Source organism: Chitinophagaceae bacterium, assembly GCA_007695095.1.
Lineage (GTDB): Bacteria > Bacteroidota > Bacteroidia > Chitinophagales > REEL01 > REEL01.
The window spans coordinates 1-41,014 of the sequence record REEL01000080.1; the positions used below are offsets into that span (position 1 = coordinate 1).

Genomic DNA, 41,014 nt, shown 5'->3' on the forward strand with positions numbered 1-41,014 from the left:
TCGGGCCTTGAGGGATTGTCCAATAAAACAAGAAAACCGGAACGCAATCACGACAACTGTCTGAAGCACAGCTATCTGAAAATTTGGAAAATTTTCAGCGAATAGCGTAGCGAGTTTTGTCGTGATAGTGTAGGTTTTCGTAGGTTTTATTAGGACAAGGTCTCACAGCCCTTGATTTTTTTCTATCTTTTTTATCAAGAAAAAAGATAAAAGAGAAAAATTATATATTCCCGCTTTTAATTGAGGTTTATAGATGAAAAAGATGCTTTCTAAAGAGGTCTAAGGTGGCGCTTAGACCAGAAGGTGCAAATCATTTTTAACCTAATTACATATTTTTTTTTTAATAAATAAAAAGGAAGCCACATCATATGGATTTTTAGTTTTACTTTGTAAAAATATACTTAGGTATGAAAAACATCCTAAAGAAAATTTATTTAGTAAAACTAAAAACTGATGTAGTTCGTGATTGAAAACTTATATAATTTTATAGATAGGACTTCTTCAAAAACAGTTTTGATTTTTGGAATTGTAATTATTTTTATCATCAATTTACTGGTATTCCCTTATTTCTCTACCTTATTTCCGGAGAATAATTTTTCTGAAAAATATATACTCGATTTAAGATTCAGTTATGATGCAGCAACTGTTTTGTATAATTTTGAGATGCTGGGTGCAATTGGACGCAATGTCTATTTTTGGTTGATATTAGTTTTTGATGTGCCTTATGCTTTTGTCTATGGTTATGTTTATGCTGCATTAATAATAATATTGTATAAAAATTATAAACCAAAGGCTGCAAAGATTTTATTTATTTTTCCCATTATAATGATGTTTTCAGATACAATAGAAAACATAGGAATAATTACAATGTTGACAACATATCCTAAAATTAATGAAACTGGTAGCGGTATATTTTCCTTTTTTACGTCATTAAAATGGCTAAGTACTATCCCAACTTTTCCGGCAATTATCTGGGGAGTTATAATGAAGTATGTATTTAAAAAATAAATATATGGTAGTAAAGCAGCTTAAAATTTGTTCTTTTTCGTTGTAATATTCACAACTATTTTAAGCACAAATTAAAATAACGGCTATTTATTTAAACCTTTATTTAAATTTTTATTATCAAAGCAAAATAACTTAGCATTCATATTAAGGTATGGGTTAAGGTCTAATTTTACTTCATCCTGATATTTTCACAGCAGAAAGTTAACCAAACACTTAAAAAATAGAGATATTTTTAATAAGTTTGTATGAAACACGGAATTGTTTTTTTATACAATTTTAGTTTTACTATATTTAAACAAAGCATTGTTTGAGTTAACGGAAAAGCCGAAATCCGTATGATAAAGAAGTAGGCATTATAATTAAATATTTATATTATGAAGAGTATCAAATTGGTATTAGGCGTTTTAGTTTTTAGTTTTTTTATGACTTCTTGTGAAGAAGCTACAGAAAGAACGGAAGAAGTAAGAGACGAAGCCGGTCAATCAGTAAAACAAACAGATGATGAAGTCCAAAAAGTCATAGATGAACTGGATTTAGATTACGTAGTAGAAGGAGCACAGGATATTATTACCTATGAGGAAGTGAATGCAGCTCAGCAGGCCTGGTGTGATGCACTTGTTGAAATTGGCAGGTTATATACAGAAGGTGGTGATTACAGAGCTTTTGCAAAGCAAGTATTAAATGACGCTTATAATTATGATCAAGGAAAAGTGTTTTTCAAGCCAACACTTGCTCATGGCGATCAAACTTTTAGAAACGATAAAGCAGGAGCTTTGGCATACTTTATTGGTGGAGACCCCAATTATCCTGATGATAAGGGGTTTGCTTTAAAACCTTGGGTAGAAGCCCGCTACGATAATGCAGGAGAAATGAATGAAGGTATTCAAATTTACGGTCCTGTAGCCATCACAATGGGAAATGTTTGGGTTAAAGATAAAGATGGGAATGAAGTAATGGTTGACAAAACCTGGGTTTTCAAAAAAGGTAAAGACGGAAATTTACGCATCATCGTTCATAAGTCTTCTTTACCATTTGATCCAAGCGCATAAATGATAAAATGATCGGCTGCAAAACTTTTTGCAGCCGGTTTTTTTTATATAAAATGGTAAAATCAAGACTTCTTTTTCAGTATCAGTAAGATTTTCTTTTTTAGACAATCCGATTGATATTAAGGAGTTGTATGCGAAAAACCTAGGACTTGAAGTAAATGAGTGGGTCTAAAGTTTTGAATTCAGAAATACAAACAGACCCGATGAAATTAATTATCTCTAAGGATCCCTTTTACGAGTGGGAGTGAGTATTTAGCCCCTTCCCAAAAGGAATTTATGATTAACTCCAGAGTTCAAAATATTGAAGGATAAGTATAAAAGCTGAGTGCAAACGGAGTGAATATAAGTGATGAGATTGAACCTCTTGAGTTTGGTAAGTTTGTTCACATAATAGATGCTGAAGGAAGTAAAATTGAACTATGGCAGCCCTATGAAAAAGTTTCTTCTGAAATAGGTAAAAAGAATACAAAATAAACTGAATTATATTCAAGAAAAATCAACAGAAATAGAAAAATTCGACCGAAAAAAACATTGGGAAAATATATATAAAACTAAAGAACTTAAAGAGGTAAGCTGGTTTCAACCCACCCCGGAGACTTCACTTGATTTTTTAAAAGAACTTAATGTTTCGATATCTGCTAAAATTATTGATATTGGTGGCGGCGATAGTTTTTTAGTTGATCATTTACTTGATTTGGGGCATCTGGATCTTACGGTTCTTGACATTTCAGAGGCAGCAATCAACAGAGCAAAAAAAAGGCTTGGGAATCATGCAAATAAAGTTAAATGGGTAGTAGCAGATGCAGCGAATTTTCAACCTGCGGAAAAATATGATTTTTGGCACGACCGAGCTGCATTTCATTTTTTAACTAATGAAAATGACATTTCAAATTATCTGCAAACTGCTCAACAGTATATCAACACTTCGGGTATTTTAGTAGTTGGTACTTTTTCTGAAAAGGGTCCAAAAAAGTGCAGTGGGATTGAAATAAAGCAATACACTGAAAACACTTTGACTGAAAGGTTTGGAAAGTTTTTTGAGAAAATAAAATGCATTACTGTTGACCACAAAACACCATTTGATACTACTCAGAATTTTGTGTTTTGTAGTTTTAAAAAGGTTTAGGTGACTAAAGGAGCACTTTGCATTGATTTCTGTATATATCATTTAAAACATAAAAAAAAGTACTTAATTTTGCTGAGAATTACTGTTTGGCAATTATGACAAGCTCATTCTTCCTTTTTTTAAAACAAATAAAATGAAAAGAATCATTTCTTTAAGCTTCATGCTTGGACTTTTAAACCTGTCAGTTTTTGCTCAAGAGCTTGATAAGGCTAAGCTGGACAGTTATTTTGAGGCACTGGAAAGCAATAATCGCTTTATGGGTAGTGTAGCAGTTTCAAAAAATGGGAATATCATTTACTCAAACACAATTGGATTTGCCGATTACGAAAACAAAATTGAGGCAAACGAAAATACGAAGTACAGAATTGGCTCAATTTCAAAGACGTTTACAGCTGTTTTAGTTTTAAAAGCAATTGAAAAGAAAAAATTAAACCTTAATCAGACTATAGAAAAGTTTTTCCCGGGCATTAAAAATGCTGAAAAAATTACCATTGAGCACTTGCTTTATCACAGAAGCGGAATTTTTAATTTTACGAATGATGAAGATTTTTTGACCTGGAATACGGTTGAAAAAACAGAATCAGAATTAGTAGAAATTATAACTAAGGGAGGCAGTGATTTTGAACCGGATGCAAAAGCAGATTACAGTAATTCCAATTATTTGCTTTTGACTTTTATTTTGGAGAAAGTATTTGAAAAATCATATGCTGAGTTGTTGGAGGAGTATATTACAAGTCCAATTCAGCTTGAAAATACTTTTTTGGGCGGGCCGATTAATATACAGAATAATGAAAGCTATTCTTACCGTTTTACCGGACATTGGGAGCCGGAAACAGAAACTGATATTTCAATCCCCTTAGGTGCCGGAGGTATCATATCCACAGCTGCTGATGTAGTTAAATTTAGCGATGCTTTGTTTAGCGGAAAACTACTTAAGGCGGAAAGTCTTAAACAAATGAAAACGTTAAAAGATAATTTTGGTATCGGATTATTTCAAATTCCGTTTTATGATTATATCGGTTTGGGGCATACCGGTGGGATAGACGGCTTCACCTCTGTATTCAGTTACTTTCCTGAAGGGAATATTTCTTATGCACTGGTTTCTAATGGAACAAATTTTAACAATAATGATATTTCTATTGCTGTTTTAAGTGCAATTTTCAATAGACCCTATGATATACCTGAATTCAATACTTATGAAGTAAATGCGGAAGATTTAGAACAATATTTAGGAGTTTATTCTTCTGTGCAATTGCAATTGAAAATAACCATTATCAAAGAAAGTAACACTCTTATTGCACAGGCAACCGGACAATCTTCATTTCCGCTTGAAGCTATGAAAAAAGATAAATTCAAGTTTGATCCTGCCGGGGTGGTTATAGAGTTTAACCCATCTGAAAATATACTCATTCTAAAGCAGGGCGGGGGAGAGTTCCCTTTTGTAAAGGAGTAATTTAGGTACTTTTTGGCATTAGAAAATCTATTAATTCTTTTGAAAGCAGAAAAGAGTCAAAATGAATATCGATAATAACTTGAAGTAAAAAGTTAATCTTTAAAAAATACTATACTAATACTAAATATATAAGATAGATTTAAGAGTTAAATTTTTAAGAACATTCTTCTTCAAGTCTTTTAGATAAACCTATACAGAGTCGAACATTAATTCGTATATTTAGTAGAATTCATCACAAAGCAGGTATTAAGAAAACGTAATCCTCTGCCTAAGGAAATTAGGAGATTTAGAAATGAAATTATACATAAAATATATGGTCAGTTTGCGATGCAAAATGATGGTAAAAGAAGAACTGGAAAAGCTTGGATTTCTAAATGTAATTATAGAATTAGGAATGGTTGAAATTTTGGACGAAGTATCAACAGAGCAGCGACAGCAATTGAAAGAGAGTCTGTTAAAATCCGGTCTTGAATTACTGGATGATAAAAAAAGCATTTTAATTGAAAAAATAAAAAATGTGATTACAGAAATGATTCACAATTCAGATGAGTTGCCAAAAGAAAAATATTCAGATTATATTAGCAAAAAATTGAATTATGATTATACATATTTAGCAAATACCTTTGCTGAAGTAAGGGGAATTACTATTCAGCAATTCATAATTATTCATAAAATTGAAAAAGTTAAAGAACTGATGCTCTATGAAGAGTTAAATCTTACTGAGATATCTTACAAAATGCATTACAGCAGTGTAGCACACCTTTCTAACCAATTTAAAAAGATAACGGGACTTTCTCCTTCTTTTTATAAACTATTAAAGAGCAAAAGAACCGAAAATCTTGAAAATATGTAAATATTTTAAATGTAAAATGAGGTTTTAGATTTTTCAGTTAAACTTTTAGTATTTCTAAGCAAACACTTTTAATCATACTCTTCTCCAAACCACACAACAGCAAATCCCTTATATAAACCGACTCCAATGGCGTTCCATTGATTTTCCCAAATGCCATCATTTACAATTACTGAATTATGACCGGGGCTATTTTTCCATCCCTCTAAAGCCACATCGGCTGTCATCTTAAAGTCACTGCAACAATCGTTTGAGCCGGCGGCAATTTCATAACCATCTCCGGTATAAGAAGTCAGCTCACGAGGTTTGTCCCACATACATTTTGCTTTTGTATGATCGTCCGTATAACAGCAAGAACTCCATTTGCCTTTATCTGACCAACTGTGTGGGTTACAAGGTTTTTTATCCGGTTTATTATAAACTAAATCCTGAACATGGGTCTGCGCTACATAAGTAAGCGATTTTGATAATGGTATATTTGGCAAGCCTTTGCTCTCTCTATACTCCATCAAGCCATTATAAAGTTTCATTTCCTCTTCAGAAAGTGATTGTGCTTGAATGTAAGAAAAGCAGGATATAAAAATAAAACAAAAAGTGAATAGTTTGATTTTAAAGATTTTCATGAAAAAACGATTATGATGTTTCAAACTATAAACGATAAAACAAAAACTAATCGTACTTAGGGATTAATTAATCAAAACATTTTAAAAATATCTACAAGTTGAGTTGTTTCTATTAGTAGTAAGATTCTAATCTAACTCGTAACTGTTATATCCCGCATTATTTTCTTGTTCGTTACAAGCTGCCTCTGCTTCGCTTACACTTGTTTTCACAAGGTCAAAAGTGATTTCACCTGCCAAAGTATCACAGGTACATTCATAAACTTCTTCTTTTACACAAGCAGTCATACTAAGTACCAATAGTGCAAAGGCAACTAACGTTAATTTTAACTTCTTCATGGTTTGCTTTATTATTTAACTAAAAATATAACTATTCCGGAAATTATTTTTTTTAAAAGGACTAAAATAAATTTATAAACAATAAAAAAAGTCTTATGTAGAACATAAGACTTTTAAATTTTTAATTTTAAGAATGATTTTAGTCCAACTCACAATTTGAATACAAAATAGATTCAAACGCTTCACAAGCATCTTCAGCATCACTTTTATTAGCATTTTCAAATTCGCCAACAACTACGCGTTCTCCTGTGCCATCTTCACAGGTGCAAGTGTAATCTTTTTTACAAGCAGTCATACTAAGACCTAATAGAGCGACTGCACCTAACATTAACTTTAAATTCTTCATGGTTTGTTTTATTAATTTTGTTAATAATATTCCAAATATAAAAAAAATTATGTTTTTTGATGATAATTAGTTTGTTTTTTTGAATTATGTTAAACAAAAAGGCCCTTTGAATTTCAAAGGGCCTTTTTTAATACATAATCTTAATGAGCTTAATCAATCTCACAGTTGGAGTAAAAAATAGACTCAACTGATTCACAAGATTCTTCAGCATCACTTTTGCTTACATTTTCGAATTCACCTACAACAACGCGTTCTCCTGTAGCATCTTCACAGGTGCAAGTGTAGTCTTTTTTGCAAGCAGTCATACTAAGACCTAAAAGTGCAACAGCACCTAACATTAACTTTAAATTCTTCATGGTTTAATTAATTAATTTGGTTAATAATGCACCAAATATCAATATTTAATATAATTAACCAAAGCTTTTAGGTAAATTTCTTATAATTAATTTTTATTTTATCAAAGAAAGTAACATATTATATTGAATTAAAGTAAAAAATATTTATATTAGTGTTTAGCTTTATAACAAGAAAAATATTCTTTTATGCATTTTGCAAGGGAAAATCCTTTAATCAGGATGATAATACCGTTTATTGCCGGTATTATTGTTTCTTCTTTTGCCATAATTGATTTTAAATTATTAATATCATTACTGTTTTTTCTTTTAGTTTCATTCGTCATTTTTCATTTTGTTTCCCGCCGTTCAGAGCTGAATTTTAAATGGAGGTTTTTGCCGGGATTATTTTTAAGTATGTTTTTATTTTTTACTGCCTGTACTATTAGTCAGTTAGTAAAACCCGAGTCTAAGAGAAACTATTTCCCCGAAGTTTATGAGAAAGAAGACATGCTTTTACTAAAGATAACTGAACTTTGGTCAGAAAGAGCCAGAAGTTATAGAACTGTAGCAGAGGTTCATGCTGTTTATAGAGATTCTGTATTTATAAATACCAGTGGAAAGGTTCTTTTATATGTTTCTAAATCAGATACTTCAGGATTGCCTGCTCCGGGAGAGTTGATGATTGCAAATGCTGATTTTCAATCTATTCCAAAGCCTACAAATCCTCATAATTTTGACTTTCACAAATTCATGGCCTCTCAGGGAGTTTATTATCAAATGTTTTTAAATGAAAATCAATTTTTAACTCCCGAAATCCAACCTCAGAAAAAGTCCATTATTTACCGAATTTTGTCTTTAAGGAAATACCTTTTAAATCAATTAGAAAATGTTTTTGATAGTTCCGTAGATTTGGCTGTTGCATCTGCTTTATTATTAGGATATAGAGATAATATTGATCCGGAATTAAGAGAGGCATATGCGGCTTCCGGAGCTATGCATATACTTGCTGTTTCTGGCTTACACGTTGGAATCATCTTTATCTTTTTTAAATACTTCACCTCTTTTTTAACCCGATTTAAATACGGAAACCTAATCCGGGCTTTGATAATAATCAGCTTAATTTGGTTGTTTGCAGTATTGACGGGTTTAGCACCCTCTGTTCGAAGAGCTTCCACTATGTTTACGATGATAACCATAGCTACTTTAGTTTCCGGAAAATCCTCTATTTACAATACTATAGCCGGTAGCGCATTGTTTCTTATGATTATAGATCCGGCTTTATTGTTTTCAATTGGTTTTCAACTTTCTTATTCCGCGGTAATTTCTATCATAGCTTTTCAACCGAAACTGTATTCAATTTTTCAGTTTAATAATGTAATTGCCGATAAAGCATGGGCGCTTACTACAGTTTCTATTGCTGCTCAATTGGGTACAGCTCCAATCAGTCTTTACTTTTTCAATATTTTTCCAAACTATTTTATTCTGACAAACCTGATTGTAATTCCTGCAGCCAGTTTGATTTTATATACAGGAATGCTATTTTTTCTGTTTCATCCGCTTATCTGGATAGGGGAAGCGGTCGGATTTGTTTTAAAATTGCTGGTTTCTGCTTTGAATGCGAGTGTTTTTCAAATTCGGCAACTTCCTTATTCTGTAACTGAAAATATCATCCTTCTACCCTGGGAGCCTTTTTTATTTATAGGCATGCTGTTTATTTTATACAGAATGTTTACTTTTTCATTTAAACCGGCTTTAGTTTTGTTTTTTGTTGCTCTCATGCTTTTCCAAACCGGAAGACTCTCCAGTGACAAGCTTGCCGAAAACAATACTTTTTTGAGAGTTTATGACACCGGGTCGCAATTTTGGTTAGAAGTTCGCAAAGGTAAAGTAAGCTATTTATTTGCATATACAAATCCGGAGGAATGTCAGGCCTACGATTTTAATGTTTTCCCGGCAGTGATGAAAGGTGGAGTATCAGATAAATTTCATCAAAAAGTAACGGATAAAAATCAGCTATTTACTTTTGCCGGTTATAATGTTTTACTTTTTGACAGCGTATTTTACAACACTTATGATTTAAGCTTATTGCCGGAAATAGATTTGCTGATTGTCGGACCGGTAAACCGCTTACCCATAAATCAAATAGTTGATAACAAAATACCTCAAAAAATCATCTTTTCGTCCACATTTAGTTATTTCCGTTCACTTAGCTGGCAGGAAATATGCAATGAAAATGATTGGCCCTGTCATTTTACAAACCTCTCCGGTGCCATTACTTTTTTTCCTGAAAAAAATAAACTGACAATATTTAATAATTAGGAATTACCTTTTGATAAAGTATGGTTTCATACCTCTTATTCCCATGTCGACAACGAATTCGCCTTCAAGGGGTTCCCAAATGCCATTATCATTATTGTCAACCCATTCAAAGCTGTTATTAACAGATAGAGAAACATACACGTCTATATCATTTGTTTCATTTCCGCTAATACTTAAAGTTTCAGCAAAAATACCGGTTACCAGGCAAGATCCGGGAGGTATAGGGGAGGTGGCGGCTAATGGATTAGGTACAGTTGTAACCGGAGCAGAACCGGAATCAACAGAAAAAGTCGTTTCAAATGCCCAAAAACCTTGAGACCTGTTTCCATAAACGTTCATTTTTTCATCTTTTATTTTTATTTCTTCCAGATAGTTATTATAGCCTAAAAAGGATGCCAAAGTACCTGTAAGATTGATATTCATAGCACTTAAAGCCACATCAAATTTTTGATATGCTAAAGAAACCCTTATATAATCATAGTTTCCGTTTTTAACATCTTTGAGTGGAATAGAAAAAAACACTTCATTGTTTCCGGCAAAATTTAATTTATTAAATTCAATTGCCAGGCTACCACCTTTTTCTGTATCATGACTTTGATATACGACTTCTCCTTCTCCAATTTGAGTAAACATGGTAGGAGTCAGCTCAATATAATGAGCAGCCATAGTTTCAATCTGTGGGGTTTGTGCTGCATGTCCATCCGGAATAGGAGATGGTTGACCTAAATTATCTAATCTTTGCTGATTTTCATCAAACACAAAAATAAAGTTCAGCATGGGCTCGTCTTTGTCTTTGTTACAGGCTGTAAAAAGAAATACTGAGAACATCAACAAACAAATATTACGTAAATTCATAGGATTTAATTTAATGTATAAAACTAACTAAAAAAACACAGTTCCAAAAATTATACCGAAATCTGATATTAAGTTTTTTAAATTAAGTTAAATGCAACATGATTATAAGTTTTCATTTTGCATAATTATTTTAGCCAATGCTCCGGCATGTATTTCGTGTTTTCCGGGATGTTGCAGATATTTGAATGGGATATCTTTTTTTTGCAAGCTTTCTTTTTCTAACTGAATTAATGACTCAGGAAGTATATTATCCTCCATTCCACCTACAATCGTAAGCGTAGTTTTTTCATTAAATAACTTCACCGCTTTGTTCCAGTTGATATCATAAGCCAGACTGCCGGACCAAAGTATCAGTTGTTTTATTTTTCTTTTGGTAGAGAGGTTAAATCTCATAGCAGTAGCTGCTCCCTGAGAAAATCCCAGTATTATAATGTCCGGTTTATTTTTTAAATTTGCAATTAGGGTTTTTAACAAATTATCCAGATAAATTCTGTAGTCATTTATTTCATTTTCCCTGTCTTCTTTTGTCATCCAACTTGCTACAGCTTTGCCTTTTCCGCCTTTTAAATAAAATCGGCTCAAGCCTTCCGGAGCAACAATATACCTGTCTTTATGCTGAATCCATTTGAAATTTTGAATAAATTCTTCAGCGAGTTGTCCATACCCATGCAATACTAACCAAATTTCTTTAGCGGTAGATAAACTACCCAGGGTATAATAACGGGCTGTTTTGGTAGTCTGAAGGTGATTAAGCTTGATTTTCATTTTTATTCATTACTTACTTGTTTACAATAAGCCGCAATTAACTAAAAAATTTTATTATTGTCTATTAAAATTATGCAGGAAAGTATTATTACCACACTTTTATTACCTTTTTCATTAGCAATTATCATGCTAGGAATGGGGATGTCCCTTGAGCTTAAAGATTTTAAACGAATAGCCGGTTATCCCGGATTAGTTTTATTAGGGTTGCTAAATCAATTGATATTGCTGCCGGTGATAGCTTTTAGCATTGCTATTTTGTTTGCTATGCCCCCGGAGTTTGCTGTGGGAATGATGATTCTGGCATGCTGTCCCGGTGGCGCTACTTCCAATCTGATAACTCATCTGGCAAAAGGCAATACGGCGCTGTCAATAACTCTTACAGCTTTTAGCAGTTTGATTATAGTTTTAAGTATCCCCTTAATACTGGAGTTTTCTTTAGATTATTTTTTAGGTCTGGACAGAACTGTTCAAATTAATTTTAAAGACACAGTTCTTCAGATTTTTTTCATAGTTGTTTTGCCCGTTATTATAGGTATGTTTATTCGTAAACGCAATTTATATTTAGTAAATAGACTGGAAAAACCGGTGAAAATATTTTCTGCCCTAATACTGGCTGTAGTTATTTTTGGTGCTATATTAGCCAATCATGCAATTATTGCAGATGCTTTTGTAAAAGTTGGTTTGCCGGTCATTATTTTGAACATTTCTACTATGCTAATTGGCTTTTATTTATGCACTATTTTTTTTGGCAATTTTAAGGATAGTGCTACTATCAGTATAGAGTCCGGTATTCAAAACGGAACGCTTGCAATTTATATCGCCCTAACTATTTTGGAGCAGGAAGTTTTCTCTATAGTTCCTGCAATTTACAGCTTGTTCATGTTTATCAGCGGAACAGCTTCTATTTTTATTTTTTCTGTTAAGATTCGTAAGTAAAAACAATTATAGGCTTTATTTAAATACATTTAAAACATAGGTTTTTCTGAACAGAAAAATGTAATTTTGTGTTCGATTGTTTGATGGTTTTAAAATAAAATTTTGCAATTAGCATTTATATTCTAAGCAAACGAAAACGCTTACTTTTTAAACAATAATTGCCAAAATGCATAAAAATAATTAGAATGAAAAAAATGCATATTATCGCTCTACTCATGATTGCTGCCTCTATGGGAGTTATAATTACAATGGTAGGGGATTTTAGTAGATATGCCGTATTTGCTGATGCACATTCCGAAGATGGCAGAGAATTTCATGTAGTGGGTGAATTGATAAAAGAAGATCAAATGCATTATGATCCCTTAACCGATGCGAATTTATTTTCTTTTTGGATGAAAGATAGAGCAGGAGATGAAAGACAGGTAGTTTTCAGAGGAACTAAGCCCCAGGATTTTGAAATGACTGAAGAGATTGTTTTGACAGGCAAAATGGTAGGTGAAAAGTTTCATGCTTCAAAAATTTTAATGAAATGCCCGTCAAAATATATTGAAGACGAGTTTGAATTTACAGAGGTTAAAGCATCTTATTAATGGATATTCAATACGCTGGAGAGGCTTTAATGCCGGGTTATTTAGGACGATTTTTTGTTGTTCTGGCTTTTGTAGCAGCCTTATTTGCGGCTGTTTCTTATTTTTTTAGTGAAAAGTCTGAGGTCGAAGACCAAAAAAATAGCTGGAAGTGGTTGGGCAGAATTGGATTTGGTCTCCACGGAATTGGTGTTTTTGGTATAGTTGGTGTACTTTTTTATCTTATTAATAATCATCATTTTGAATATATTTATGTTTGGAAGCACTCATCTCTCGAGTTGCCAAAGCAGTACCTACTTGCCTGTTTTTGGGAAGGACAGGAAGGCAGTTTTCTACTTTGGTCTTTTTGGCATGTAATTCTTGGCTTTGTATTAATTTTTTCCACAAAAAAGTGGGAAGCTCCTGTAATGATGGTAGTAGCTATCACTCAGCTTATATTAGCTTCTATGCTTCTTGGAATCCATGTGTTTGATTATAAGGTGGGCAGTAATCCATTTATACTTTTAAGAGAAGAAATGGATGCTCCAATCTTTGCTTTGGCAAATTATCTTGACTTTATAGAAGATGGTAACGGTCTGAACCCCTTATTGCAGAATTATTGGATGGTTATTCATCCGCCCGTCTTGTTTGTTGGCTTTGCTGCATCTGTTGTTCCCTTTGCCTACTCTATAGCTGCGCTTTGGAGAAGAGATTATAAAAGTTGGGTAAAGCCGGTTTTGCCATGGGCTATATTTACTTCTTTTTCTCTGGGAATGGGGATTTTAATGGGTGGTGCCTGGGCATATGAATCTTTGAGTTTTGGTGGTTTCTGGGCCTGGGATCCTGTGGAGAATGCTTCTTTAGTACCCTGGCTGACTATTATAGCAGGAATACATGCATTAGTAATTTACAAAAGCAGCGGATATGCCTTAAAAAGCACCTTCGTACTCTTAATCATCACTTTTATTCTCATTCTTTATTCGTCATTTTTAACCCGTAGTGGTATTTTAGGTGATACTTCAGTACATTCTTTCACCGATTTGGGTATGTCCGGTCAGTTGTTGACCTTTATTTTTGTATTTCTGATAATGGGTATTGCTTTATTGATTTACCGTTGGAAAGAGCTACCGGAGAAAAAAGATGAAGAAAAGTTTTCAAGTCGTGAGTTTTGGATGTTTGTGGGTATACTCGTGTTGATTCTGGCTTCTGTTCAAATAACAATTACAACATCAATTCCGGTTTTTAATGCAATTTTTGGTACTAACTGGGCTCCCCCAACGGATGTTATAGGACACTATAATTCTATACAAATATGGGTGGGTATTATTGTTCTGATTTTTACTGGTTTTACACAGTTTTTGCGTTACAAGAAAACGAGTGCATCAAAAGCAACTAAAAGTATTGCCATAGGAATTTTGATTAGTACCATTTTAACTGTCTTAATTGCAATAGGAGCCCGCATTTCCGGTCCGGATTATTTGTTGCTTTTATTCGCAGCTATTTATGCTATAGTTGGGAATCTTCACTACATGATAAAAGTGATAAAGGGAAAAATCCTTGTTTCGGGTGGCAGTGTAGCTCACCTTGGGTTTGGTTTCTTAATCCTCGGGGTTTTGATTTCTAATTATAATAATGAAGTAATTTCACTAAACAGAAGCGGAATTGATTTTGGAGATAGCTTTGATGACGAAAGTAAATTAAAAAACATACTTTTAAGAAGGGATATGCCTGTTCCTATGGGACCATATGAAGTAACATATTTAGGAGACAGTACTTCGGGGCCGAATATCTATTATAAAGTTAATTACAAGCGAATAGATAAAGAGACAGGTCAGGTTTTAGAAGAGTTTAATTTGTTTCCGAATGCTCAGATAAATCCGGAGATGGGTGGCTTGATTTCTAACCCTTCAACCAGGCATTACCTTACCCGTGATATTTTTACGCATGTTACTTCAGTTCCCGACAAAACAAAAATTGAAGAACTGAAAGATGAATGGGAAGAAATAAAAATTTCGCTGGGAGATACTTTTTTTACAGCTAGAAGTTTTGCCATACTGGAAAATATAAACCCGCAACCTACGCATCCTAATTATGAAAAGATTAGCGGAGATTTACCTATCGGTGCAAGAATACGTTTTCGAACTTTGGAAGGTGCTGAATACCTGGCCGAGCCTTTATTTGTGATTAGAGGTAACAGAGTGATTTTTGTAGAAGACGAGGTGATGCCTTTAAGTATACAAATTCGTTTACAGGATGTATTACCGGAAGAAGAGAAGTTTGTGATAGCTTTTTGGGAGGAAGATTTCGAAAATGATTTTATCATCATGAAAGCTATGATTTTCCCTTACATAAATTTACTTTGGCTGGGATGTATTCTCATGCTGCTGGGCTTTTTACTAAGTTGGATAAAAAGATATACAGACAACAGAAGGGATCAAAGAAAGCTTAAGTCTGCGTAAACTGTTTTTCTATTTGTATTTTAGACTTTTCATTTTAAAAGAATCTAAAAAAAATAGTGAAACCCTTAATCCACATATTAGGTAATGGAAATGTTGCTCAGGTATTAGCTGTTCAGCTTACAAATTCAGGCTATTCTATTCAAAGTGTTTATGCAAGGAAGAAAGAGAATGCTAATGAAATACAAACTCTGACAGGAGCTGTCGTAACGGATAAGATATCTGATATAGAAAAAATGCAAGGGATAGTTTTCTTTGCTTTATCAGATACAGCCACAGCTGAATTTTGTAAAAGAATCAAATTTAAAAAAGATGTACTTGCTGTTCACACTTCCGGTACTCTTCCGGATAATTTATTAGCAGAGTGCTCAGCTGATTACGCTGTGTTTTATCCATTCCAATCTATCCATAAAACAGATGAAGGAAATCCATTTAAGGGAATACCTGTTGGGATTTATGCTTCTAAAGAAGAGAGTTATCAATTACTTAGTAATATAGCTTTTTCTTTGTCTGCTGAAGCATTTGAAATTACAGAGAAACAAAGAAAGGTATTGCATCTTTCAGGGGTTTTAAGTAATAACTTCACCACCTTTTTGATAAATGAAGCTGCTCAGTTATTGAAAATAAATGATTTAAACCCAAATCTGATTGCACCCCTGATAAAAAAAACTCTAAATATACCGGATTTTACTAAAAAACAATTGCCTCAAACCGGACCTGCCATCAGAAATGACAAGGAAATAATCAGAGAGCATCTGAAATTACTGGAAAAGGATCATAATCTTTCTGAAGTTTATGAAATGTTAACAAAAAGTATCCGCTTACGCATAAAAGACAATTCAAGTCAACTATAAATATCTTTTTAATACTTAATTTTGTGAAAATTATATAAATGGCTTCTTTTATTGGGTTTTTTAAAATAATCAGACCTTTAAACTTATTGTTTATAGTGTTGGCTCAGTTTTTAGTCAGATATGCTATTATCTTACCGGCATTTGAGATTTATAATATAGAACCCACACTAAATTTTTTAAACTTTTCACTTTTAGTACTATCAACGGTATTAATCGCAGCAGGTGGTTATGTTATAAATGATTATTTTGATGTAAAAATCGATTACTTAAACAAACCTAAAAAGGTTTTTATCGATAATAATATCAGCCGAAAAACAGCTATGAAAGCTCATGTTATTTTGAGTGTGTTGGGTGTTATATCGGGTATTTATCTCTCTTATATAATTGGCAATTTCAGCCTTTCCATTATTTTTCCGGTTGTTGCCGGTTTACTTTGGTTTTATTCGACTACTTATAAAAAACAAGCACTCATTGGGAATTTTATCGTTTCATTTTTAACAGGCTTGATTTTGTTAATGGTTGTGTTATTTGAGCCCAAACTATTAGATTTGGAAATTCTTGGAATACGGTATATAGCCCTTCCGGTTTTGTATACAGTTGTTGCTTATGCCTTTTTTGCTTTTTGGGTTTCATTAGTTAGAGAAATTATAAAGGATTTACAGGATATGCAAGGGGATATTGCATTTGGATGTGAAACTTTACCTATTAAGATTGGTATCCCCAAAACGAAATTGATTGTCGCGGTATTAATTGTAATACAAATTGCTTTAATTGGCTTTATACAGCTTCAATATTTAGATACTCAGTATTATGAAATACAGCAAGGCCGGTTTCTTTATATCTTTATTTTCATTCAGCTTCCCATGGTTTATATTTTATACAAACTACGCAGAGCTGATAAAGCCGCAGATTTTCAAGTCATGAGCAATATTGTGAAATTTGTAATGCTTGCAGGTATTTTATCTATGCCGGTTTTTCAGTTTATTATTTAATATGAATTTAGATTACCCTTATAGAATTGTTTTAGCTTCAGCATCGCCAAGACGAAAAATGTTATTGGAACAGTCAGGCTTTAAAGTTGAAGTCAGGCCTTCTCCCGCAGAAGAAGTTATTCCCCCGGATTATCCTGTTTTAGAAGTTCCTGAGTATTTGGCGGGATTGAAGTTGCAGCCTTTTAAGGAGATGCACAAAAAAGGGGAGGTGTATATAGCAGCAGATACCGTCGTGATTTTGAATAATAAAATTTATGGGAAGCCCCTAAGCAGGGATAATGCTGTTCAAATGCTGAAAGATTTTTCCGGTGAAATGCATCAGGTAGTAAGTGGAATAGCCTTGCTTTCACCAAATGGAAAAGAAGTGCGTTTTAGTGAAACTACAAATGTTTACTTTTCTAAATTAACGGATAAGCTAATTGAAAACTATGTAGATTCTTATGAACCCTATGACAAAGCAGGTTCTTATGCAATACAGGAAGCTATTGGACTTTTAGGAATTGAAAAAATAGAGGGCTGCTATTATAATGTTGTAGGCTTACCGGTTAATGCTTTGAATAAACATTTGCAAAGCTGGGTTTAAACAAGTTTATTCACTTTCTTTTTCCCATAAATGAAAGTTAAATCCGAATGGTGTATAGACTAAATAGCTCTTTTTGTTTTCAGGAGTTTTAGTTTCTCTTGCTTGGCAACCGGATGCTTCTAATTCTTTAATAGTACTTTCCATTTCTGAGGTAAAAAATTCGAAATAGGTGCGACATGCAGGATTATTCTCAATGTAAAAGTTAATATTATTGAGTTTGAAGTGCGTTTCATTGGCATGATAACTTTTAATTTCCATTTTTAAGAAGTCTTTGAAAAAAACAACGGCCTTCTCATACTCTCGAACCTGAATTGCAATATGTGGACTAAAATGCATAATGTAGATATTTTAGATTTGAGAATTATATTTTGTAAAAATATATAAATTTTATCAAAATGAATATATAGAAAATGAGAATTGCATATTCATAATTGGCAAAAATTAAGTTTTAAAAAACACATTAGCCTTTTAGAAACACTACTCTAAAACGATTTCTGTATTCTCGAGTTTTTGCTTAGCTTTTTGGATTGAGCTTGAAGTAAGTCGGTTATCTTTTATAATAAGCGTTTCCAGATTTTTTAATTCCCAAAGTCCATCAGGTAAGTTATTTAAGTAATAATTCCCGCTTAAGTCTAAAATTTCAAGATTTTGCAATTCAGCAATTTGGTCGGGGATTTTATCATAATAATTGTAAGCTAAATAAAGTCTTTTTAAATTTTTAAAAGTAAAAATCTCCTCCGGGAAATTTCTTTTCTTTTGTAATCCTAAATCTAAATACCAGACCTTTTCCGGATTTTTGGCTGCTTCTTCAATATCTGTAAACCAGTTTTCTGTAAACATTAAATCCTGCAGGCTTTCACCATCATATTGAGCAAAAGTATTTACACTTAAAAAAGTAAAAAGTGAGAGAAGGAAGTATTTCATTATTTTATTTTTACTTATTAAAATTCTAAATACAGCATTCGATTAGTTTTGAAAAATTCAGTCCTCTAATTTATGAAAAAAATAGATATAAATAAATCAGGGGGCAGACTATTTAATACAATAACTTTTTAGCTATTTCCGCATCTATTTCTAATTGTTGACGGAGCTCTTCGGAATTATTAAACTTTATCTCATTTCTGATAAAAGAAATGAATTCCACTTTTAGCTTTTGATTGTAAATGTCTTTATTAAATTCAAAAATATGCACCTCAATACTTTTTGAGCCATTGTTAAAGGTTGGTCTCAGGCCAATATTTGCCATTCCCTTGTATGCGTTAGATGATGAACCTGTTTTGACATTTACAGCATAGACTCCATTTGCCGGTATGAGTTTATGTTCGTTTTCTACAGTTAAATTGGCGGTTGGGAAGCCGATAGTTCTGCCAATTTTTTTACCGTCGATTACCTTTCCGTTAATAGAAAAGTTATGCCCTAAAAGTTCGTTTGCTTTTTCAATTTCTCCCTGAAGCAATGCATTTCTTATTTTTGTTGAGCTAACAGTGATATCATCTATCATTTTGGCTGAAATTTCTTCAACCTTAAAATCTAATTCTTTCGATAGGGAGTTAAAAGTCTCTATCCCTCCGGAACGGTTTTTCCCGAAACGGTGATCGTATCCAATGATGACAGTATGCGGCTTAATATTATTGTAAAGGAAATTTCTCACATAATCTTCAGGCAGCATATCCGAAAAACTTTTTGTAAAAGGTACTATGATTAAATTATCAAGCCCAAATTGTTTAAGAATCTCTGTTTTCTCTTCAATAGTTTGGATAAGCTTTATTTTATCCCCTTTTTGGTTAAGCACAATTCTGGGATGCGGATGAAAGGTAAGCAAAATAGTTTCTCCGGAAATTTTTTGAGCAGCTTCCTGCATTTGCCTGATAATAGCTTTATGTCCAAAATGAACACCATCAAAAGTACCTACTGTCAGTATACCATTTTTAAATTTGGGTAGGGACATTAAATCTCTGAATACGCGCATCAGTCCGGTTTGTTATTTTGTTTCATTTTTTGATCTGCGATGCTTTCTATACATTCTTCAACGGTAAAAGCATTTTTCACATCATACAAACCAATCTTGGTGCGCCTGAGTTCATGTAAGTAAGCTTTACTATTCAAACTTTTTCCAAAATCAAAGGCAAGGCTTCTGATATAAGTGCCTTTAGAGCAGCTTACTTCAAAATGCACCATTGGCAGTTCAACTTTTTTTATCACAAAATCGATAATGTTTATTTTTCTGGCTGTCATTTCTATATGTTCACCTTTTCTGGCTTTTTTGTAAGCCCTTATTCCATCTTTTTTTATAGCAGAGAAGATCGGAGGCATCTGAAGTTGCTCACCGATAAAAGTTTTTGCAGATTCCTGAATTTGTTCTTCTGTTATGCCGCTTATGTCATTTGTACTTTCAATTTCTGTTTCCCTGTCATAAGAGGGTCTGTGCGCTCCCAGATAAATGATACCCTCATAGGTTTTCCCCAATTCACTAAACTCCTGAAGCTTTTTGGTAAACTTACCGGTACATAAGATAACCAATCCGGTAGCAAGCGGATCGAGTGTTCCTGCGTGCCCTGTTTTGGCTTTAGTTCTTCTTTTAATCAGATTTACAACATCAAAGGATGTCCATTCGTAGGGTTTGTCTATTAAAAGGGTTGCGCCTTCTTTCAAAGTATCTAAATCTGGGAAGACCATATCATCGCTATTATTCCTATTGCAAAGCAATAGATTCCAAAGTAAAAAAGATTTCCTTTGCGGACAATATTAATCATCCACTTGCAAGCAACAATTCCTGAAACAAGTGCCGCTATGAAAGCTATTGCAAGCATATTATTTTCGTGGCTTGCAGTAAATCCGGCATCTGACAATTCTTTAAACTGTAATAAAGTTGCACCAAGCATTGGAGGAATAATCATAAGAAATGAAAATCGGGTAGCCTGATCCTTTTGTGCGCCCATAAATAATGCGGCTGCCAGGGTTGCTCCTGAACGGGAAATACCGGGTATTATGGCTGCAGCCTGAAATAAACCAATTATAATTGCCATTAAAAAGGTGATTTTTTTGTCTTTGCCACTCATTTTTAAGGTTGCAAACATTAATGATCCGGTAACTAACAACATTGCACCAACCCAAAAAGCCCTTCCTTCAAACAATTCTTCCGCCTGACTGCCAAACAAATAATACACGATTCCCAAAGGAATCATTGATAAAAGTATTTTTAAGGCAAATAAACTGTCATCTGTTTTCTTAAATTGCAGCAGGTCTTTAAAAATCAGGAAAATATCTTTTCTAAACACAACTAGTGTGCTTATCATAGTTGCGATATGAATAATGATTTGAAACCGAAGTCCCTCCTCAATATCTGCCCCTAACAGCACTTTAGCCAATTCTATATGACCACTGCTGCTGATGGGTAAAAACTCGGTAAAACCTTGCAATAAACCTATTAAAATTGACTCAATCCAATTCATGCGCTCACATCTGCTTTGTCGGACTGTTTCGTTGGATTAAAATCTTTAAAAATTCCCCAAATAATTATAATAACACCTAAAATAAGAACGATAGGAGAAACTACTGTTCTACGGGTACTGTATAGTCCGGCCTCGTTAAAAAAGCTAGGGTCATCATTATAACCTCCAATCATAAGGATGAATCCCAGCCCCATGACTAAAGTTCCGCCTATTAAAACATAAAAATTTTTAACATCTAAAAAAGGTTCGTATTTGGTTTTTTTAGATCTGCCCGAAACTACGGGTTTTTTAATTTGTGGCTTTTTTTTCATTTATAAAGCATTTATTCGTTTAATTTTAATACAAATCATCCAAGCGCATTTTTAAATATTTTAGAACGGCACCTAAAGTGCTGATTACTGAAATAAACAATCCTAAAATAAAAATAACTGCGAAGATAAGGGCACTTATTGTCCAATTATGTAAATCAGCTAATTCCGGAACACGTATATACACAAAGTATAAAAGTGCAGCTAACATAATTAAGGTGATAATAATACTCAGTAAGCCGTTTAAAATTGCTCTGCTAATAAAGGGTTTAAGTATAAACCACTTTGTGGCTCCAACCAACTGCATACTTTTTATAATAAAACGATTGGAGTACATACTAAGTCGTAAAGTATTGTCTATAAGCGCTAAGGCGATTATCAAAAGTAATACAGATATGATTCCTAATCCGATTCCAATTTTTCTAATGTTTTCATTAACCTGTACTATTAAATCTTGTTGAACCAAAACATCGCTGACTTCTCTGTAGAGCATCAACTTTTCATTTATCATTTGAATACTGTCAGGGTTGGCATATTCTGCCGTAAGATAAAATTCAACGGATGAAAAAATGGGGTTATAACCCAGTAAATCTAAAAAGTCTTCTCCTAACTGTTCGTTTAATCGCTCGGCTGCTTTTTCAGGACTGATATATGATGCTATTCGAACAAAATCTTCTGCTTGTAGCCTTTTTTCCAACTGTAAGCCGTCAGATTCACTGATGTTTTGCTTTAAAACAACCGTAACTTCAACATTTTCTTTGAAATATCTTCCCAGTTCATTCGCATAAAAAAGCAGATAACCCAATGATCCCAAAAGAAATAATACGAAAGAAATACTGACTATAGAATAAATATAAGTCGGAGATTTTCTCTTTCCCGGTTTTTTGCCAAACTGATAGGCCATTAAAGCACTTTTTTTGTAACTGCGAAATTACATTAATTCATTAAATAAGTTAAATTTAAATAGAAATAAGCGTTTTGTTTTACAAAGGATATCTTTTTTCTGTCTTTTTCTTTAGCTGTTTACTCTTAAGTAGCAATTAAAGTGAGTTGCATATTAAATTTATTTATAAACAAAATTAGCATTCTTATATTAGCTTAAAAAATAGAAATTTCTGCTTAAAAGCGGTATTTGAATACTAAAAATGCGATTAAAGATTACTAATATTGCAAGAGGATTCAATAACAATTTTAAAGATATTTACGAATGGAATACAATCCGGGCAAGATTGAAAAAAAGTGGCAAAAATTCTGGGAAGAAAACCGGACTTATAAGATAAATGATAAAGATACTCATAAGCCTAAGTTTTATATCCTGGATATGTTTCCGTACCCTTCCGGGGCAGGGCTGCATGTCGGACATCCATTAGGTTATATCGCTTCAGATATTTTTTCCCGCTATAAGCGTATGTGCGGATTTAATGTATTACATCCAATGGGGTTTGATGCATTTGGGCTGCCGGCAGAGCAGTACGCTGTTGAAACCGGACAACACCCTGCGAAAACTACTGATGTAAATATAAAAAGATATAAGGAACAATTAAAATCTATAGGCTTTGATTATGACTGGAGTCGTGAAATTCGTACCTCTGATCCGAAATACTATAAATGGACTCAGTGGATTTTTATACAGTTATTTAATCATTATTATGATGTAGAAAAGCAAAAAGCTGTTTCTATAGATAAGCTGATAGCTCATTTTGACCAAAATGGCAGTAAAAACCATACGGCATTCACAGATAAAAAAGCAACTATTTTTTCAGCTGCTGAATGGAAATCATTCGGGGAAAAAGAAAAGTCAGAGATATTAATGCAGTACCGAATTGCATATCAAACGTATGCAGATGTAAACTGGTGTCCGCAATTAGGTACAGTTCTGGCAAATGATGAAGTAAAAGAAGGACTTTCTGTCAGAGGAGGCTTTCCGGTAGAGAAAAAATCAATGCGGCAATGGTTTTTGAGGATAACCGCCTATGCTGAGCGTTTAATTGCAGATATGGAAATGCTTGATTGGAGCGATTCTTTAAAAGAAATGCAGAAAAACTGGATAGGCAAATCTCAGGGTGCAACTGTTTATTTTGAAATTGAGGGATTTACAGAAAAAATAGAAATTTTCACTACCCGTCCCGATACAATCTTTGGAGCGACCTTCATGGTATTGGCACCTGAACATCCACTGGTTCAAAAGATTATGTCAAAAGATGCAGCACCGGAAATTAAAAAATATATAAAAGAGGTAAAAAATAAGTCTGAGCGGGAAAGGATGTCAGAAGTAAAGAAAGTAAGCGGAGTGTTTACCGGCGCTTATGCCAAACATCCTTTTAGTGGTGAAAAAATACCGGTCTGGATAGCGGATTATGTACTTATGGGTTACGGCTCCGGAGCTATTATGGCAGTCCCTTCCGATGATCAGAGAGACCGATTATTTGCTGAAAAGTTTAACATTCCTATTATAGAAGTAGTTGATCAATCTGAGTATAAATCTGCAGAGATAGGGGACAAGGTGGGCAGAATGAAAAATTCTGATTTTTTAAATGGATTGGAAGTTGTGGAAGCTATAGAGAAAATAATCTCAAAAATCGAATCTGAGAATATTGGCAATCGTACTACCAATTATAGACTGAGAGATGCCGGTTTTAGTCGTCAAAGATACTGGGGGGAACCTTTTCCTGTTTTTTACAAAAATGGAATACCACAGTTGTTGAAAGAAAGTGATTTACCCTTAGAACTTCCGGAGGTAAAATCATACAAACCAAGCGGTTCAGGGCAATCTCCTTTAGCCGCACTGAATTCATGGGTGGAGATTGATGAAAAAACAATCAGGGAAACAGATACCATGCCGGGCTTTGCCGGCTCCAGCTGGTATTTTTTAAGATATATGGACCCTCATAATAACGAGGAGTTTGCTAACAAAAAAAAGGTCGATTATTGGCAGGATGTTGATTTGTATATCGGAGGTGCTGAACATGCCGTTGGGCATTTGATGTATGCCCGTTTTTGGAATAAATTCCTATATGATATTGAAAAAGTTTCTGTTAAAGAGCCCTTTAAAAAATTGATTAATCAGGGAATGATTCAGGGTAGATCAAATCTCATTTTTAAAAGAAAAAAGGCTAATGTTTTTATTTCTGCCGATGTATTGGAGGATTATCTGAAAGAAAATAATTTAACTGAAGAAGATGTAATTTCTTTTAATATTGATATTAATTTGACTGAAAATGATTTTCTGAATATAAAGGCTTTCGAAAAAAACAGACCGGAATATGAAGGGAGTAAATTTATTAAGAACAGCGATAACCTTTTTAAGTGTACTGTTTTAATTGAGAAAATGTCCAAGTCTCTGTATAATGTTGTTAATCCGGATGATATTATTGAAGAGTATGGGGCAGATGTATTCAGGATGTATGAGATGTTTTTAGGGCCTATAGAAATGCATAAACCCTGGAACACAAATGGAATTGATGGTGTGGCTAAGTTTATGAAACGCTTTTATAAGTTGTTTTATAATGATGAAGGGAAGTTTGTTGTAACAGATGAAAAAGCGGATGAGCAGGAGCTAAAGATTTTACACAAAACCATAAAAAAAGTCAGGCTGGATATAGAAAATTTCTCATTTAATACAGCAGTTAGCGCATTTATGGTTTTAACAAATGAGCTAACCAAAATGAATTGTCATAAAAGAGAGATACTGGAAAACTTTGTTTTAACTTTAGCTCCCTTTGCCCCACATATCTGTGAGGAGTTATGGAGTGAATTAGGAAACAAAACAACTGTAATTCATGAAAAAATACCTCAGCATGATGAAAAATATCTGAAAGAAGATGCTTTTGAATATCCGGTGTCTATCAATGGGAAAATGCGTTTAAAATTAACATTTGAAATAGGTGTTAAAAAAGAAGTTGTCGAAAAGGAAGTAATGGCTCATGAGATTGTTAAAAAGTGGGTGGGAGAGAAAAATCCTAAAAAAATCATTTTTGTACCGGGTAAAATTATAAATATAGTTGTCTAAGTATTAAAACAATGGTTGATTATAGATGTTACTTAAGTGAACTTAAAATCTGAGCAGATTTTTGATAGAAAATATAAGTATATTTAACACACACAAAAAAGGTCAACTAAATGATAAAGATTATTGAATGTCCGAGAGATGCAATGCAAGGCATAAAGCAATATATTCCGGTTGCGGACAAAGTGCGTTATTTACAGTCACTTATTGAGGTCGGATTTGATACCCTTGATTGCGGAAGTTTTGTCAATCCAAAAGCAGTTCCTCAAATGGCTGATACAGCAAAGGTGCTGGATTCTTTAGATTTAGATAAAAGTGAAACGGAGATTTCTGTTATAGTTGCTAATGTGCGCGGCTCTCAGGAAGCTGTGAAGTTTTCAATGGTGGATATACTAGGGTTTCCTTTTTCTGTGTCAGAAACTTTTCAGTATCGAAATACAAATGCAAGTATAGAGGAAGCTTTTTTACGAATAGAAGCAATTCAAAGGCTTTGTGTAATTCACAATAAGAAAATGCTGATTTATATTTCCATGGGCTTTGGAAATCCTTACGGAGACCCATGGGAACCTGAAGTTGTGGGTGATTGGGTAAGGAAATTAAAGGAGTTAGGGATTAAAGATTTTTCTATTGCAGATACGGTAGGTCTGGCAGATAAAGAATCTATAAAATATATATTCAGTTATCTTACAAAAGAATTTGAAGATTTAAATTTTAGCGCACATTTTCATACATCACCGGATAACTGGAGAGAGAAAATTGAAGCAGCTCACCAGAGTGGCTGCCAAATATTTGAAGGAGCAATTAAAGGTTTTGGAGGTTGCCCTATGGCAAAAGATGAGTTAGTAGGTAATATGCCTACGGAGAATATTATTGAATATTTTCATGAAAAAGATATACCTTTAAATTTGTCCAGGCAAGCATTAGAGAAAGCAATATCGCTAAGTCTGGATATTTTTCCTGTTCAGGTAAACTAATTTTTAAGCTTCAAGGATTAAAAAAAAGGAATTTATGCACATTATTAGTCATGGTGCTGCTCAAACTGTAACAGGTAGTTGCCATATTTTAGAAGCAGGCGGATTAAAAATTCTTCTTGATTGTGGGTTTTTTCAGGGCAAAGGGGTAGAAATGTCAGTTAAAAACAGAAATTTCCCTTTTGACCCCAAAGAAATTGATTTTGTATTACTTTCACATGCTCATATTGACCATTCAGGTAATTTGCCTCAACTAGTAAAAAAAGGATTTAAAGGTAAAATCTTCTGTACACATGCCACCTATGAATTGGCAGAGCTACTTTTACTTGATAGTGCTGCTATACAAATGGCCGATACAGATTACATAAATCAGAAAAGAGCAAAAGAGGGCAGGCCTTTTATTGAGCCTCTGTATAATGATACTGATGTTTATGAATGTTTACAATATTTTGAAGTTACAGAGTATGCCAGAGATATAGTTTTAAATAAGGCTGTTCAATTTTCATTTACCAATACCGGTCATATTATTGGCAGTGCTGCCATTCATGTATCAGTATATAATGAAAAGGGTAAAAAGAAAGTTTTTACGTATACCGGTGATATTGGGCGATACAAAAACCGGATTTTAGACTTTCCGGAGGATATTCCCCAATCAGATTTTATTATGTTAGAAGGCACTTACGGTGACAGAGAGCATGATGAAATTGATACAGTAGAGAAAAAATTGTTAAAATATGTTGAAGAAACCTGTCTGATTAAAAAAGGAAAGTTGATTATTCCGGCATTTAGTGTAGGCAGAACTCAGGAAATTATTTATGTTTTAAACAACTTATCAGAGACCGGTAAGCTACCCCCAATTGATGTTTTCGTAGATAGTCCAATGGCGGTAAATGCTACTGAAATTATGAGAAGACATGCATATTTATTTAATCCTGAAATTCGCAAAATAATGGAGTCTGAAGACCCTGACCCATTTGGTTTTAACCGGCTTCATTATATCAAAGATGTGAAAGATTCTATTGCTTTAAACAAAAGAACTGCTCCCTGTATTATAATTTCATCTTCAGGGATGATGGAAGGTGGTAGGGTTAAGCACCACCTTAAACACAACATTGAAAATGAAAACAATTCAATCCTGATTACCGGCTATTGCGAGCCAAGTACTTTAGGTGGACGCATACAAAGTGGGGATAAGCAAGTTAGTATTTACGGTAGAACTTATGATGTCAATGCCAATGTTTTAACACTGAATGCATTAAGCGCCCATGCTGATGTAAATGAGTTGATGGAGTATGTAACAGTTGGGGATTTAGTAAAGGTAAAGAAGTTGCTTTTAGTACATGGTTTACCCCAAAGTCTCCTTAGTTTAAAAGGGCGTTGTGAAAGAACAGGTTTTAAAGATGTAATCGTCTCAGAACCACATAAAGCCTATGAATTGGCATAAAAAAAGGTGCTTATAACTTTATAAACACCTTTTTTTTAATTTTGAAAACTAAACTTATCTGTTGATAACGAAATTAGAATTACTCAAAATTTGACCTTCAGCATCTCTTACAATCAGGAAGTAAGAACCGGCTATCAGTTTATTTACTTCAATGATATGAATTGAGTTTGTTACTTTATTTTCAATCAAAACTCTACCTTGTAAGTCAACAACCTGTGTTACCAAATCATTTGTTTCTATAAACTCAGTAAACTCAATATTCAGTTTATTATCTGCAGGATTTGGGTAAAGATTAACCAATACCTTTTCAGTAGACAAATTTACTACGCTGTTAAATGGAGATACAACAACTTCTACAGTATTAGAAGAGCAAAATACCGGTGTTCCGTCATCACATACAGTATATTCAAAACTGTCGGTTCCGGTAAATCCGGCATTCGGAGTATAAGTAACTGTTCCGTCACCATTATCGGTAACCGTACCATTAGCAGGGTCTGAAAGATTGTCAACTACAACATTATCTCCGTCACAATCAAATGTATTAGCTAATATATCAATTATAACAGATTGATCTTGAACTACCGTTGCATTTATAGCATTTGCTTCGGGAGCAGTATTTGTGTTAGTACCTGAAACTGAAACATTATCAATATTCAGTACACTGCCGGGAGTTCCGTCAGCACCATTAGAAGATGCAAATGCAATTAATAAGGTATCAGGCATATCACAACTTGTATAAACAAAATCAATAGAAAATTCAGTAAAGGTATTTTGTAAATTACTTGGTTGATAAACCGCTGAACCTATAATTTCACCGTCTTTCTTAGCAAAAGCTAAAATAGCAGCAGTGTCTACACCTGCCGGGACATATCTGTAAAAACCGGAAAAAGTAGCATAACGCTGATTTATTGGAGTTCCACCGGTAATTAATTCGTCCAATTCAAAGTTTCCGGAAATTAAAGCAGCTTGATCTACTACAATCTCACCGTTAGTTACTGCACCGGGAACATCAAAAGATATAAAACCGGCATTAATATTACCTGTTTCCATTCTAACTGAGTAGCTTCCGGTGTGAACATTAACATCATCTTTAGTTACGAAAGTTTCACTAATTGGAATAGGTTCAGTGATGTTAGTAATTGGGTTAGTCGTATTCCAGCCATCCGGCTCTTCATAATCACCGTAATCTGTCCAGTTTTCAAATGTTGGGTTTAAAATTTGGGCAGTAATAATAAGAGTGCTTGCTAAAAAGCAAATCAGGGTTAGATAAACATTTTTCATAGTGTTAATTGTTTTATTTTTTAACAAAAATAACAAAATACTTCACTTTACAAGCCTTTTTAGTGGTTTTGTGAGCTAACAAAGCTGTTTGATACTTTTTTAATCTATTTTCTTTGTCTTGATATTGAGGCTTTTAAAAGTTTTATATTTTTTAATAAAGTAGGAGTAAATGATTGATTTGTCATATAAGCCGTTATTATTGAAGTCATTATGCTTCTTGAGCAGCTTTCTTTTTTTTAACCAGTAATTCCATTCTTTATAAACACTGATATGAGCTTTTAAAATTGCTCCTATATCGCTGAATTTACCTTCCGAGAGACTTTTTAAGGCTGCGATGCCATCCAGGATTAAACGTAAAAATATCGTTCGCTTAAACTTTTGGTCAGGCAGGTTTTTAATGAGCATTCTCAAGCTATTTCTGAAATTCAGGAAAGTCTTCCTGGGGTTTCCCTGAGGCAAACTTCCGCCTCCAACATGATAAACTTTTGATTCAGTTATACAAATAATTCTTTTGCCTTTGTTTTTTAGTCGCCAGCATAAATCTATTTCTTCCATATGTGCAAAGAAGTCTTTATCTAATCCGCCGGCTTCATGAAAATCATCTGCACGCACAAACATACAAGCACCGGTAGCCCAAAAGATTTCAATACTTTCATCATATTGATTCTCATTTTTTTCTAAGGAATCAAAAATTCTGCCCCGACAAAAGGGATAACCCAATTTATCAATAAATCCACCTGCCGCACCTGCGTATTCAAAATAATCTCTATTTTTCTCATCTAAAATTAGTGGTTGGGCTGCAGATATATTTTTATCTTTTTCCATTCCGGCAATTACCGGCTCTATCCAGTCAGGTTCAACTTCAACATCCTGATTCAGCAATACGTAGTAATCTGCTTTTATTTTTTTCAAACCCTCATTATACCCGCCTGCAAACCCCAGATTTTCTTCTAAAATTATAGATTTTACCTCCGGAAAATTGCTTTTCAAAAAGTCTTCGGTTCCATCATTTGAAGCATTGTCTATAACCCAGTATTCTGCATTTGGGTAAGTTGTCTTAAGCAAAGGTGGCAGAAAACGCTTTAAAAAGTGCTGACCTTTCCAGCTTAGAATTACAACTGCAACAAGTGGTAAGTTTTTTTCCAAAATCAGAAAGTTTATTCAGGGATGGAAATTTCAACTAAAAAGCGTTCATCCAAAACATGTAAAACTTTGGCCGCTGACTCAGAAATTTTTATGATTAAGTTTCGGTTTTGGTCTGTAGCCGGCATCCTTCCAATAACTCTAACGTAGGTTTCTAAATTATTCATTAGATTTCTGACCTTTATTATGCTGCCAATAGGTGCTTCATTTGTTAAAACTAAAAAGTGTTCCTCGCGACCGGTATCTTCTATCCAGGAAGCAATTCCTCTTTTTTCAAGCATTCTGTTTGTTTCACTGATTTTTGATTGAAACGTATTACGGTATTCATTGATCACCGGATTGTCTCTTGGATCCGGCCTTACAGGCTCAGATATATCTAATTCTGAATCCTCCGTTTCTGTAAATGCAAGACTTTCTTCAGTTTGTTCCTCTATTTCTGGCATTTCTGTACGGCCACCTTCAGTCATGCCGACTTTTAACAATTGTCCTGCCTGCAAATTGTCTGATTGTAATTGATTCCATTGCCTGATTTTCTTCGGATTTCTAAATCCATATTCACGTGCTATCGAAAATAAAGTTTCTCCGCCTTTTACCTGATGGTATGCCCATCCGTCTTCCCGCTGAAAATCATCTACAATTTTTTCTTCCCGGGAAGGCACAATTTCTATGTCTTCAACATCTGTGTATATAATAAGTATCTGACCAACGCTTAAAGCATCGTCTTCAAGTTGGTTCCACTCCCTTATTGGGGCAGGGCTTGGAAGACCATATTGTCTGGCAATTGAAAAGAGACCTTCACCCTGAGATACTTCATGTCGAATAAAATTTTCTGTAGGTTCAGCCGGTCGGGATTCACTGACCGTTGCGGGTATATTCAATGGTATAACTAATACCTGCCCTAATTGTAATGGCTTATCCTTAAGTATAGGATTTTTTTCCCGAATTAGACTTTCTGAGGAATTATATTTTCTGCTGAGCGAGAAAAAAGTCTCTCCAACATCAACTTTATGCAACCTAAATTGTCTTTTACCATCAGTAAGTAAAGGATTTTCCTTGGCTAAGTCTTCAAATTTTGCTATTTCTACCGGAACTTTTATTAAATCTCCTATTTTTACATCAGTAGCAACATTTTGAATTTCATTGAGAGAAAGTATTTCCTGAGCCGGAACATTATACTTTCTGGCTATTGAATATACAGTTTCCCCGGATTGTATATCATGTAAAATCATTAAGGGGGTATCTGCTTTTACAGTTGTAAAAATCAGTAAAAAGAAAAAACTTAAAAGGGTATAAGTAAATCTTCTAAAAAAATAAAAAAAATTAGCTTTCATAAAATCTTTAAAACTTAAATTATGTTTAATTAAAAAACTACCAATTCATTGTTTTAATTTTACAGAATTGAATAAATCCTAAAAATAATATCTGAATCAACAATTTGGAACAAATACAAAAGTAATGGTAAAGAATAACATCTCCTTTTATACGATAAAAAAAATATGCACAATTAGCTTTTTGTTGTGTAGTCTTTTTTTACTTCTGAGTCTTAATCAGTCTGAGGCAACAGAACCCCGACCATTGGATGAGAAAATAGTTTATTTCTTTGAATTAAATGAGGATATAATGCCCGCTGCTGAAAGAAGAGTCACCAGAGCACTGGCAGAAGCAGAAGAAAAGAACGCTGATATCGTTTTAATGCGGGTAAATACCTACGGTGGAATGGTAAATGTTGCAGACTCCATCAGAACGATGATGCTGAATGCAAGACCGACAACGGTTGCCTGGATAAAAAATAATGCTGCTTCAGCCGGAGCATTGATTTCAATTGCCTGTGATAGTATATACATGAGTAGAGGCTCTAATATTGGCGCAGCTACAGTTGTGAATCAAACCGGTGAGCAAATGCCTGACAAATATCAGTCTTATATGCGTAGTATGATGCGTTCGACAGCTATGGCAAAAAATAGAGATCCTCTAATTGCGGAGGCTATGGTTGATGAAACCGTTGAGATTGAGGGAATCATTGATGCCGGCAAAATTCTAACTTTTACCGGTGAAGAGGCTTTAGCAGCCGGATTTATTGAAGGAAAGGCTGAAAGCATTGAAGAGGTGCTTAGTAATATGGGGATAGAGAATTATACACTACACCGTTATGAAACTTCATTTACTGAAAGCATTATAAATTTTTTATTGAATCCCCTGGTAAACAGCATTTTGCTTTTAGTAATCATAGGTGGTTTATATTTTGAATTACAAACACCCGGAGTTGGGTTCCCTATTATCGCTTCTGTTGTAGCAGCTACATTATATTTTGGCCCTTTGTATATAGAAGGTATGGCAGCCAACTGGGAAATACTTCTGTTTATTGTAGGTATTTTGCTCATAGCACTCGAGATTTTTGTTATTCCCGGCTTTGGAGTAGCCGGAGTCTCCGGAATAATTGTAACAGTCACTGCACTCACCCTTGCGCTTATTCAAAACGACGGACTGGATTTTTCTTTCCCCGGAATGGAAAATGTAGCTTTTGCTTTTTTTAGGGTATCCATTACCTTGCTGGTGTCTATAGGTATAATAATTTTTATGGGTGGGAATATTGCCAATCTCAGATTTTTTCAAAAGATGATACTGGCAGATGTTCAGGATAAAAATGAAGGCTATACAAGCGCAGATTTTTCTTTAAGAGATCTTGTTGGTAGCCAAGGATTAGCCGTATCGGACTTCAGACCTTCGGGGAAAATCGAAATTGGTGATGAGCAGTATTTTGCTGTTTCAGATGCCGAATGGATAAAAAAAGGAGAAAGGATTCAGGTTGTTTCTCTTAAAGGTTCTAATCTTGTTGTTAAGAAGGTGAAATGATTGAAGTCAATAATCCGCCATTTTTTTAGCGTATTTATTTTTATATATGGCCAATAGAAAAATAGCAATAATTCCTGCAAGATACGGGTCAACTCGTTTTCCGGGGAAGCCTCTGGCATTGATTTCAAACAAAAGTATGATTCAGAGAGTTTATGAGAATTGTATCAGTTGCGGGATATTTGATGATGTGATTATAGCAACAGATGATGAACGCATATTAAATCATGCGGCTACTTTTGGTGCTAATGCGGTAAAAACCGACAAATATCATCCAAACGGAACTTTGAGGTGTATAGAAGTAGTTGAAAAAATCAATCTAAAGGAAGCCTGGATGTTTAATATACAGGGGGATGAACCGTTTTTACATCATGAAAATTTAAATGAACTTAGCCGATTTTGCAGTAAAGTGGAAAATGCAGTGGTAACTATGTATGATGAAATAGAAACTTTAAATAGTTATCAAAATCCTAATGTTGTAAAATTAGTACAGAACAAAAACCAAAAAGTAAATTATTTCAGCAGAGCGCCAATTCCATTTGATATTAACAATGTAATTAATTTCCCTTCTCCTTATGTAAAGAGACATATAGGTATTTATGCTTTTTCAGTGAGTATTTTACAAAAAATAAAAAACCTTGAAATTTCAGCTTTGGCTCAGATTGAAAATTTAGAGCAATTGACCTGGCTTAATGAAGGAATAGATATTTATGCCGTTGAAGCAAAGCATCCGAATGGTCCGTCTGTTGATTCTCCGGATGACATTCAAAAAGCAGAGATTTTTTTAGCCGACCATTAAATTGCAACCCCTTACATCAGCATTGTTTATTCTGCCGTAAACATAAAAACCACCATCATTATCTAATTCTCCTATGTCATCAGTTGCAAGAAAACAGCAACTATGTATGTTTGCCAAATCAATAATATTTAGAGCGCCTCTTGCATTTTTTGATTGTATATCGAAAGGGTCATAAACATCTCGTACCAAAACTTTAACCCAGTCCGGGAAGTAGTATTTCTCATCTTTAAGGGAATAAGCCTGTGAAAGCAGTTCCGTCATGCCGTATTCAGAATGTATTTGATTTGTTTGAAAAGCATTTTTCAAAATATCATGCAAAGCTGTTTTCCAAAGTTCTTTTCTCCTGCCTTTCATGCCCCCGGTTTCCATAATAACTGTATGCTTTAAATGAATGGGGTATTTTTCTGCAAAATCAAGAAGTGCAAAACTAACGCCTATTAATATTGTTTTTTCTTTCCTTTCTTCTAAGGTTTGTAAATGGGTTGAGAGCTTTTCGTAATCATCTATATAAAATCCGCTAAGGGGCTTTCCGGACGATTTCATGAAACCGTCAACCATATACACCAGAGAGGCATTATTTCTTTCAAGATAAGAGGGGAGAAGAGCAAGGAAGGTATAGTCTTTAATATTTCCATAGTATTTTTCAAAACATTTCAAAAAGACATCCCGGTACCATTCTAAAGAATAAATATGATGCTTGGATGACTGCCCACCACCGGTAGTACTGCTCTCAAATACTTTTTCACTTTCAAAACTTCCCGTTTTAATTTCTTCAGTTTTAAAAAGTTTTATCGGAAGGAAAGGTATTTTTTCAATTGATTTTATTTGTTGAGGTGCTACACCTAACAATTGAATATACTTCTTATATATAGGATTGTTTTCAGCCTGATAGTAAAACACTCTTAATGCAAACTGATTAAAAGTATCGGGATTCAAACCAAAAATTGAATGATAGTTAAACGTTATTTTATTGTTTTTATCCAAACTAAGCGAAAAGTTTTAATGAACAGCAAAAAAAATGATACATTTATGTATTACTTTTGTTTAGTAAAAAGTAATCAGAATATACAAAAATAGCTAAATCATCGTTTCTAATTTAATTCATGGATTAATGCTTTTGAAAAAAATAAAATACCTTACTGTTTCAGTTTTATTATCTGCTTTGTTTTTAACATCCTGCGTAGATCCGCCGGATTATTCTGAAGTTCCGGAAATTGAATTTATTACATTTTCACCACAATTAGTTGGAACGGAAGATACGCTGCAAATAGTTTTCTTTTTTAAAGACGGAGATGGGGATCTTGGTTTTGAAAGTTTTTCCGAACCGGACTCTTTAGGTTGTGATTTGTGTGACTCCACTTGCTTCGATGAACCGGAATTTTCAATTTTTGTCACGCGTAACAAGACCGGATGTCTAATCCCTTTTAATATGCCTTATATTCCACCTAAAGGTAGCAGCCGGGCTATTTCAGGAAATGTCACCCTCAGCTTGTTTGATATTGGGTGTTTGCCTCCTGATGGTGGTTCTTTGGGAGATATTACAGATCAGGAAACGGATACGGTATATTTTTATATACAGCTAAAAGACAGAGCCGGGAATTTTAGTAATGTGATACAAACTCCCGAAATTACCTTACTTTGTAATGATTAGGTAAAATTCTACGCTAAATTGCCTTAAATTTGCACCAACTTCTTTCTTTTGTTGTTATATCAACAATTCAAACAGCAATAGTAATTTATGGCAAATACAGACAACACCTTAATTAGTAAATATAATGTTCCCGGTCCAAGATATACCAGCTATCCTACCGTTCCGTATTGGCAGGATAATGATTTAAAGGCCGGAGATTGGTTAAGCAGATTAACAAAAAGATATCAGGATACCAATAGTAAAAGCGGTATTTCCCTTTATATACACTTGCCTTTTTGCGAGTCACTTTGTACTTTTTGCGGATGCAATAAGCGAATTACAATTAACCACGGTGTTGAATCTCCATATATACAAACGGTTCTGAATGAATGGGACCTTTATCTGGAAAAACTCGGCGAAAAACCTATGTTGAGAGAACTGCATTTAGGCGGAGGTACACCAACGTTTTTCAGTGCAGATAATCTCAGGTTTTTACTGGAATCTATTTACAAAAAATGTGATTTACATCCGGATTTTGAATTGAGCTTTGAAGCGCATCCAAATGTAACCTCTTACGAGCAAATGCAGGTTTTATATGAATTGGGCTCCCGAAGAATCAGTTTGGGGGTACAGGATTTTGATCCGGCTGTTCAACAGATAATTAATCGGGTGCAACCCTACGAAACTGTTTTAAAAGTAACAGAAGGAGCCAGAAAAATTGGTTATTCTTCTATAAATTTTGATATAATTTATGGTCTGCCGCTTCAAAAAATGAGCAGTATAGTAGATACAATTACAAAAGTTAAACAACTCATGCCCGAAAGAATTGCTTTCTACAGCTATGCACATGTGCCCTGGGTAAGTCCCGGTCAGCGCAGATACACTGAAGAAGACCTGCCACTTGGATCGGAAAAGCGAGATTTGTATGAAAAGGGTAGGGAAATGCTCGAAGCAGCCGGATATATAGAAATTGGTATGGATCATTTCAGTTTACCTCAAGATTCTTTATATAAAGCTCTAAAAAAAGGAACATTGCATAGAAATTTCATGGGATATACGCATCAGTATACCGAAGTTTCCATCGGTCTGGGCGTTTCCAGTATTAGTGACAGCTGGGATGCATTCGCTCAAAATATCAAAGGTTTTGAAGAGTATACTGCAATGGTAAATGAAATAAAAGAGATTCCGGTTTTCAGAGGGCATTTGCTCAATGAGGAAGATTTGTTTATCAGAAAACATATACTGAACTTAATGTGTCAGTTGGAAACCTCCTGGGGTGAAAGTGAAGATAATCACCCGCTAATTCTTTCTGCTATTAATCATTTAACAGAAATGTTTGAGGACGGTTTGGTAGTGTTGGAAAACAGAACCCTTCGCGTAACAGAAAGCGGTCGCCCATTTGTGAGAAATGCATGCATGGCTTTTGATAATAGAATGTGGGCAAAAAAGCCGGAAACCCAACTTTTTAGTCAGGTAATTTAATATATTATGCTCAAATGGCAGTTTACCGCTTTTTTAGCCCTTTATTTAATCTTCTCTACGAATTTTTCGCTCAGGGCAGCAGAAGCTGAATCCTCCTTAAAAAGTCCGGGGCAGTTTACGTTAAGCGTTAATGGGGCATTGCTTTTAGGCGGTGAAATAAATCGTGACAATTTTATTTTTAAAAGTGGATATTCCTTTTTTATACAACCGGCATACGAATATTCAAATTTCAGTATTTTTTTACATACAGGAGTATTTCTGTTGGAAGATGAAGGTTTTTTGCCTATTGGAGCAGGTTTGAGGTATTACACAGGCAACAAGCCTTCCGGATTTCATTTCTCATTTTCAGCCGGATTTGCAGATGCATGGCTGAGAGACAGAACAAATGAAAGATATTCTCTGGATGGCAGATGGTTTGCCATGCCGGGTTTTGGATACAGACTTTTAATTAGTGAAAATTTAAAAGGAATTTTCGGCTTAAATGTATTGCACCAAAATGCAGTTTTACGCTTTGAACACCCTCAGTCAGAATCTATATCTTCGGTAATAAATTTTACTTTTTTAAAGTTTTCCTTAGGGGTTGAATTTTAAAATGAATTCTATTAAAAAAATATTTGTAGTTTTTCTTTTATGTGCTTGCTTTCAGCCGGTGTTTGCTCTGCCTGTAATCAATGAATTTATGGCTTCAAATTCCGAAGTTATAAGTGATGAAGACGGAGATTTTGAAGATTGGATAGAGATTTATAATCCTACCCAGTTCACTATTGAATTAAATGGGTTTTTTCTTTCAGATGATGTTGATGACCCATATCGCTGGCAGTTTCCTGATTATACTCTGAATCCCGGTGAGTTTTTGCTGGTGTTTGCCTCCGGAAAAAATCGAAAAAGCGGTCCTTATTTTCATACTAACTTTCGGATTGATAAAGATGGAGAGCCCTTAATTCTCTCTAGTCCTGACAGTGTATGGGTTGACTGGATTGAACCGATACAATTATTAACAAATACTTCCTACGGTAGAAAAACAGACGGAGGTGCTGAATGGGTATATTTTTCTGTTTCCAGCCCCGGCATATCCAATGCAAGCGGAGTGAAAGGACCTGCGCCGGAAGATATTATAGAAAGTTCTCTACCCTCAGGATTCTATCCATCGGGAACTCCGCTCACTTTGTTTTTTAAAAATCAGGACGCAGATATTTACTATACAATTAATGGGGAGCGACCTGATATTAACAGTTTTAAGTTTTCAGACTCCATATCACTTAGTCGACTGCTGATTCCTGACAGGCATTATTCAAACATACAAACAGCACCCCGCTGGCAAGAACCAAACTCTACACAATTTGGAGCTATTGTTTTACGGGCAGCAGCATTTAAAAATGGAATTAGAGTCAGTAATTATCTACAAAATGTATACTTTCCGGAGGAAATGTGGCCCAATAAGGATTGGTCTGTATTCTCAATAATTATGGATGAAGATGATTTTTTTAGTCATGAGCGTGGAATTTATGTGCCGGGTCCCGGATTTGAAGAAGATCCCTACAGAGCAAATTATTATAAAAGGGGAGATGACTGGGAAAGAACAGTACAGCTTAGTTTTTTTAATACCGAACAGGAATTGATTTTTGAGCATTTGGCAGGAGCCAGAATTCATGGTGACGGGACCAGAAAAGCACCCCAAAAAAGTATAAGATTATATGCCAGAAACAGATATGGCTATGAAACATTTGATTATCCTTTTTTCGAAAAGAAGCCTAACATAAAAAGTTTTAAAAGATTGATTTTGAGAACTTCAATGGGGGACTGGAATCGATTAGGTTTAACAGATGAGTTTGTTACTGCCGCAGTAAGACCCTTGAATCTGGATTATATGGAGTTTCTGCCGGTAATAGTTTTTATAAATGGAGAATTTTGGGGGATTCATCATCTCAGAGAACGAATTGATCAGTACTATTATATGTCAAACCATGGTGTTAATCCTGAAAATATTGATGAGATAGATGGTTTGGGATATGCTAACAGAGGCACAGCAGATGCTTATTTTAAAATGTTTAACTTTTTCCGGAATGCAGATCCGCAGGAAGCAGGTTTTTATGATGAAACCTCAAAATTGATAGATATAGAAAATGTAGTGGATTATTTTATTGCTAAAATGTATTTCAGGAATTTAGACTGGCCATTCAGAAACTATACACTTTGGAAATCTGAATACGGCAAGTGGCGTTGGGTATTTTTTGACTGTGATGCATGCCTGATTCGTTTTGGAGATTATAATATGCTTGAATATCTTCAGGAACAGCATTTCCCGGAGCATATAGATGCAGATTTGTTCTTGATTATACGTCGTTTATTGCAAAATGAAAAAACATACGGACTGTTTATGCAGCGACTAAACAGACATATTGAACATACATTTTCACCTGAGCGCTTATTACCGATATTAGATAAGATGGCTGAAAATCACAGACATTATATAGAAGAGCAGGTTAAAAGGTGGCATGTGCCTGCATCAGTTTATCAATTTGAACAAAATATTAAAGATTTAGAAAGATTTATAATTCGTCGCCATGAATTGATGAGCAGGCAATTCTCTAAGATTGCAAGAGAATCAGTAAAGGTTTATCCAAATCCGCTTTCTCTTGAAACCGGAAAACTAACTGTCAGCGCCACGTTTTTGAAAAACAATAGCAAACTGCAGTATAGTCTTATTGATATGAAAGGAATGGAAATGCTTTCCGGAGAGATTCAAAATGGCAGAGAATTAACGTTTCCCCGGAGCATAAACCCGGGTAGTTATATTTTAAAACTTAAAAATGATGGTTTTGTATTCAATAAAAAGCTTATTATTCAGTAGAAGTCTGAATCAGAGGGCATTACTTTTTTTATTATTCCTTTGCTTTTTTAACTCAAATAATGCGTCGGGAGAAATCAATAAAACTGAGCGCATTATTATTGAAGTAGAACCATTTAAGCAAATTTATAATAGTGCTTTTTTCAGCAATTTGTGTATGATAACTTCTGATGGCTGCATACATAATATTTCCGGCTTTGATTTTGAGTGGGGTTTCCATTATGAACTTGAAGTGGATAAAATAAACATAGAATTTCCACAGGCAGATTCTTATAGCATTAAATATGAATTGGTAAGGATTATTGAGAAAGAAAAAGAAACAGTTGATTTACAATTTTACAATATGGTAAAGCTAAACAGGAGCTTGTCGTCTTCTGAATTTATACCGGCATTTGAGTTTACCCAAAATGACACAGCCATTTATTTCAATGAAGTGAATGTATTGATAAATGATAAGGATTTAGTGGAAATATTGAAAGCTAATAGTTCCGGATACTACCGGATTTTATTTGAGGTTTTAGATAAAAAACATTTGCAATTATTATCAATAAGAAAGGTAGAGTGAGTTGCTGATTAGGTAGAGGTAGTTTATGTTAGAAAGACCTAAGATTGCGCAAGATCCAAGGGAGAAAGCTGGCAGTTGGCAGGAAAGAAATCCCAAGAGCTCAAATTTCAAGAGACCAAGACCCAAGAAGGGAAAGTATAGGCAGGGGCAGTAGGCACTATGCAGGGTGAGAAGCCAGGAGCCCAAATTTCAAGAAATTAAAAATTTAAAGGCAGCAATTTTTTTAGCCTGCTCCCTCTTCTGTCGCAAGCGTCCGCTTGTGACATGTGTGTAGAATATATAAAATCCGGGCTCAAACTTAACTCTGTTTTGTCCGTCAAAGTTCAGCTAAAGCTGAAATCGTATTGCATAAAGAGAATTTTATTTGGAGTAGTGCCAGAGATTATGCCGGTAGAAGAGGGTATATTGATATTGAGTTAATAGAGTTTTTTTTGAATATTACTTTTAAAATGAATAGATTTACATATTGATAGATGAATTGCAATATGATTTATGCAAAACAGCCGTATCACAAGCGGACGCTTTCGATAGATGTGAGGTTTTGCCTTTGGAGCCGGTAAGCGAGGGCTTGATTATGGAAATTGAAAATGTCTTGAACAGGATTTGAAAGATTAAGAGATAGACAAGATTTTGAAAACTGATAAAAGAGGATGAAAAACGAAATTATTCTGTATCGACCTAATGAGGTAGCGGAACATATCGAGGTTCGCATTGATGAGAAAACCGTTTGGCTAAGTCAAGAACAATTGACGCTTCTTTTTCAAAGAGATCAATCTGTAATTT

Annotated in this window: 38 protein-coding genes and 1 pseudogene; 23 read left to right on the plus strand and 16 right to left on the minus strand. The window is 34.3% G+C overall.

Features of this window, described 5'->3' with window-relative positions:
* Positions 1–462: 462 nt before the first annotated feature.
* The 6 genes and pseudogenes from EA412_03865 to EA412_03890 all read left to right on the plus strand — a co-directional run bounded on the left by EA412_03865 (position 463) and on the right by EA412_03890 (position 5,489).
* A complete protein-coding gene (locus tag EA412_03865) occupies positions 463–1,008 on the plus strand; it encodes a hypothetical protein (protein TVR80965.1) in 546 nt (181 codons plus the stop codon).
* Between the two features lie 374 nt (positions 1,009–1,382).
* The gene (locus EA412_03870) at positions 1,383–2,057 is read left to right on the plus strand and encodes a hypothetical protein (GenBank protein TVR80966.1); all 675 of its coding nucleotides are present in this window, start codon (positions 1,383–1,385) and stop codon (positions 2,055–2,057) included.
* 61 nt (positions 2,058–2,118) lie between these two features.
* Positions 2,119–2,531, plus strand: a pseudogene (locus tag EA412_03875) (VOC family protein).
* A 31-nt stretch (positions 2,532–2,562) separates the two neighbouring features.
* A complete protein-coding gene (locus tag EA412_03880; GenBank protein TVR80967.1) occupies positions 2,563–3,183 on the plus strand; it encodes a class I SAM-dependent methyltransferase in 621 nt (206 codons plus the stop codon).
* Between the two features lie 133 nt (positions 3,184–3,316).
* Positions 3,317–4,636 carry a class A beta-lactamase-related serine hydrolase gene (locus EA412_03885; protein ID TVR80968.1) on the plus strand — a complete coding sequence of 440 codons (1,320 nt, stop codon included), beginning with the start codon at positions 3,317–3,319 and terminating at the stop codon, positions 4,634–4,636.
* A 292-nt stretch (positions 4,637–4,928) separates the two neighbouring features.
* Positions 4,929–5,489 (plus strand): AraC family transcriptional regulator, encoded by a 561-nt coding sequence (locus EA412_03890; protein ID TVR80969.1) that lies wholly within the window; start codon positions 4,929–4,931, stop codon positions 5,487–5,489.
* 68 nt (positions 5,490–5,557) lie between these two features.
* Here EA412_03890 and EA412_03895 read toward each other — a convergent pair whose 3' ends face one another.
* From EA412_03895 to EA412_03905, 3 genes are all read right to left on the minus strand, one after another.
* On the minus strand, positions 5,558–6,109 hold the full coding sequence (locus EA412_03895; protein TVR80970.1) for a CAP domain-containing protein: 552 nt from the start codon (positions 6,107–6,109) through the stop codon (positions 5,558–5,560).
* Positions 6,110–6,584: 475 nt separating this feature from the next.
* The gene (locus EA412_03900) at positions 6,585–6,791 is read right to left on the minus strand and encodes a hypothetical protein (protein TVR80971.1); all 207 of its coding nucleotides are present in this window, start codon (positions 6,789–6,791) and stop codon (positions 6,585–6,587) included.
* Between the two features lie 149 nt (positions 6,792–6,940).
* On the minus strand, positions 6,941–7,129 hold the full coding sequence (locus EA412_03905) for a hypothetical protein (protein TVR80972.1): 189 nt from the start codon (positions 7,127–7,129) through the stop codon (positions 6,941–6,943).
* Positions 7,130–7,333: 204 nt separating this feature from the next.
* Between EA412_03905 and EA412_03910 the strand changes: the two genes are divergently transcribed.
* Positions 7,334–9,445, plus strand: a complete 2,112-nt coding sequence (locus tag EA412_03910) for a ComEC family competence protein (protein TVR80973.1) — start codon at positions 7,334–7,336, stop codon at positions 9,443–9,445.
* A 3-nt stretch (positions 9,446–9,448) separates the two neighbouring features.
* Here EA412_03910 and EA412_03915 read toward each other — a convergent pair whose 3' ends face one another.
* Together EA412_03915 and EA412_03920 are read right to left on the minus strand one after the other, a co-directional pair.
* Entirely contained in the window at positions 9,449–10,300 is an 852-nt protein-coding gene (locus EA412_03915) for a hypothetical protein (protein ID TVR80974.1), read from the minus strand.
* A 102-nt stretch (positions 10,301–10,402) separates the two neighbouring features.
* Positions 10,403–11,065, minus strand: coding sequence for a hypothetical protein (locus tag EA412_03920; protein TVR80975.1), 663 nt, complete (start codon positions 11,063–11,065; stop codon positions 10,403–10,405).
* Between the two features lie 72 nt (positions 11,066–11,137).
* Here EA412_03920 and EA412_03925 point away from each other — a divergent pair, with 72 nt between their 5' ends.
* The 6 genes from EA412_03925 (at position 11,138) to maf (ending at position 17,452) form a co-directional block, all read left to right on the plus strand.
* Entirely contained in the window at positions 11,138–12,001 is an 864-nt protein-coding gene (locus EA412_03925; GenBank protein TVR80976.1) for a bile acid:sodium symporter family protein, read from the plus strand.
* A 185-nt stretch (positions 12,002–12,186) separates the two neighbouring features.
* Positions 12,187–12,591, plus strand: a complete 405-nt coding sequence (locus EA412_03930) for a cytochrome c maturation protein CcmE (protein TVR80977.1) — start codon at positions 12,187–12,189, stop codon at positions 12,589–12,591.
* Positions 12,591–15,026 (plus strand): cytochrome C biogenesis protein, encoded by a 2,436-nt coding sequence (locus tag EA412_03935; GenBank protein TVR80978.1) that lies wholly within the window; start codon positions 12,591–12,593, stop codon positions 15,024–15,026. The genes EA412_03930 and EA412_03935 overlap by 1 nt, the downstream gene beginning before the upstream one ends.
* A gap of 56 nt (positions 15,027–15,082) precedes the next feature.
* Positions 15,083–15,877 (plus strand): DUF2520 domain-containing protein, encoded by a 795-nt coding sequence (locus EA412_03940; protein ID TVR80979.1) that lies wholly within the window; start codon positions 15,083–15,085, stop codon positions 15,875–15,877.
* Positions 15,878–15,915: 38 nt separating this feature from the next.
* Positions 15,916–16,869 (plus strand): prenyltransferase, encoded by a 954-nt coding sequence (locus EA412_03945; GenBank protein TVR80980.1) that lies wholly within the window; start codon positions 15,916–15,918, stop codon positions 16,867–16,869.
* A 1-nt stretch (position 16,870) separates the two neighbouring features.
* Complete coding sequence (gene maf / locus EA412_03950; GenBank protein TVR80981.1) at positions 16,871–17,452, plus strand: septum formation protein Maf; 582 nt, start codon at positions 16,871–16,873, stop codon at positions 17,450–17,452.
* A gap of 6 nt (positions 17,453–17,458) precedes the next feature.
* Here maf and EA412_03955 read toward each other — a convergent pair whose 3' ends face one another.
* The 7 genes from EA412_03955 to EA412_03985 form a co-directional block, all read right to left on the minus strand.
* Positions 17,459–17,788: a hypothetical protein gene (locus tag EA412_03955; protein TVR80982.1), complete on the minus strand. Its 330-nt coding sequence runs from the start codon at positions 17,786–17,788 to the stop codon at positions 17,459–17,461.
* 141 nt (positions 17,789–17,929) lie between these two features.
* The gene (locus EA412_03960; protein TVR80983.1) at positions 17,930–18,376 is read right to left on the minus strand and encodes a hypothetical protein; all 447 of its coding nucleotides are present in this window, start codon (positions 18,374–18,376) and stop codon (positions 17,930–17,932) included.
* 112 nt (positions 18,377–18,488) lie between these two features.
* On the minus strand, positions 18,489–19,421 hold the full coding sequence (locus EA412_03965) for a bifunctional riboflavin kinase/FAD synthetase (protein ID TVR80984.1): 933 nt from the start codon (positions 19,419–19,421) through the stop codon (positions 18,489–18,491).
* Positions 19,421–20,128, minus strand: a complete 708-nt coding sequence (truB, locus tag EA412_03970) for a tRNA pseudouridine(55) synthase TruB (protein TVR80985.1) — start codon at positions 20,126–20,128, stop codon at positions 19,421–19,423. The genes EA412_03965 and truB overlap by 1 nt, the downstream gene beginning before the upstream one ends.
* Positions 20,110–20,904, minus strand: a complete 795-nt coding sequence (locus tag EA412_03975; protein TVR80986.1) for an undecaprenyl-diphosphate phosphatase — start codon at positions 20,902–20,904, stop codon at positions 20,110–20,112. The genes truB and EA412_03975 overlap by 19 nt, the downstream gene beginning before the upstream one ends.
* Complete coding sequence (locus EA412_03980; GenBank protein ID TVR80987.1) at positions 20,901–21,215, minus strand: DUF3098 domain-containing protein; 315 nt, start codon at positions 21,213–21,215, stop codon at positions 20,901–20,903. Before EA412_03980 ends, EA412_03975 begins: the two co-directional genes overlap by 4 nt.
* Before the next feature lie 25 nt (positions 21,216–21,240).
* The gene (locus tag EA412_03985) at positions 21,241–22,116 is read right to left on the minus strand and encodes an FtsX-like permease family protein (protein TVR80988.1); all 876 of its coding nucleotides are present in this window, start codon (positions 22,114–22,116) and stop codon (positions 21,241–21,243) included.
* A gap of 303 nt (positions 22,117–22,419) precedes the next feature.
* Between EA412_03985 and EA412_03990 the strand changes: the two genes are divergently transcribed.
* The 3 genes from EA412_03990 (at position 22,420) to EA412_04000 (ending at position 27,633) form a co-directional block, all read left to right on the plus strand.
* Positions 22,420–25,221 (plus strand): leucine--tRNA ligase, encoded by a 2,802-nt coding sequence (locus EA412_03990; GenBank protein TVR80989.1) that lies wholly within the window; start codon positions 22,420–22,422, stop codon positions 25,219–25,221.
* 110 nt (positions 25,222–25,331) lie between these two features.
* Entirely contained in the window at positions 25,332–26,192 is an 861-nt protein-coding gene (locus tag EA412_03995; protein TVR80990.1) for a hydroxymethylglutaryl-CoA lyase, read from the plus strand.
* A gap of 34 nt (positions 26,193–26,226) precedes the next feature.
* Entirely contained in the window at positions 26,227–27,633 is a 1,407-nt protein-coding gene (locus EA412_04000) for an MBL fold metallo-hydrolase (protein ID TVR80991.1), read from the plus strand.
* A 54-nt stretch (positions 27,634–27,687) separates the two neighbouring features.
* Here the strand turns inward: EA412_04000 and EA412_04005 are convergent, their stop codons facing one another.
* The 3 genes from EA412_04005 to EA412_04015 form a co-directional block, all read right to left on the minus strand.
* Positions 27,688–28,914, minus strand: coding sequence for a T9SS C-terminal target domain-containing protein (locus tag EA412_04005; protein ID TVR80992.1), 1,227 nt, complete (start codon positions 28,912–28,914; stop codon positions 27,688–27,690).
* A 99-nt stretch (positions 28,915–29,013) separates the two neighbouring features.
* Entirely contained in the window at positions 29,014–30,060 is a 1,047-nt protein-coding gene (locus tag EA412_04010; protein ID TVR80993.1) for a glycosyltransferase family 2 protein, read from the minus strand.
* Positions 30,061–30,071: 11 nt separating this feature from the next.
* Positions 30,072–31,388 (minus strand): LysM peptidoglycan-binding domain-containing protein, encoded by a 1,317-nt coding sequence (locus tag EA412_04015; protein ID TVR80994.1) that lies wholly within the window; start codon positions 31,386–31,388, stop codon positions 30,072–30,074.
* Positions 31,389–31,512: 124 nt separating this feature from the next.
* Here EA412_04015 and EA412_04020 point away from each other — a divergent pair, with 124 nt between their 5' ends.
* Complete coding sequence (locus EA412_04020; GenBank protein TVR80995.1) at positions 31,513–32,910, plus strand: nodulation protein NfeD; 1,398 nt, start codon at positions 31,513–31,515, stop codon at positions 32,908–32,910.
* A gap of 46 nt (positions 32,911–32,956) precedes the next feature.
* A complete protein-coding gene (gene kdsB, locus EA412_04025) occupies positions 32,957–33,706 on the plus strand; it encodes a 3-deoxy-manno-octulosonate cytidylyltransferase (GenBank protein ID TVR80996.1) in 750 nt (249 codons plus the stop codon).
* On the opposite strand, the gene EA412_04030 is transcribed toward kdsB, so the two are convergent.
* Positions 33,692–34,672 (minus strand): acyl transferase, encoded by a 981-nt coding sequence (locus EA412_04030; GenBank protein TVR81002.1) that lies wholly within the window; start codon positions 34,670–34,672, stop codon positions 33,692–33,694. The two genes, kdsB and EA412_04030, sit on opposite strands and share 15 nt — an antisense overlap.
* Positions 34,673–34,817: 145 nt before the next feature.
* Between EA412_04030 and EA412_04035 the strand changes: the two genes are divergently transcribed.
* The 5 genes from EA412_04035 (at position 34,818) to EA412_04055 (ending at position 40,231) form a co-directional block, all read left to right on the plus strand.
* The gene (locus tag EA412_04035; GenBank protein TVR80997.1) at positions 34,818–35,357 is read left to right on the plus strand and encodes a hypothetical protein; all 540 of its coding nucleotides are present in this window, start codon (positions 34,818–34,820) and stop codon (positions 35,355–35,357) included.
* 87 nt (positions 35,358–35,444) lie between these two features.
* Complete coding sequence (hemN, locus tag EA412_04040; protein ID TVR80998.1) at positions 35,445–36,818, plus strand: oxygen-independent coproporphyrinogen III oxidase; 1,374 nt, start codon at positions 35,445–35,447, stop codon at positions 36,816–36,818.
* A gap of 6 nt (positions 36,819–36,824) precedes the next feature.
* Complete coding sequence (locus tag EA412_04045; GenBank protein TVR80999.1) at positions 36,825–37,409, plus strand: hypothetical protein; 585 nt, start codon at positions 36,825–36,827, stop codon at positions 37,407–37,409.
* The gene (locus EA412_04050) at positions 37,399–39,669 is read left to right on the plus strand and encodes a T9SS C-terminal target domain-containing protein (GenBank protein ID TVR81000.1); all 2,271 of its coding nucleotides are present in this window, start codon (positions 37,399–37,401) and stop codon (positions 39,667–39,669) included. Before EA412_04045 ends, EA412_04050 begins: the two co-directional genes overlap by 11 nt.
* On the plus strand, positions 39,629–40,231 hold the full coding sequence (locus EA412_04055) for a DUF4377 domain-containing protein (GenBank protein TVR81001.1): 603 nt from the start codon (positions 39,629–39,631) through the stop codon (positions 40,229–40,231). Before EA412_04050 ends, EA412_04055 begins: the two co-directional genes overlap by 41 nt.
* Positions 40,232–41,014 lie beyond the last annotated feature (783 nt).

Excerpts from the sequence above, each read along its gene's own strand:
- EA412_03870 (TVR80966.1), top strand. The coding sequence starts at position 1,383 with ATGAAGAGTATCAAATTGGTATTAGGCGTTTTAGTTTTTAGTTTTTTT.
- EA412_03885 (TVR80968.1), top strand. The coding sequence starts at position 3,317 with ATGAAAAGAATCATTTCTTTAAGCTTCATGCTTGGACTTTTAAACCTG.
- EA412_03890 (TVR80969.1), top strand. The coding sequence starts at position 4,929 with ATGAAATTATACATAAAATATATGGTCAGTTTGCGATGCAAAATGATG.
- EA412_03895 (TVR80970.1), bottom strand. The coding sequence starts at position 6,109 with ATGAAAATCTTTAAAATCAAACTATTCACTTTTTGTTTTATTTTTATA.
- EA412_03900 (TVR80971.1), bottom strand. The coding sequence starts at position 6,791 with ATGAAGAATTTAAAGTTAATGTTAGGTGCAGTCGCTCTATTAGGTCTT.
- EA412_03905 (TVR80972.1), bottom strand. The coding sequence starts at position 7,129 with ATGTTAGGTGCTGTTGCACTTTTAGGTCTTAGTATGACTGCTTGCAAA.
- EA412_03910 (TVR80973.1), top strand. The coding sequence starts at position 7,334 with ATGCATTTTGCAAGGGAAAATCCTTTAATCAGGATGATAATACCGTTT.
- EA412_03915 (TVR80974.1), bottom strand. The coding sequence starts at position 10,300 with ATGAATTTACGTAATATTTGTTTGTTGATGTTCTCAGTATTTCTTTTT.
- EA412_03920 (TVR80975.1), bottom strand. The coding sequence starts at position 11,065 with ATGAAAATCAAGCTTAATCACCTTCAGACTACCAAAACAGCCCGTTAT.
- EA412_03925 (TVR80976.1), top strand. The coding sequence starts at position 11,138 with ATGCAGGAAAGTATTATTACCACACTTTTATTACCTTTTTCATTAGCA.
- EA412_03930 (TVR80977.1), top strand. The coding sequence starts at position 12,187 with ATGAAAAAAATGCATATTATCGCTCTACTCATGATTGCTGCCTCTATG.
- EA412_03935 (TVR80978.1), top strand. The coding sequence starts at position 12,591 with ATGGATATTCAATACGCTGGAGAGGCTTTAATGCCGGGTTATTTAGGA.
- EA412_03945 (TVR80980.1), top strand. The coding sequence starts at position 15,916 with ATGGCTTCTTTTATTGGGTTTTTTAAAATAATCAGACCTTTAAACTTA.
- maf (TVR80981.1), top strand. The coding sequence starts at position 16,871 with ATGAATTTAGATTACCCTTATAGAATTGTTTTAGCTTCAGCATCGCCA.
- EA412_03955 (TVR80982.1), bottom strand. The coding sequence starts at position 17,788 with ATGCATTTTAGTCCACATATTGCAATTCAGGTTCGAGAGTATGAGAAG.
- EA412_03960 (TVR80983.1), bottom strand. The coding sequence starts at position 18,376 with ATGAAATACTTCCTTCTCTCACTTTTTACTTTTTTAAGTGTAAATACT.
- EA412_03965 (TVR80984.1), bottom strand. The coding sequence starts at position 19,421 with ATGCGCGTATTCAGAGATTTAATGTCCCTACCCAAATTTAAAAATGGT.
- truB (TVR80985.1), bottom strand. The coding sequence starts at position 20,128 with ATGGTCTTCCCAGATTTAGATACTTTGAAAGAAGGCGCAACCCTTTTA.
- EA412_03975 (TVR80986.1), bottom strand. The coding sequence starts at position 20,904 with ATGAATTGGATTGAGTCAATTTTAATAGGTTTATTGCAAGGTTTTACC.
- EA412_03980 (TVR80987.1), bottom strand. The coding sequence starts at position 21,215 with ATGAAAAAAAAGCCACAAATTAAAAAACCCGTAGTTTCGGGCAGATCT.
- EA412_03985 (TVR80988.1), bottom strand. The coding sequence starts at position 22,116 with ATGGCCTATCAGTTTGGCAAAAAACCGGGAAAGAGAAAATCTCCGACT.
- EA412_03990 (TVR80989.1), top strand. The coding sequence starts at position 22,420 with ATGGAATACAATCCGGGCAAGATTGAAAAAAAGTGGCAAAAATTCTGG.
- EA412_03995 (TVR80990.1), top strand. The coding sequence starts at position 25,332 with ATGATAAAGATTATTGAATGTCCGAGAGATGCAATGCAAGGCATAAAG.
- EA412_04000 (TVR80991.1), top strand. The coding sequence starts at position 26,227 with ATGCACATTATTAGTCATGGTGCTGCTCAAACTGTAACAGGTAGTTGC.
- EA412_04005 (TVR80992.1), bottom strand. The coding sequence starts at position 28,914 with ATGAAAAATGTTTATCTAACCCTGATTTGCTTTTTAGCAAGCACTCTT.
- EA412_04015 (TVR80994.1), bottom strand. The coding sequence starts at position 31,388 with ATGAAAGCTAATTTTTTTTATTTTTTTAGAAGATTTACTTATACCCTT.
- EA412_04020 (TVR80995.1), top strand. The coding sequence starts at position 31,513 with ATGGTAAAGAATAACATCTCCTTTTATACGATAAAAAAAATATGCACA.
- kdsB (TVR80996.1), top strand. The coding sequence starts at position 32,957 with ATGGCCAATAGAAAAATAGCAATAATTCCTGCAAGATACGGGTCAACT.
- EA412_04035 (TVR80997.1), top strand. The coding sequence starts at position 34,818 with ATGCTTTTGAAAAAAATAAAATACCTTACTGTTTCAGTTTTATTATCT.
- hemN (TVR80998.1), top strand. The coding sequence starts at position 35,445 with ATGGCAAATACAGACAACACCTTAATTAGTAAATATAATGTTCCCGGT.
- EA412_04045 (TVR80999.1), top strand. The coding sequence starts at position 36,825 with ATGCTCAAATGGCAGTTTACCGCTTTTTTAGCCCTTTATTTAATCTTC.
- EA412_04055 (TVR81001.1), top strand. The coding sequence starts at position 39,629 with ATGATGGTTTTGTATTCAATAAAAAGCTTATTATTCAGTAGAAGTCTG.